This window comes from Streptomyces lycii, assembly GCF_009735685.1.
In the GTDB taxonomy this organism is placed as follows: domain Bacteria; phylum Actinomycetota; class Actinomycetes; order Streptomycetales; family Streptomycetaceae; genus Streptomyces; species Streptomyces lycii.
Genome location: NZ_WHPN01000312.1, coordinates 1 through 43393, shown reverse-complemented (window position 1 = coordinate 43393; position 43393 = coordinate 1). Strand labels below are relative to the sequence as shown.

39 protein-coding genes, 1 pseudogene and 1 riboswitch are annotated in these 43393 nt (G+C 73.7%); of the genes and pseudogenes, 25 read left to right on the top strand and 15 right to left on the bottom strand.

The window, feature by feature from the left end:
• Positions 1 to 325 precede the first annotated feature (325 nt).
• Positions 326 to 1036: pseudogene (locus tag GCU69_RS19090) on the bottom strand (SGNH/GDSL hydrolase family protein); the annotation flags it as partial.
• 334 nt (positions 1037 to 1370) lie between these two features.
• Here GCU69_RS19090 and GCU69_RS19085 point away from each other — a divergent pair.
• From GCU69_RS19085 to GCU69_RS19075, 3 genes are all read left to right on the top strand, one after another.
• Positions 1371 to 2408, top strand: a complete 1038-nt coding sequence (locus GCU69_RS19085; RefSeq protein ID WP_156206701.1) for a Ppx/GppA phosphatase family protein — start codon at positions 1371 to 1373, stop codon at positions 2406 to 2408.
• A gap of 114 nt (positions 2409 to 2522) precedes the next feature.
• Complete coding sequence (locus tag GCU69_RS19080) at positions 2523 to 3812, top strand: ATP-grasp domain-containing protein (RefSeq protein ID WP_098750097.1); 1290 nt, start codon at positions 2523 to 2525, stop codon at positions 3810 to 3812.
• A 15-nt stretch (positions 3813 to 3827) separates the two neighbouring features.
• Positions 3828 to 5855: a CocE/NonD family hydrolase gene (locus tag GCU69_RS19075; protein ID WP_098750098.1), complete on the top strand. Its 2028-nt coding sequence runs from the start codon at positions 3828 to 3830 to the stop codon at positions 5853 to 5855.
• 123 nt (positions 5856 to 5978) lie between these two features.
• Here GCU69_RS19075 and GCU69_RS19070 read toward each other — a convergent pair whose 3' ends face one another.
• A complete protein-coding gene (locus GCU69_RS19070) occupies positions 5979 to 6353 on the bottom strand; it encodes an RNA-binding S4 domain-containing protein (RefSeq protein WP_098750099.1) in 375 nt (124 codons plus the stop codon).
• A 428-nt stretch (positions 6354 to 6781) separates the two neighbouring features.
• Between GCU69_RS19070 and GCU69_RS19065 the strand changes: the two genes are divergently transcribed.
• The gene (locus GCU69_RS19065; RefSeq protein ID WP_235978565.1) at positions 6782 to 8275 is read left to right on the top strand and encodes a SulP family inorganic anion transporter; all 1494 of its coding nucleotides are present in this window, start codon (positions 6782 to 6784) and stop codon (positions 8273 to 8275) included.
• Between the two features lie 126 nt (positions 8276 to 8401).
• Entirely contained in the window at positions 8402 to 8827 is a 426-nt protein-coding gene (locus GCU69_RS19060) for an SSI family serine proteinase inhibitor (protein WP_156206700.1), read from the top strand.
• A gap of 193 nt (positions 8828 to 9020) precedes the next feature.
• Here the strand turns inward: GCU69_RS19060 and GCU69_RS19055 are convergent, their stop codons facing one another.
• Positions 9021 to 10469, bottom strand: coding sequence for a polysaccharide pyruvyl transferase family protein (locus GCU69_RS19055; RefSeq protein WP_098750102.1), 1449 nt, complete (start codon positions 10467 to 10469; stop codon positions 9021 to 9023).
• A 329-nt stretch (positions 10470 to 10798) separates the two neighbouring features.
• Here GCU69_RS19055 and GCU69_RS19050 point away from each other — a divergent pair, with 329 nt between their 5' ends.
• Positions 10799 to 11278, top strand: coding sequence for a hypothetical protein (locus GCU69_RS19050; RefSeq protein ID WP_156206699.1), 480 nt, complete (start codon positions 10799 to 10801; stop codon positions 11276 to 11278).
• Between the two features lie 278 nt (positions 11279 to 11556).
• Here the strand turns inward: GCU69_RS19050 and GCU69_RS19045 are convergent, their stop codons facing one another.
• Positions 11557 to 13062, bottom strand: coding sequence for an SDR family oxidoreductase (locus GCU69_RS19045; RefSeq protein WP_098750104.1), 1506 nt, complete (start codon positions 13060 to 13062; stop codon positions 11557 to 11559).
• Positions 13063 to 13418: 356 nt separating this feature from the next.
• On the opposite strand from GCU69_RS19045, the gene GCU69_RS19040 reads away from it, so the two are divergent.
• The 6 genes from GCU69_RS19040 to GCU69_RS19015 all read left to right on the top strand — a co-directional run bounded on the left by GCU69_RS19040 (position 13419) and on the right by GCU69_RS19015 (position 19192).
• Complete coding sequence (locus GCU69_RS19040) at positions 13419 to 13706, top strand: hypervirulence associated TUDOR domain-containing protein (protein WP_098750105.1); 288 nt, start codon at positions 13419 to 13421, stop codon at positions 13704 to 13706.
• 4 nt (positions 13707 to 13710) lie between these two features.
• Complete coding sequence (locus tag GCU69_RS19035) at positions 13711 to 14046, top strand: DUF3140 domain-containing protein (protein ID WP_098750106.1); 336 nt, start codon at positions 13711 to 13713, stop codon at positions 14044 to 14046.
• Positions 14047 to 14227: 181 nt separating this feature from the next.
• Positions 14228 to 15550: a polyprenyl synthetase family protein gene (locus tag GCU69_RS19030; RefSeq protein ID WP_098750107.1), complete on the top strand. Its 1323-nt coding sequence runs from the start codon at positions 14228 to 14230 to the stop codon at positions 15548 to 15550.
• A gap of 29 nt (positions 15551 to 15579) precedes the next feature.
• A complete protein-coding gene (gene crtI / locus GCU69_RS19025) occupies positions 15580 to 17229 on the top strand; it encodes a phytoene desaturase family protein (protein ID WP_156206704.1) in 1650 nt (549 codons plus the stop codon).
• The gene (locus tag GCU69_RS19020; RefSeq protein ID WP_098750108.1) at positions 17226 to 18197 is read left to right on the top strand and encodes a phytoene/squalene synthase family protein; all 972 of its coding nucleotides are present in this window, start codon (positions 17226 to 17228) and stop codon (positions 18195 to 18197) included. The genes crtI and GCU69_RS19020 overlap by 4 nt, the downstream gene beginning before the upstream one ends.
• Positions 18194 to 19192: a DUF5914 domain-containing protein gene (locus GCU69_RS19015; RefSeq protein WP_235978564.1), complete on the top strand. Its 999-nt coding sequence runs from the start codon at positions 18194 to 18196 to the stop codon at positions 19190 to 19192. The genes GCU69_RS19020 and GCU69_RS19015 overlap by 4 nt, the downstream gene beginning before the upstream one ends.
• A 437-nt stretch (positions 19193 to 19629) precedes the next feature.
• On the opposite strand, the gene GCU69_RS19010 is transcribed toward GCU69_RS19015, so the two are convergent.
• The 5 genes from GCU69_RS19010 to GCU69_RS18990 form a co-directional block, all read right to left on the bottom strand.
• Complete coding sequence (locus tag GCU69_RS19010) at positions 19630 to 21207, bottom strand: FAD-dependent oxidoreductase (RefSeq protein ID WP_156206698.1); 1578 nt, start codon at positions 21205 to 21207, stop codon at positions 19630 to 19632.
• Positions 21204 to 21929: a class I SAM-dependent methyltransferase gene (locus tag GCU69_RS19005; protein ID WP_098750137.1), complete on the bottom strand. Its 726-nt coding sequence runs from the start codon at positions 21927 to 21929 to the stop codon at positions 21204 to 21206. Before GCU69_RS19005 ends, GCU69_RS19010 begins: the two co-directional genes overlap by 4 nt.
• A 41-nt stretch (positions 21930 to 21970) precedes the next feature.
• Entirely contained in the window at positions 21971 to 23200 is a 1230-nt protein-coding gene (locus tag GCU69_RS19000; protein ID WP_235978563.1) for a lycopene cyclase family protein, read from the bottom strand.
• Positions 23201 to 23237: 37 nt separating this feature from the next.
• Complete coding sequence (locus tag GCU69_RS18995) at positions 23238 to 23774, bottom strand: Dps family protein (RefSeq protein WP_176604606.1); 537 nt, start codon at positions 23772 to 23774, stop codon at positions 23238 to 23240.
• 550 nt (positions 23775 to 24324) lie between these two features.
• Complete coding sequence (locus tag GCU69_RS18990; RefSeq protein ID WP_098750139.1) at positions 24325 to 25149, bottom strand: class I SAM-dependent methyltransferase; 825 nt, start codon at positions 25147 to 25149, stop codon at positions 24325 to 24327.
• A gap of 506 nt (positions 25150 to 25655) precedes the next feature.
• On the opposite strand from GCU69_RS18990, the gene GCU69_RS18985 reads away from it, so the two are divergent.
• The 6 genes from GCU69_RS18985 to GCU69_RS18960 all read left to right on the top strand — a co-directional run bounded on the left by GCU69_RS18985 (position 25656) and on the right by GCU69_RS18960 (position 30516).
• The gene (locus GCU69_RS18985; RefSeq protein ID WP_098750116.1) at positions 25656 to 26291 is read left to right on the top strand and encodes a DUF4360 domain-containing protein; all 636 of its coding nucleotides are present in this window, start codon (positions 25656 to 25658) and stop codon (positions 26289 to 26291) included.
• A 203-nt stretch (positions 26292 to 26494) separates the two neighbouring features.
• A complete protein-coding gene (locus GCU69_RS18980; RefSeq protein ID WP_156206697.1) occupies positions 26495 to 27337 on the top strand; it encodes an SAM-dependent methyltransferase in 843 nt (280 codons plus the stop codon).
• Between the two features lie 138 nt (positions 27338 to 27475).
• Positions 27476 to 27730, top strand: a complete 255-nt coding sequence (locus tag GCU69_RS18975) for a DUF397 domain-containing protein (protein WP_098750117.1) — start codon at positions 27476 to 27478, stop codon at positions 27728 to 27730.
• A gap of 31 nt (positions 27731 to 27761) precedes the next feature.
• Complete coding sequence (locus GCU69_RS18970) at positions 27762 to 28673, top strand: helix-turn-helix domain-containing protein (protein WP_098750118.1); 912 nt, start codon at positions 27762 to 27764, stop codon at positions 28671 to 28673.
• Between the two features lie 160 nt (positions 28674 to 28833).
• Positions 28834 to 30141 carry an MFS transporter gene (locus GCU69_RS18965; protein WP_176604605.1) on the top strand — a complete coding sequence of 436 codons (1308 nt, stop codon included), beginning with the start codon at positions 28834 to 28836 and terminating at the stop codon, positions 30139 to 30141.
• A 78-nt stretch (positions 30142 to 30219) separates the two neighbouring features.
• Positions 30220 to 30516 carry an MTH1187 family thiamine-binding protein gene (locus GCU69_RS18960; RefSeq protein ID WP_156206696.1) on the top strand — a complete coding sequence of 99 codons (297 nt, stop codon included), beginning with the start codon at positions 30220 to 30222 and terminating at the stop codon, positions 30514 to 30516.
• 52 nt (positions 30517 to 30568) lie between these two features.
• Here GCU69_RS18960 and GCU69_RS32705 read toward each other — a convergent pair whose 3' ends face one another.
• On the bottom strand, positions 30569 to 30736 hold the full coding sequence (locus tag GCU69_RS32705; RefSeq protein WP_170315883.1) for a hypothetical protein: 168 nt from the start codon (positions 30734 to 30736) through the stop codon (positions 30569 to 30571).
• Positions 30737 to 31163: 427 nt separating this feature from the next.
• Here GCU69_RS32705 and GCU69_RS18950 point away from each other — a divergent pair, with 427 nt between their 5' ends.
• The 5 genes from GCU69_RS18950 (at position 31164) to GCU69_RS18930 (ending at position 35636) form a co-directional block, all read left to right on the top strand.
• A complete protein-coding gene (locus GCU69_RS18950) occupies positions 31164 to 31676 on the top strand; it encodes a Repetin (RefSeq protein ID WP_408055821.1) in 513 nt (170 codons plus the stop codon).
• Between the two features lie 512 nt (positions 31677 to 32188).
• A riboswitch (cyclic di-AMP (ydaO/yuaA leader) is annotated at positions 32189 to 32362 on the top strand.
• Between the two features lie 5 nt (positions 32363 to 32367).
• The gene (locus tag GCU69_RS18945) at positions 32368 to 33444 is read left to right on the top strand and encodes a transglycosylase family protein (protein ID WP_098750122.1); all 1077 of its coding nucleotides are present in this window, start codon (positions 32368 to 32370) and stop codon (positions 33442 to 33444) included.
• Between the two features lie 192 nt (positions 33445 to 33636).
• Complete coding sequence (locus GCU69_RS18940) at positions 33637 to 34890, top strand: cytochrome P450 family protein (protein ID WP_098750123.1); 1254 nt, start codon at positions 33637 to 33639, stop codon at positions 34888 to 34890.
• Between the two features lie 35 nt (positions 34891 to 34925).
• Complete coding sequence (locus GCU69_RS18935; RefSeq protein ID WP_098750124.1) at positions 34926 to 35360, top strand: VOC family protein; 435 nt, start codon at positions 34926 to 34928, stop codon at positions 35358 to 35360.
• A 69-nt stretch (positions 35361 to 35429) separates the two neighbouring features.
• The gene (locus tag GCU69_RS18930) at positions 35430 to 35636 is read left to right on the top strand and encodes a hypothetical protein (protein ID WP_098750125.1); all 207 of its coding nucleotides are present in this window, start codon (positions 35430 to 35432) and stop codon (positions 35634 to 35636) included.
• On the opposite strand, the gene GCU69_RS18925 is transcribed toward GCU69_RS18930, so the two are convergent.
• On the bottom strand, positions 35608 to 35958 hold the full coding sequence (locus GCU69_RS18925) for a hypothetical protein (protein ID WP_107644830.1): 351 nt from the start codon (positions 35956 to 35958) through the stop codon (positions 35608 to 35610). The two genes, GCU69_RS18930 and GCU69_RS18925, sit on opposite strands and share 29 nt — an antisense overlap.
• 248 nt (positions 35959 to 36206) lie before the next feature.
• On the opposite strand from GCU69_RS18925, the gene GCU69_RS18920 reads away from it, so the two are divergent.
• Together GCU69_RS18920 and GCU69_RS18915 are read left to right on the top strand one after the other, a co-directional pair.
• Positions 36207 to 37175 carry a right-handed parallel beta-helix repeat-containing protein gene (locus GCU69_RS18920; protein WP_156206694.1) on the top strand — a complete coding sequence of 323 codons (969 nt, stop codon included), beginning with the start codon at positions 36207 to 36209 and terminating at the stop codon, positions 37173 to 37175.
• Positions 37176 to 37374: 199 nt separating this feature from the next.
• On the top strand, positions 37375 to 39198 hold the full coding sequence (locus tag GCU69_RS18915) for a cholesterol oxidase substrate-binding domain-containing protein (protein WP_156206693.1): 1824 nt from the start codon (positions 37375 to 37377) through the stop codon (positions 39196 to 39198).
• Positions 39199 to 39282: 84 nt separating this feature from the next.
• Here the strand turns inward: GCU69_RS18915 and GCU69_RS18910 are convergent, their stop codons facing one another.
• The 4 genes from GCU69_RS18910 to GCU69_RS18895 form a co-directional block, all read right to left on the bottom strand.
• Positions 39283 to 39885 (bottom strand): TetR/AcrR family transcriptional regulator, encoded by a 603-nt coding sequence (locus tag GCU69_RS18910; RefSeq protein ID WP_098750142.1) that lies wholly within the window; start codon positions 39883 to 39885, stop codon positions 39283 to 39285.
• Positions 39886 to 40128: 243 nt separating this feature from the next.
• Positions 40129 to 40923: an SDR family NAD(P)-dependent oxidoreductase gene (locus GCU69_RS18905; RefSeq protein ID WP_098750128.1), complete on the bottom strand. Its 795-nt coding sequence runs from the start codon at positions 40921 to 40923 to the stop codon at positions 40129 to 40131.
• A 287-nt stretch (positions 40924 to 41210) separates the two neighbouring features.
• Entirely contained in the window at positions 41211 to 42680 is a 1470-nt protein-coding gene (locus GCU69_RS18900; protein ID WP_218037952.1) for a sensor histidine kinase, read from the bottom strand.
• Complete coding sequence (locus GCU69_RS18895; protein WP_098750129.1) at positions 42677 to 43384, bottom strand: response regulator transcription factor; 708 nt, start codon at positions 43382 to 43384, stop codon at positions 42677 to 42679. Before GCU69_RS18895 ends, GCU69_RS18900 begins: the two co-directional genes overlap by 4 nt.
• Positions 43385 to 43393: the final 9 nt, after the last annotated feature.

The following is a 43393-nucleotide window of genomic DNA, read 5'->3' as shown; positions in this document are numbered from 1 at the left end:
CCGCGCTCCCGCCGGGGCCGCGGTACGTGCCGGGGCTGTGTTGTGTTCCGGGGCCGTACTGCGTGCCGGAGCTGTGCCGCCGTCCGGGCGCGGACCGGCCTGCGGGCGGCTCCGGAACGCCCTGCCCGGAGGCCTCCCGCGGGGACCGGAGCGGGAAGGGATCCGGCGCGGCAGGTGGCGGACCGGGCGGCGGGCGGCCGGATGCCGGGCGCCCGTCCGGGGAGCCGGGCCGTTCCGGGGAGCCGGGCCGTTCCGGGGAGCCGGGCCGTTCCGGGGGCCGGGCCGTTCCGGAGGCCCGGGCTGTCCGGAGTGCCGAGCGGTGCTAGAGGAGGGCGGACAGGGCGGGCAGCCATCGTGCGGCCATCTTGTCGTCACCGGAGTCGTTCGGGTGCACCCCGTCGTAGGTGTCGGTGGCGGTGTCGAAGCCGGTCCACTGGTCGACCACCGTCACCGGCGACTGCTCCGTCGAGATGCCCTCGGCCCACTGCGGGACGAGGGCGTTGAGGTCCTCGACGCGCCGGGCGCACTCCGCGCAGCTGCTCGGGTTCATCGGGATGATCTGGGCGACGAGCACCTTCATGCCGCTGTTGCTCGCCCGCATCTGCTCCACGAGCCGGGTGTACGCGGCCAGGATGCGCTCCGGGGCGATGTTGCTCCAGACGTCGTTGGTGCCGAAGTGCATGAGCACGACGTCCGGCCGGGTGGCGGAGAGCCAGCCGGGCAGCTGGTTCTCGTCGGCGACCCGGGTGACCAGGGCCCCGCCGTGGCCCTCGTTGTCGCCGTCGTGCGCCTGGCCGCAGCCCTGCGGCCCGAGGGTGCCGACGAAGTCGATGCCGGTGTGCCCCTCGCTCTGCAACTGGTTCCACAGAACGGAGCGCCAGCAGCCCGGGGAGCCGGTGATCGAGTCACCCAGCGGCATGATGCGGGTGGCGGCGGCGTCGGTGCCGGCCGCGCCGGACGTGCTCTCCCCGGCCGGGGCGGCGGGGGAGGCCGCCGTGGCGCCGGCCGGCGGGGTGAGGAAGAGGGCGCCGGTCATGGCGGTCACGGCCAGAGCGGCCCGCAGGCGGTTTCCGGAAGGCATGGCTGTCTCTCCTGCTTCTCCGTGCGCGCCGGTGGACGGCACGGCACGGCGTGGGGGTGGTGACGGAGGAACCGCCGGGGCGTCAGAGCCCGGTGGGAGCGCTCCCATGTTTCGGCTCGGGTCGTGCCCCTGTCAATGCTCCGGGCGTACGGCGAGCGCGCGGTGCCGACCGTGTCCGCGCGGATTCGGACAACGTTGTCGGTTAACCCGTGGTAAACCACGGGAGGCTGTGAGAAGAGGGCCGGAAGAACTGTCACATAGCCGGGTGCCGCACGGGTATCCGTGGTTCATGCGTACAGGTGTGCTCGATGTGGGGTCCAATACGGCGTGTCTGCTGGTCGTGGACACCCGGGGGACGGCGATGACGCCGGTCCGCACGGTCAAGTTCCGGCTGCGGCTGGCAGAGCGGCTGGGGCCCGGACGGGAGCTGGACCGGTCGTGCGTCGCCGCCCTGGTGCGGGCCGTCGACGCCGCACTGGCCGAGGCCCACCGGTGGGGCGTCGCCACGCTGCTGGTCTACGCGACCGCGGTGGTACGGGACGCCCCGAACCGGGCGGAGGTCATCGAGGCCGTCCGGGCCCGCACCGGAGTCAAGCTGGTCGTCCTCTCCGGCGAGGTCGAGGCCGAACTCACCTTTCTCGCCGCCCGGCGGTGGGCCGGCTGGCAGGCGGGGTCGCTGGGGCTGCTCGACATCGGCGGCGGCTCGTTCGAGATGGCGTACGGCCCGGGGGAGCGGCCGGACTTCGCGGTCTCGCTCCCGCTCGGCGCCGGCCGGCTGACCCGGGAGTTCTTCGGGGCCGAGGACCCGCCGGGTCCGGCGGCGGTGCGGGCGCTGCGCTCGTACGTACGCACCGAACTGCGGGATGTGGCGGCCCGGATGCGCCGGGAGGCGCCCGACACGGTCGTGGCCACCTCGCGCACCTTCCAGCAGCTGGCCCGGCTCTGCGGTGCCGCACCGAGAAGGGACGGCCCGCTGGTGCCCCGGCGCCTGGCGCGCCCCGACCTCAAGCGGGCCCGTGACCGGCTGCTCGCGGCGCCCGCCGCGGAGCGGGCCGGCTGGCCCGGCATCTCCGCCGCCCGGGCCCGCCAGTCCGCGGCCGGGGCCGTGGTGGCGCACACGGCGATGAAGCGGGCGGGCGTACGGGAGATCCTGATCTGCCCGTGGGCGCTGCGCGAGGGCGCGCTGTTGCAGCACCTGGAGTCGGCGGCGCCTGCGGGCCCGGCCGGTGAGGAGTGCGGCGGCGCCGTCCCCGCCCCCATGGTGCTGCTCGCCCCCGTCAGACGCCGGACGTCCGGCTCCCGTTCCCGGACCGGTGCGGCCGCCTAGCCATGTTCCGCGGCGCGGTGGGCAAACGCGGGGCGGGCCCCGTTCCGGCCGGAGAATGCTTTTCGGCCATTCCGGGTACCCGCTGTTCACCGTAACGGAGCAAAGGGAGGTCCGATGGGTCGCGCGAACATCTTCGTGATCGGCATGGACGAGGAAAACCTGGACACACTGCGGCGTGTTCCGCACGCCGAGCAGTACAACCTGCACCCCCTGCTGACCATCGAAGAGCTGCAGTACGGCGAAATTCGTGTGGCCGATCTGCTCGAAAAAGCCAAGGCGCAGCTGGACGCCTTCGACGGCACCATCGACGCCGTCGTGGGCTATTGGGACTTCCCGGTGAGCACGCTGGTTCCCATATTGAGTGAGCGGTACGGGCTGCGCAGCACGAGCCTGGAATCGATCCTCAAGTGCGAGCACAAATACTGGAGCCGGCTGGTGCAGAGGGAGGTCATCGACGAGCATCCGCGCTTCGCGCTCGTGGACCTCGACGGAGAGCCCGAGCCGCCGGCCGGGCTGAATTTCCCCATGTGGCTCAAGCCGGTCAAGTCCTTCTCCTCGGAGCTGGCCTTCGGGGTCGCCGACGAGGAGGAGTTCCGGGCGGCGGTGGGCGAGATCCGCGAGGGCATCTCACGCGTCGGCAAGCCCTTCGAGTACATCCTGGACCGGGTCGACCTGCCGCCCGAGATCACGGCCGCCGGCGGCGCCGCCTGCCTGGCGGAGGAGACGCTCACCGGCGAGCAGTACGCGGTGGAGGGCTATGTGTACGACGGCGAGGTCGTGGTCTACGGAACCCTCGACTCCATCGACTACGAGAACAGCGCCTCGTTCCTGCGCCACCAGTACCCCTCCCGGCTCCCGGAGCGGGTCGTGCGCCGGCTGGAGGACGTCTCGCAGCGCGTGATGCGGCACATCGGCACCAACTGGGCCACCTTCAGCATCGAATTCTTCTACGACAAGGAAACCGACGAGGTCAATCTGCTGGAAATCAATCCGCGTCATTCGCAGTCGCACGCGGAGCTGTTCGAGAGCGTCGACGGGGTGCCCAACCATCACTGCATGTTCAGCCTCGCGCTCGGCCGCGATCCCGCGCTGCCGCGCGGAAAGGGGCCGTACCGGACGGCCGCCAAGTGGTACTACCGGCGCTTCGAGGACGGCGTGGCCCGGCGCGTTCCGACGCCCGAGGAGGTGGCCCGGCTGGAAAGTGAAATCCCCGGCGTGAAGATTGAAATCGTCCCCGAGGAGGGCCAGCGGCTCTCCGGCATGCCGGGCCAGGACAGCTACAGTTTCGAACTCGCCCACATCTTCATCGGTGCGGACAGCGAAACCGAGCTGTGTGAGAAGTACGAACGCTGTACCGACGCGCTGCACTTCGAATTCGACGCATCCGAAGGCGCCGCGCGCTGAGAGGAACGGAAGTACATGCGCTACGTGACCAGCCTGCCGTACGACGTGAAGGAAGAGGACCACGTACGGATCCCGGTCTCCGACGGGACCTGCCTCTCCGCCCGGATCTGGCGGCCGGTCTCCTCGGACGGTGATCCGGTGCCCGCGGTGCTGGAGTACATCCCGTATCGCAAGCGGGACCTCTCCTCGGTGCGGGACTCGGTCCATCACCCGTACATGGCGGGACACGGTTACGCGTGTCTGCGCGTCGATCTGCGCGGCACCGGCGAGTCCGAGGGCGTCCTGACGGACGAGTACCTCGAACAGGAGCAGAGCGACGCCGAGGACGTGCTCGCGTGGATCGCGGAGCAGCCCTGGTGCGACGGCCGCACCGGGATGATGGGCATCTCCTGGGGGGCCTTCGCGGCCCTCCAGGTGGCCGCCCGCCGGCCGCCGAGCCTGCGGGCGATCGTCATCTCGTCGTTCACCGACGACCGTTACGCCGACGACATGCACTACATGGGCGGCTGTCTGCTGTCCGACAACCTCGGCGAGGCCGGCACCATGTTCGCCTACGCCACCTGCCCGCCGGACCCCGCCCTGGTGGGCGACCGCTGGCGCGAGATGTGGCACGAGCGGCTGGAGAACAGCGGCCCGTGGGTCGCCGAATGGCTCCGCCACCAGCGGCGCGACAGCTACTGGCGGCACGCCTCGGTCTGCGAGAACTACCGGGCCGTGCAGTGCCCGGTCCTCGCCTCCAGCGGCTGGGCCGACGGCTACTCGAACGCGGTGACCCGGCTCCTGAAGCAGCTGGACGTGCCCCGCAAGGGCCTGATCGGCCCGTGGTCCCACAAGTACCCGCACCTCGGCGAGCCGGGCCCGGCCATCGGCTACCTCCAGGAGGTCGTGCGCTGGTGGGACCACTGGCTGAAGGACGCCGACAACGGCGTCATGGACGGGCCGGTGCTCCAGGCCTGGATGCAGGAGAGCGTGCCGCCCTCCACGTCGTACGAGGAGCGTCCCGGCCGCTGGGTGGGCGAGCCCGCCTGGCCGTCGCCGCATGTGCGCGAGGTGACCCGGCCGCTGGCCCGGCACCGGATCGGGGAGCCCGGGGACAGCGTCGGGGAGATCGAGATGACGCTCCAGTCGCCGCTGTCCGTGGGGCAGTTCGCGGGCAAATGGGCCTCCTACAACGCGCCGCCCGACCTTCCGTACGACCAGCGGGAGGAGGACGGCGGTTCGATGGTCTTCGACAGCGACATCCTCACCGAGCGGCTGGAGATCCTCGGCGCGCCGACGGTCGAACTGGACCTAGCGGTCAGCGAGCCCGTCGCGATGGTCGCGGCCCGGCTCTCCGACGTGGCCCCGGACGGCCGTGCCACCCGCATCACCTACGGCCTGCTCAACCTCACCCGCCAGAACGGCCGGGACGAGGAACCGGAGGAACTGGTCCCGGGCCGGCGCTACCGGGTGTCCTTCCAGCTCAACGGTGTCGCGCAGGCGTTTCCGCCCGGGCACAGGATCAGGCTGTCGCTGTCCACCTCGTACTGGCCGCTCGCCTGGCCGCCGCCGAAGCCGGTGCTGCTGAGCGTGTACACCGGAGCCAGCGGTCTGACCCTGCCCGTGCGGCCGGCCTCCGAGAGCGACGAGGTGGGCAGCCGTCCCTTCGAGGAGCCGGAGGGCACGCCACCGCTGGCCGCCACCCAGGTGCGCCCGCCGGAACAGCGCTGGACGGTGGCCCGTGACCTCATCGGCTACAACGAGTCACTGGAGATCGTGAAGGACAGCGGGACCGTCCGCTACGACGAGATCGGCCTGGACGTGAGCCGCCGCGCCTACGAGCGCTACGACTCCGTGGCCGACGACTTCACGTCCGTGCGGGGCGAGTCCACCTGGACCATGGCGTTCCGCCGGGGCGACTGGGACGTACGGACCGTCACCCACACGGTGCTGCGCTGCACCGAGACCGATTTCCTGCTGGACGCGACCCTGGACGGCTACGAGTCCGACCGGCGGGTGTTCTCGCGCACCTGGAACGAGACGATCCCGCGCGACCACATCTAGCGCGCGGGCCCGTCCCCGGGCTCCGAGCTTCCGGCAGGGACCGGGCGGCGTGGCGGCAGGCTGGGCGCGCCGGGAGGCTCACCGGCTCAGGCTGCGCGGGACGTCGCGCGCGCCGTCGCGGGCTCACGCCCCGCGGAGCCGGTCCATCTCGCGCCGGTCCCGCTTCGTGGGCCGCCCCGTGCCCCGGTCCCGGCGGGGGACGGCCGCGGCCTCCGCCGGGGCGGGCGGCGGCGGGCTCATGTCGATCAGGCACTCGGCGGCGACCGGGGCGCCCACCCGCTTGCGCACCGTGCGCGTCACCTTGACGATCCGCTCGCGCCCGGCGTGCCGCAGCCGCACCTCGTCCCCGGGCTTCACGGGATGAGCGGGCTTCACCCGGTCGCCGTTCACTCGTACGTGTCCCCCGCGGCAGGCCGCGGCCGCCGCCGAACGGGTCTTGACGAGCCGTACGGACCAGATCCAGCTGTCGACCCGTACCGTTCCCTCGCTGGTTGCCATGGACCGACTCTAAGGCCCTGAGCTGGGGACGCGGGAACTCCCGCCGCAGCCGGCGCGATCCGCCCGGGCGGTGGTGCGCCCCACCGGCGCCCCGGAGGCCATCACTCGGAAGGGTGTACGGAGTTTCCAATTCCGCAACCATGGCGTGGTAAAAGAATGTCAAAGGAAACGACTACCACGCGCCCGTGGCTGCGGGCCTCCGGAGGTATGCCGTCATGCCGTACGCCCACAGTTCTGCCCGCACCCCTCTCCCCGTGCGTCCGCGTCCCTTCCGCGGCCACCGGCGTGCGGCCCGGCGGATTTCCGGCGCCTTCGTGCTCCTCTGAGCCCAGTTCTTCGCAGCGGCACCCATGCCTCGGGACCGGACCCTCCGTCCGGCCCTGAGATGACCCCTGCCGTGCCGCGCTCTCTCCTGCCCGACACCCCCCATGCGTGAGGACTCGATGACCCCTGCCCTCGAACCGTCCACCCTGCGCGCCGACTTCTCCGCGTCGCTGGTCGTCTTCCTCGTGGCGCTGCCCCTGTGCGTCGGCATCGCCGTCGCCTCGGGCGTCCCCGCGGAGGTCGGTCTGGTCACCGGGATCGTCGGCGGCATCGTCGTCGGCGCGCTGCCCGGCAGCACCTTCCAGGTCAGCGGCCCCGCCGCCGGCCTCACCGTGCTCGTCTTCGAGGCCGTCCAGGCCCACGGGACGGGCGCCCTCGGAGCGATCGTCCTCGCCTCCGGGCTGGCCCAACTGCTGCTCGGTGTGCTGCGGATGGGCCGCTGGTTCCGGGCCATCTCGGTCGCGGTCGTACAGGGCATGCTCGCGGGGATCGGGCTGGTCCTCGTCCTCGGCCAGCTCTACACCCTGACGGACGCGACGGCACCGGGCAGCGGACCGGCCAAGATCACCGGGCTGCCCGGACTGGTGGCGGACACCCTCGCGTCCCCGCAGGCCCTGTCGGCCACCGCGCTGGGCGCCGGGACGATCGCCGTGCTCGTCCTCTGGAAGCGGCTGCCGGGGCGGGTCCCCGCGGCCGTGCCCGCGCCGCTGGCCGCGGTGGCGCTGGCCACCGGTGCGACCGCCGCCTTCGGACTGCCGGTCGACACGGTCGGCGTGCAGGGGCTGCTGGACTCCGTGAACCTGCCCGGCGTCTCGGACCTGGCCGCGCTCGGCGACATCGCGATGCTGGGCACCGTCCTCGCGTTCACCCTCATCGCCTCGGCCGAGAGCCTCTTCAGCGCCGCCGCGGTGGACCGCATGCACGACGGCCCGCGGACCCGGTTCGACAAGGAGCTGATGGCCCAGGGCACCGGGAACACGGTCTGCGGGCTGCTCGGCGCGCTGCCGATGACCGCGGTCATCGTGCGCAGCGCCGCCAATGTCCGGGCGGGTGCCCGTACCCGTGCCGCCCGTGTGCTGCACGGCGTGTGGCTCCTGCTGTTCGCGGCCTTCCTGCCCGCGGCGCTCGGCCTCATCCCCGTGGCCGCGCTCGCCGGCGTCCTCGTGCACGCGGGCTGCAAACTGGTCCCGGGGCGCGAACTGGTCTCCCTCTGGCGGGAACACCGCGGCGAGGCGGTCGTCCTCGGGGTGACCGCGGTCGCCGTCGTCGCCACCAACCTCTTCGAAGGCGTGCTGCTCGGGCTGCTGATGGCGGTGATCAAGACGGCCTGGGAGACCTCGCACATCCACACGGACGTCGAGGAGTGCCACGGACGCGTCCGGGTGCGGCTGACCGGCAACGCGACCTTCCTGCGGCTCCCGCGGATCCTCGACACGCTGGAGGCGCTGCCCCAGGACCGGCCCGTCGACCTGGACCTGTCCGGGCTGCGCCACCTGGACCACGCCTGCCGTACGGCCCTGACGAACTGGGCCGCCCGGCACGCCGGGGCCGGGACGGAACCGGTCCGCACCCACGAGCCCGCCGACAGCGCCTCCTGAGGAAGGCGTTCCCGCGGGGCGCCTCGGACGGAGTGAGGGCCGCCGGTTTCCGTTCACCGGCGGCCCGGAGGCGGTGGTTGCTAGTCTCGCCGCGTCATCTTCCCGAGCCGACCCCGAGGGGAAATCATGCGGAGACCGCGTCGATTAGTCCTGCCCGTGCTCGCCACCACCGCGTTCGCCGCCACGGCGTTCGCCGTCCCGGCCACGGCGGCCGCAGCCGTACCCGCCGCAACCGCCGCGCCGGAAGCCTCGCTGATGCTGACGATCGTCCCGGACGAACTCAGTGAGACGCAGCCCGTCACCACCGTCACGCTCGAGTGCGGCCCCGCGGGCGGGTCCCATCCCGCCGCCGCGGACGCCTGCAAGCTGCTGGCCGCTGTCGACGGCGATTTCACCAAGATCGAGCCCGCTCACGCGGCCTGCCCCGAGTACTACGCGCCGGTGACCGTCGTCGCGACCGGGAACTGGGGTGACCGCGGTATCGCCGTGAGCGCCCGCTACACCAACCGGGACTGTGCGGCGGTCGGCACCGACGGGGTCTTCGCCTTCTGACCGCGCGGCGGCCCGCCCGGTGCGACGGGGGATGCACACCGGACGGGCCGTGCCGCCGATCTTGCCGCAACCGGCGCGCGAACGCCAGCAGCCACGACACAACGGCCGACCCCGCACTCTTGACGGCCCGCGCCGGAGCCCCCCCGCGGAGGTCCGCCCGCCCGCGGCCCGGCGGAGCGCCGGCCGGAGCCGCTCAGCCCTTGGAGCGGCGCACCCGGCGGCGGATGGCGGGACCGAGCCGCACCAGGGCCCGCTTCTCGATGCCGGACACCCGCTTCTGCAGCGCGTCGAGCTGCTTGCGGACGGCGGCGTTCTGCTCCTCGGCCGCCTTCAGCCGCTGCTGCAGTTCCTTGTTCTTCCCGGTCAGCGCGGCGACGCGCCGGTCCGAGGCGGTACGGGTCTCCCGGATCTGCTCACGCAGCCGGCTGAAGCGGTACCGCAGCGCGCCGTCGTCGGAACCGTCCCACCGGGCGAGCGACGGCGGCAGGTCCAGCCCGGCGACGCGGGCCTCGAACGCCGCTCCGCCGTCGCCGTGCTGGAAGGTGTTCTCCAGGGAGTTCCTGTCGAGGAAGGCCGTCAGCCGCCCGAAGCGCTCCTTGTGGCCGTCGAGCAGCCCGGAGAAGTCGGCCTGCTCGTACAGCTCCTCGGGCCGGATGTCCGTACCGAGTCCGCTGAGCATCCGGTGCGGGATGCCGAAGTAGCGGCACAGTTCCAGCGTCCGTGAGTCGTGGACGAGGACGACCGCCGGGGTGCCCGCGAGCAGGGCGGCGATGTTCCCGTGGATCCGGGTGCCGTAGGCGAAGTCGTAGGAGCGCAGCTCCTCGATCCAGGTGGCCGGGTCCAGCGGGACCCGCACCCGGTCCGCCCGCAGCAGCGGGTGCGTGAGCCGGTGCGGGAAGTCCTCGTGCGACCCGGCGGCTTCGGAGGTGTCACCCCAGAACAGCGTCTCGGCGTCCCGGAGGTTCTGCGCGTAGTACATCAGTTCCGGGAAACGTTCCTGCGCGAGCCGGGCCATGCCGGTGATGTCGCCGACCGGCATCGCGTCCGGCGAGAGGTTGATCGCGATCCGCGAGCGGTCCGTGAACGGCGCCGGGCGCCGCGGCTCGGGGAAGGTCTCGCCGTACAGGAACATCGAGGGGCAGCCGATGATGTCGACGTCGGCGAACCCGAGGCCCTTGAGATAGTCCGCGGTGAGTTCGCCGCGGACCCCGATGGACGCGGACCGGTCGAGAACGGCCGCGGCGAAACGCTTCACCGAGTCCTCCATCGGGCGCAGCCGCTCGGTGTCGTAGTCCTCGCCCACCTGTGCACCCACGCCCATCACCACCACCGGGATGGTCAGCTGCTCGATCAGCGTCGACAGCCGGTCCAGCGAGGCGCGGAACGAGGGCCGGAAGGCATTGGCGAGCGGCACCACGAAGGTGTCGTACTCCTCGTTGATCTGCCGGGCCCGCTCGGCGGAGCAGTCCGTCCTGATGCCGTTGGACGTGACCTCGGTCCCGTCGGTCAGAAGCAGCTTGTGGGCGGCGTCGCTGAAGAGCAGGTTCCCGGAGTTGGTGCCGATGAGGTCCTGGTGGATGAACTCCTCGGGCGTGGCGACGCGGAACGGGCTCTTGCCGGAGCGTATGAGTATGCGCTTCATGGCCTTCTTCTGTGAACTCTGGGCAAAGCGACAGGGGAGTACGGAAGGCGGACGCACCACGTGCTCGGTGACTTCAGGCGATTCCGTGCGAGCACGATACCCGACCCCAAAAAGGATAAATGCGCGGACCGGGGGAGAGGCGGACGGGCGCTCGGCGCCGCGGGGCAACGGCACTTCACCGCGGGCGGTCCGGGCCGCGGCGCGGTCCGTGCAGGCCGGCTCGGCCCATCCGCCGGGTGAAGAGCCGCCGCCGGGAGGTGCCGGACCGGGCGCCGCGGGTACCGCTGTCGGACCTGGCATCCGGTTCGAGATCCACGAGGTGGTACGGCATGACGAACGGCAACGACCACGACAACGACGGCGACCGGTGCCGGAACGGCCCGCTGGCGCGGCACCGCAGGCCGGAGGGGGCCGGTGACGCGGCGGTGGCCGCGGCCGGGAAGTTCTCCGAGGCGCTGGAGACCACCGAGCGGGCACGCGGGCACCTCTACACGTTCCACCAGTTGACGGGAACCGCGGACCTCGCGCTGGACGAGGTGCTCGGCCTGCTGCGGAGCGCGGGCCGGGACGACCTGGCCGAGGAGGTGCGCCGGGAGCTGCTGGGCCGGAACGTGCTGCCGGGCCGCTGGACGTTCCAGATCGTCGAGGAGTACGACGAGGGGTACCACCGGGTCTTCCGCGAGCTGGAGCAGCGTGTCCGGGACGAGCTGACGGCGGGCCGCACCCATGTCCTCGAGGCCGAGATGAAGGAACGCCGCCGCACCCGGGGCGAGCCCGGCCACGGCGCGGTGCCCGGCGACGGGGAATAGGCACCCGCAGGCACAACCGTTCGGACGGGGCCGCTCGGGCACGGCTGCTCGGGCGGGTCCGTTCGGATACGGCCGTTCGGGCAGGGCGCGGGCACAGCCGTACGGGCACGGGCTCCGCCGCGGGACGCGCACGCACGGGCCCCGAGGCATGCGCGCTCCCGTACGGACTCTCTTGCGCGGCCCGGATGCACAGCTCTCCCGTACGGACTCCCGGCGCGGCCTCGGCAGGCACGGCTCCTTCGGCGGGGGCCCGCGGACGCGCCCCGCCGGTACGGCCCTCAGCCGCGGGACCGCTCCTCGCGTGCCGCGGCCGCGATGTTGCGGGCCATGCCGCCGAACACGAGGGCGTGGAACGGTGCCACGGCCCACCAGTAGGCGTGCCCGGCGAGGCCGTGCGGATGGAACAGTGCCCGCTGCCGGTAGACGGTCCGCCCGGCCTCGTCCCGCCCCGCCGTCAGCTCCAGCCAGGCCAGACCGGGCAGCCGCATCTCCGCACGGAGCCGCAGCAGCCGCCCCCGTTCGATCTCCTCGACCCGCCAGAAGTCGAGGGAGTCACCGGCCCGCAGCCGCCGGGCGTCCCGTCTGCCGCGGTGCAGCCCCACCCCGCCGAGGAGCCGGTCAAGCCGGCCCCGTACCGACCAGGCGAGCGGCGAGGAGTACCAGCCGTGCTCGCCGCCGATCCCCTCGATCACCCGCCACAGGGCCTCCGGGGAGGCGTCCACGACCTGTTCGCGCCGGTCGGTGTAGAGGCTGCCGCCCGCCCAGTCCGGGTCCGTGGGCAGTGGGTCGCTGGGGGCTCCGGGCACGGACGCCCCCGACCAGCGGGTCGCGACGTCGGCCTGCCGGATCCGGCGGAGCGCGAGTTCCACTGCGCGGTCGAAACCGGTGAGCCCCTCCGGCGGATCGGGGATCCAGCGGGCGATGTCGTGTTCGCGGCAGACGACCTCGTGGCGCAGGGACTCGGCCAGCGGCCGGGCGATGGCGGCGGGCACCGGCGTGACGAGCCCGATCCAGTGGCTCGACAGGGCCGGGGTCAGCACCGGAACGGGCACCACGACCCGCCGCCGCAGCCCGGCGACCAGCGCGTAACGCCGCATCATCCCGCGGTACGTCAGCACGTCGGGCCCGCCGATGTCGAAGGTCCGGCTGACCGTGGCGGGCAGCCGAGCGCACTCCCGCAGATACCGCAGCACGTCGCGCACGGCGACGGGCTGCACGGGCGTGCGCAGCCAGCTCGGCGTGACCATCACGGGCAGCCGCTCGGTGAGGTGCCGCAGCATCTCGAACGACGCGGACCCCGAGCCGATGACCACCGCGGCCCGCAGCACGGCCGTCGGGACACCGCAGTCCAGCAGGATCCGGCCGACCTCGGCCCGGGACCGCAGATGCGGCGAGAGCTCCCGTTCCGGCACGCCGGCCGGTGTCAGCCCGCCCATGTAGACGATCCGGCCGACGCCGGCCTCGCGCGCGGCGGCGGCGAAGAGGCGGGCCGCCCGCCGGTCGGTCTCCTCGAAGTCCCGGCCCGTTCCCAGGGCATGGACCAGGTAGTAGGCCACGTCGACGCCGGCCAGCGCGGGCCGCAGCGACCCGGCGTCGAGGACATCACCCCGTACGGTCTCGGCGTCCGCGGCCCAGGGATGGTCGCGCAGCTTGCCGGGCGTCCGGGCGAGGCAGCGCACCCGGTGCCCCGCGGCGAGCAGTTCCGGTACGAGACGTCCGCCGATGTAACCGGTCGCCCCGGTCACCAGGCAGCGCAACGGGGGTGTGCCGGCGTCGGTGGCCATGGGTGTCGCTCTCCTCTCCGGGGAAGGCCCGGCACGCCTGCCGCCCGGGCGGTCCCGGCCGGTGGTCCTGGGCTGCCCCGGGCGGTCCCGGCCGGTGGTCCTGGGCTGCCCCGGGCGGTCCCGGGCGGTCCCGGGCGGTCCCGGGCGGGGTGGCGGTGTGGTGTGGCGGTGTGCCGTGTGTGGCGGTGTGGAACGGCTCCGGGTCCGGGCACAGCCTGCCGTGCCACGCCCGCCGTACGGCCCGCGCCACGCCACCGGCCGGCGTGGCGCGGGCCGGTGACCCCCGTCTGCCGCCTCTGACGTGCGGCTCCGCCGCAGGACACGCAGGATGGCGACCGTGAGGAGGCGGTGTCCCCATGGCCGAGCGCAGCAGACCCCGCAAGGGCGACCGGGTCGCCTGGAAGAGCCACGGCAGCGAGGCCGTCGGCGAGGTGGAGGAGGAGATCACCGAACGCACCGAGGCGGCCGGGCGGACCGTGGACGCCTCGCCCGGCGAACCGCAGTACCAGGTGCGCAGCGAGAAGTCCGGCCGGGCCGCCGTGCACAAGCCCGAGGCGCTCCGCCCCGAGGGCGGCGGGAAGCCCGAGCGCGACGAGCGGCCCGGGCGGGGCGGGACGTCCCGGCGGAACAAGAAGAAGGACTGACCGCGTGGACACCGAGGAACAGCACGCGACCCGGCAGGAGTTCCACCGCCTGGTGAACCTCACCCCGGCCGCCCTGGAGAAGTGGCTCGCCACGGACGCCTCGCGCGAGGCCGGCCTGCACCCGGACGGCGGTGAGTCGGTCGGTCACGCCTCCGGGCGCCGCATCGTCGAACTGCTGCGCACCAAGAAGGCCGACCTCTCCGACAGCGACTACGAGCACATGCGCAAGGTCGTCGGCTACATCCACCGGCACCTCGCGCAGCGCCCCTCGGGGAACACCGAGGATTCCCGGTGGCGGCACTCCCTCATGAACTGGGGGCACGACCCGCTCGAACGGTGAAGCGCGAACGCCCACCGCGCCCCGGCGGCACGGACGGGCCACGGGCCGGACAGTGCCCGCCGGGTTTGCGCGCACCGGGCCGGGGAACCCCGGCACGTCCCCGCGTCTCCACATCCCCCGTACCGCTGCCCCGGGTTCACGAGGGTGTGACCGCCGACTTCCGCCGGACAGAAGGAGCCGCATGCGCCACCTGCCGTCCACCGGCGCGCCGGGACCGGCCGGGAGCCGCGACCGCCGCACGCCCGTACGCACCGCCGGCCGCCCACCGCGCGCACCGGATCCCGCCGCCACAGAGCGCGCACCGGGGTTCGCCGCCCACGAGGCCGCGACGGAGCCCGCCGACCACGAGCGCGCGCCGGAGTCCGCCGCCGACGAGGACCTGACGGCCGCGGTGGAGCACACCCTCACGCGGTACCTCGGGGAGCGCCGCGCGGAGGCCGCGCGCAGCAGTGACCGGTTCGCCGCGGATGTCGTCGAACCGTTCTGCCGCTTCGTGCTCGGCGGCGGCAAGCGGCTGCGCCCCGCGTTCGTCTGGTGGGGCTGGCGCGCGGCGGGCGGGCGTCCCGGCGACGCAGGCCGGGTGCGGGCGGTGCTGCGCGCCGCCGCCGCCGTGGAACTCCTCCAGGCCTCCGCCCTCGTCCACGACGACCTCATGGACGGCTCCGCACTCCGGCGCAACGAGCCCGCCGCGCACGTCCGCCTCGCGGCCCGGCACCGGGCGGCGGGACTCCGCGGAAACGCCGAGACCTTCGGGCTGCACACGGCCGTCCTCACCGGAGACCTGGCGCTGGCCTGGGCCGACGACCTGTGGGAGTCGGCCCCCGCCCAGGGGGAGACCGGTTCGCGGGCCCGCGAGGTGTGGCACGCCATGCGCACCGAGATGGTCGCGGGCCAGTACCTCGACCTCTACCACCAGGCCGAGGAGAACGACTCGGCCGCCGCGGCCCTGCGCGTGGCCCGCCTCAAGAGCGCCCTCTACACGGTCGAGCGCCCCCTGCACCTGGGGGCCGCCCTCGCCGGGGGAAGCGGCCCGGCGACCGCCGCGCTGCGCCGGGCCGGGGGCCGCATCGGGCTGGCCTTCCAGCTCCGCGACGATCTGCTGAGCGTCTTCGGCTCCCAGGCCGACACCGGCAAACCGGCCGGCGACGACCTGCGCGAGGGGAAACGTACGTATCTCATGGCGGTCGCGCTGCGGCGGGCCCGGGCCCAGGGCCGTGCGGACGCCGAGCGGCAGCTGCGGGACGTGCTGCGCGCACCCGGGCTCACCCCGGCCGGCCTCGCCCGCATCCGGGTGGTGCTGGCGGACCTCGGCGCCGCGGCGCAGGTCGAGCGGCAGATCGAACGCCTCGTCCACTCGGCCGCCGAGACCCTGCGCCGGGCACCGCTCGCCCCGGTCGCGGTGCACCGCCTGACGGCCCTGGCGGACGGCATCACGGCCGGGGCGTGCCCGGAGCCGGAACCGCCGCCCGGGCGGCCGGCGCGGCTGGGCGGAGGAGTCCGGTGAGCGGAATGCGGAGCGGAACCCGCGGCGGCATGCGGACGCTCTCCGGGCCCACCGACCATGTCGTGGTCGTCGGCGCCGGTCTCTCCGGCCTGTCCGCCGCCCTCCACCTCCTCGGAGCGGGACGGCAGGTCACCGTCGTGGAGCGCGGCCCCGTGCCGGGCGGCCGGGCGGGCCGCGCCGAGCTGCGCGGGTACACCCTCGACACCGGCCCCACCGTGCTCACCATGCCCGGACTCGTCGACGAGGCCCTGGCCGCCGTCGGCGAGCGGCTCGCCGACCGGGTGGACCTGATGGACCTGCACCCCGCATACCACGCCCGGTTCGCCGACGGCAGCCGTCTCGACGTGCACACCCGCCCGGACGCCATGGAGGACGCGGTGCACCGGCTCGCCGGACCCGCCGAAGCAGCCGGCTACCGCAGGCTCCGGCGCTGGCTGGAGGACCTGTACCGGGTGCAGATGCGCACCTTCATCGACGCCAACTTCGACTCACCGCTCGGGCTGCTCACGGCCGACCTGGCCCGACTCGCCGCGCTCGGCGGCTTCCGCGGCTGGGACGGCCGCATCGCCCGCTTTCTGTCCGACGAACGGCTCCGTCGCGTCTTCTCCTTCCAGGCCCTCTACGCCGGAGTCGCTCCCGCCCGCGCACTCGCCGCGTACGCCGTCATCGCCTACATGGACACCGTCGCCGGCGTGCACTTCCCGCGCGGCGGCATGCACGCCGTCCCCCGCGCCATGGCCGAGGCCGCCCGCCGCGCGGGAGCCGTCTTCCACTACGACACCGAGGTGACCGCGCTCGAACGCTCCCCGGGCGGCAGCCGCGTCACCGCCGTACGGGCCGGCGACCGGCGCATCGGCTGCGACGCCCTCGTCCTCAGCTGTGAACTGCCCACCGCGCGCCGGCTGCTCGGCCGGGCACCCCGGCGGCCGCTGCCGCTCCGGTACGCGCCGTCGGCCGTGGTCCTGCACGCCGGCACCCGCCGCGGCTGGGACCTGGGCCACCACACCCTGTCCTTCGGAGCCGCCTGGGGCCGCACCTTCCGCGAACTCACCCGCACCGGACACCTGATGAGCGACCCGTCGCTCCTCATCACCAGTCCCACCGCGAGCGACCCGGCCCTCGCGCCCGACGGCCGCCATCTGCACTACGTCCTCGCCCCCTGTCCGAACCTCCACACCGGCCCCCGGGACTGGCGCGCGCTGGCGCCCCGCTACCGCGACCACCTCGTCGCGGAGCTGGAGCGCCGGGGCCTGGACGGCTTCGGGGCCGCCGTCGAGAGCGAACACCTCGTCACCCCGGCGGACTGGGCGGACCAGGGCCACGCCGCCGGCACACCCTTCTCCGTCGCCCACACCTTCGCCCAGACCGGCCCCTTCCGGCCCCGGAACCTCCCGCCCGGCTGTGACAACGTGGTCCTCGCCGGATGCGGTACCACCCCCGGCGTCGGCGTCCCCACAGTGATCATCTCCGGCAAGCTGGCCGCGGCCCGGGTCACCGGCATCCACCTCCGGCCGGCCCCCCGCCCGGCGCCACACGCGGCGGCCACCGGGACCGCCGGGGCTGCCGGGACTGCCAGGGCTGTCGGGGCCGTTGGGGCTGTTGGGACTACCGGGACCACCGGGACCACCGGGACTGTCCGGACCTCCGGGACCGCCGGGACTCAAGGTGCCCGGCCGTGACGGCCCGCGAACTCGACGCCGCCGGCGTCCACGAACCCGGACTCCGCGCCGCCTACCAGCGCTGCCGGGAACTCAACGCCCGCCACGGCAAGACGTACTTCCTCGCCACCCGGCTGCTGACCGCGCCGCAACGCCCGGCCGTGCACGCCCTCTACGGATTCGCCCGCTGGGCCGACGACATCGTCGACGACACCGACTCCCGGCTCACGCCCGGTCAGCGCGACCGCGCCCTCACCGAACTCGACGCCCAGCTGCGGTCGGCGCTCCGCCACGGCCACGGCGGCCACCCCGTGATCACGGCCCTCGCCGACACCGCGCGCCGCTACCGCATCGACCCCCGCCACTTCACCGACTTCATGCGGTCCATGCGGATGGACCTGCACATCACCGGCTACCGCAGCCTCGAGGACCTGCACACGTACATGCACGGCTCGGCCGCCGTCATCGGCCTCCAGGTACTGCCGGTGCTCGGCACCGTCGTACCGCGCGCCGAGGCCGCCCCGCACGCCGCGTCCCTGGGCATCGCCTTCCAGCTCACCAACTTCCTCCGCGACGTCGGCGAGGACCTCGACCGCGGCCGCGTCTATCTGCCCGGCGACCGGCTCGCCGCCCACGGCGTCGACCGGGGCCTGCTGCGCTGGTGCCGCCGCACCGGCCGCGACGACCCCCGCGTCCGGGCGGCGGTCGGCGAACTGTGCGCCGTCACCCGCGGCATCTACCGGCACGCCGCGGCCGGAATCCCCATGCTGCACCCCGTGTCCCGGCCCTGCGTCCGGACCGCTTACGTCCTCTACCAGGGCATTCTCGACGAGATCGAAGCCGCCGACGGCGCCGTCCTGCACCGGCGCGCCGTCGTGCCCCGCCGCCGCAGGACCGCGGTCCTGCTCCGCGGTCTGACCGCCATCGCCGTCTCACGCGGCCGGCACGCCGCCCCCGGCCGGACCGCGGGAAAGGAGCCCGTCCGGTGAGGAAACGCAGCGCACCGTGGCGCAGCCCGTTCCGGTTCCAGCCCGGCGTGCCCTGGGCCCGCCAGCACCCCACCTGGCGCGCCGCCCGCCCCGCCGTCATCGCCGCGGCCGTGCGGCGCGCCACGGCACGCCCCTCCGGCAACTGGTACGTGCTCGGCGCGAGCGCCGACATCCGCCCGGGCCGCCCCTTCGGACGCACGGTCGCCGGGACCGAGGTCGTCGCCTGGCGCGGCCGGGCCGGGCGGCTGCTGTGCGGGCCCGGCGCCTGTCCGCACCTCGGCGCGCCCCTCTGCCAAAGCCCGGTCGTCGGCGGAAAGCTGCTCTGCCACTGGCACGGGCTGGCCCTGGGCGGGGACGGCTTCCCCGGCTGGACCCCGTATCCGGCGTACGACGACGGCGTGCTGGCCTGGGTGCGCCTCGACGCGGCGGGCGGCGGTGAACCGCTGCCCCGGCCGGTGCTGCCCTCCCGGCCCTCCCCGGACTCCTCCGTCACCGCCGTCACCACGGCCGTCGGCACCTGCGAACCCGAGGACGTCCTCGCCAACCGGCTCGACCCCTGGCACGGAACGTGGTTCCACCCCTACGCCTTCACCCGGCTCAGCGTCCTGGAGGAACCGTCGTCCGAGGGGGAGGAGGACCGCTTCCTCGTCGACGTCGCCTACCGCCTGGGCCGCGCCTCCGTGCCCGTCCGGGCGGTGTTCACCGCACCCGAGCCCCGTACCGTCGTCATGCGGATCGTCGAGGGCGAGGGCACCTCCTCCGTGGTGGAGACCCATGCCACGCCGCTCGGTTCCGACCCGTACGGCCGCCCGCGGACCGCGGTCGTCGAAGCGGTGATCGCCACCTCGGACCGCTCCGGCTTCGCGGTCGCGCGCCGTGCGGCGCCGCTGCTGCGCCCGCTGATCCGGCATGTGGCGGCCAGACTGTGGCGGGACGACCTGGCCTATGCGGAACGCCGCCGCCAGCTGCTGCGGGAGGGACGCTTTCCCGGGTGACGGGGTGACGGGGTGACGGGGTGACGGGGTGACGGGGTGGCGGGGTGACGGGGTGGCGGGGTGCACGGTTGACCGTCCGACCGTCCGACCGCCCGACCGGCTGCACGGTTGAGCGACCGACCGGCTGCAGGGTTGGGCGAGGGGGCGCGGGGGAGCGGGCGCGGAGCCGTGACGGGGGCCGGGCGAGCGGGCGACCGAGTGGCGGGTGGTCGCACGGGGCGCCGCGGTGGCGGGGTGGCGGGTGACGAGTTGGCGGGGTGACGAGTTGGCGGGGGTGGCCGGGGCCGGGGTGCGCAGTCCGCCGCGCCGGTGTGGCTTCCGTCGGGCCGCCGTCGGACCGGCCTCCGACCGGCCTCCGACCGGCCTCCGACCGGCCTCCGACCGGCCTCCGACCGGCCTCGGACCGGGGCCCGCGGGCCGGCCGTGCGCACGGGGCGTCAGGACAGCCGCGCCAGCGCCCGGAACAGAGCCGGCCGGCCCGCCGGAGGGACCGTCCACACCGGTTCACCCCGCACACCCCACCGCTCCAGCAGCGCGTTGGCCGCGAGGAACCCCGTCGTCGCCGCCCGCTCCATCAGCGCCACCGGCAGCTCCACCCGCACCGCGTCGCCCGCCGCCACCACCCGGGGGTCCCCGGTGCGGATCTCCGGCCGGTCCGGATAGCCGCCGACCGGGAAGAGCGGGCAGTCCGCGCGCCACTCGTCCCGTACGTCCACGACTTCGGCGCGCCGGGTCTCCGGATAGACCTGGTGCAGCTGCCCGACCAGCCTCCGCCGCACGGCGGCCGGGTCGTCGAGCGGATCCAGGGCGTACGCGTGCAGTTCCACCACCGACCCGCCGGTGCGCGCCGCCCACCGGGCCGCCTCGCCCTCCCAGCGCTCCAGCACGCTGACGTTGTCCAGCTCCCCGTATCCGCCGGTGCCGAGGAATCCGGGCCGTTCCGCGGCCACCGGCCGGTCCAGCCACAGCCGGCTGACGAGGAACGGCGGTGCGGTCCGGGCCGCGGCCACTCGTTCGCGCCACGGGCCGCCGCCCAGCCCGGGCGAGCGTGCCACCAGAGCGCGCAGCCCCGCGACGTCGGCGGCCAGCACCACGGCGTCGTACAGCTCCTCACCGGACCCGGACCCGGACCCGGACCCGGAAACCGACCCCGCGCCCGAGCCGCAACCGACCAGCAAGCCTCTCTCCCCCCGGGGCAGTACGGACTCCACGGCCGAGCCGGTCCGGATCTCCACCCCGAGCCGCTCCCGCAGATACCGCTCCAGCGGGTCCCACAGCGCCGCGGGGAACGGCTCGTCCGGCACGTCGAAGAGCAGGCCCTCGGCCGAACCGAGGAAGTAGATGTGGAACATCAGCGCCAGTTCGGCGGCCGACAGCTCCCCGGGGGCGGAGAAGAAGCTCCGGGAGAACACGGAGAAGGCCAGATGCCGGGCGTCCGGCGGAAAGCGGATCTCACGCAGGAAGTCCTGGGCGCTGACGCCGTCCAGCCGCCGGTAGACGTCCGGCACCCGCACGTCCAGCAGCCGCAGCGCGGCACGCGGCCGCATCCCGGCCAGCCCCCGCCAGCCGAACGTGGGGCTGCGCGCGACGAAGCCCAGGGCATTCCACGGGGGAGTCCGGGGCAGCCCGGCGAAGCTGTCACCGTGCCCGCGGCTGTGCCGCAGCGGATAGTCCGGCAACGGCGCCAGCGTGCGCAGCCGGGGATCGGCACGGCGCAACAGCGCGCGCAGGTTGTAGTACTGGCGGAAGAAGGCGTGGAAACCGCGGCTCATGGTGACCGGTGAACCGTCCGCGAGCCGCGTCGGCCATCCGGCCAGCCGCCCCCCGAGTTCCTCCCGGCGTTCGTACAGCACGACGCGCACACCGCGCTCCGCCAGCACCGTCGCCGCCGACAGCCCCGCGATACCGCCGCCCGCGACCGCCACCCGCGGCGCCTGGCCGGTCACGGCGGCCGTCCCCGGCCGTGGGTCGATGCGGCGGGCCCTCCGGTCGCGCCCCGGCACACCGGCCCTCACCGGCCGGCCCCCGACGGGGCGTTCGCGACGAACGTGTGCACGATGCCGCGCTGCCAGCCGGGCACCGGCGCGGCGCGCACACCGTCGAAGCCCGCCGCGGCGAGCCGGGTCCGGAAGGCCGGCGCCGTGTCGAAGTCCAGCACACTGCGCCACAGATAGCGGTACAGGCCCGGGCCACCGCGGCTGAGCGCGCCCGCCGGAATCACCACGCCCCAGCACAGGGCGGACCAGACGGCCCGGTGCCGGGGCGAGCCCGACAGCGCGTACTCGTGCACCCCCAGCCGGCCGCCGGGCCGCAGCACCGACCGCGTACCGCGCAGGACGGCGTCCGGTGCCGGCACGTTCCGCAGCAGATAGGCGGCGAACACCGCGTCGAACGGCCCCCGCAACGCCCCGCTCCCCAGCTCCTCGGCCGCGGCGTGCACGAACTCCACGTCCCCGGCCCAGCGTTTGGCGGCGGCCCGCCCGAGCATGCCGGCCGACGCGTCGGCCGCGGTGATCCGGGCCCGCGGCGCCACCGCCAGCAGCGCCGCGGTGGACGCGCCCGTACCGCAGCCCAGGTCCAGCACGCGCAACCCCTCGCCGCGGCCGGGGAGCTGCAGCCGCCGGGCCGACAGCCGCAGCTGGGCGTGGTAGCCGGGACTGGCACCGACCAGCCGGTCGTACGAGCCGGAGGCGCGGTCGAAGGCGGCGGACAACGCGCCGTCCCGCAGTTGGGTCATGGTGGGGGAGGTCCCTTCGGGGCCGCCCGGCGGCAGCCGGGTCACGGGGTGCCGGGCGCGGGGCGCCTGGGCAGCAGGGGCAGTTCGGCGGCCGTGCGCAGCATCGGGAGCACGGCCGACCGCGCGCTGAGCACCACGGCGGCCTCCTCCCGGACGGCCGACGTGCCGTCGAGGAACCGCAGCAGCCGCGGCGGCGGATTGCCGGCGAACAGCTGCTCGAAGTAGACCGGGCCGTCCAGCCGCCCGGTGTCCAGCGCGCGGAGCAGCGCGGCGTCCATCATCCGGTGCCTCCGCCGGTGCGGCCGCGGCGGCAGCGGAGTCCGTCCCGCGCACAGGCGGCGCACGATGCCCGCCGTCTGGCGCTGGACGGCCGCGAACGTGTACCCCGTGGCCGGGCGCGTGGCCCCGCCGGCCGCACCGATGCGGAACACCCGCTTCCCCGTGCGCCGCGGGAAGACGGCGTCCGTCATCGGGATGACGCCCTGCTCGGTGTCCGTGACCCCGGCAGCCCGTACGCCGAGCACCGCCCGCGTGTAGTGGGCGAGCGCGGCGTCGTACGCCGCACGGCTGAGCGGCGCCGGGGAGAACTCCGTGTACTCCACGAGCGCGTCGCGGGCCGTCCACGGCAGCACGTAGCCGAAGGAGACGCCGTGTGCGGGCTGCGGGGTGCGGAAATCCATCAGCGTGACCGCCCCGGGGTCGAACACGTCGTGCTCCGCCCGCAGGAACCAGCCGCGGAAGTGCTGCAGCAGGGTGGTGCGGGCCGGGGGAGGGGCGGCCGGCCGCGAGTCGAAGACCCACCGCGCGCGCACCCGGACCTCCCCGCCGCCGGCGGTCCGGCCCCGGACCACCGCCCGGTCGTGGCCGTCCGCCACCTCGCCGGCGACGGCCGTCACCCGCAGCGGCGGCAGCGCGCACTGTGCGAACCATCCGTCCAGCAGTTCCTCGAAGCGGTCGGAGGGCAGCATCTTGTACCGCAGCGAGCCCAGGTCCGCGCCGACCTCCGCGCCGCCCGGGCCGACCACCCGCAGCCGCCGCCAGCTGTGCGCCACCGCCCGGTCGTACCGGCCGCCGGCCGGCTCCCAGAAACACCAGGTGCGCCGTCCGGGCCCGGCGCCGGGGCCGGGGTCCACGCAGGCGACGCTCCAGGGACGGCCGTCCGGCGCGGTGCGTTCCGACAGGGCGGCGAGGAGGGACAGCCCCGCGGCCCCGGCCCCGATGACGGCCACGTCCACGTCCAGGTCCGCCGCGACCGCGTCGGTCCGGCCCACGTCGTGCCCTCCCCTCCGCCGGCCGCCGGGCCCGCGGTCACGGCTGGTTGCGTGCCTGCTCGCCGGCCTTGCGCGCGGCACCCGTCTCGCTGGTCTGCGCCTGCGTGCTGAGCCGGCCGCCGGAGTTCTCCAGATGGGCGCGGATGAACCACTGGAACAGTTCGAGGCTGCGGAGCTGTTCGATCAGCAGGTCCTGGGTGATCGGGTCGGGCTCGTCGGTGGCGCGCACCGCGGCCCGGTGGTCCTCGATGACACCCGTGTAGACCATGTCGAGGGCGCCCAGATGCTCGATCGACTCCGCACGTCCGATCGCGTAGTCGCTCCAGGTCCGCTCGGCGACCAGGGCGCCGGGCGTGCCGACCGGTTCGCCGCCGAGCGTGGAGATGCGCTCGGCGGTGGCGTCCGCCATCTCACGCACCGCGGTGACCTGCGGGTCGAGCATCTCGTGCACCGCGATGAAGTGCGGGCCGACGACATTCCAGTGCACGTGCTTGAGCGTCAGGGCGAGGTCGTTGAGAGCGTGCAGCCGCATCCGCAGCAGCTCGATGACCTCCGCCCCTTGCGAGGTGGTCATGCCGGGAACGGTGTAGGTGGGCGGGGAGTCGGCTTGCGAGGCCACGGCATCTCTCCTTGAGCGGTCCACACGCGGGCCCGGAGCCGGACGCCGGGCCGAGCCACAGGGGTACCACCGGAAATACCCCCTCAAACTCTCCCGTCGGGGCCCCGGCCGCGCCGCGAACCGGGCCGCTCACGCGCGCCGCGGACGCCCGGCACCCGGACCGGCGAGGCGGCGTCACCGTGTCCGGTGCCCGGCGGACAGGCCGTGTCCGGTTGCAAGGGCGTGCCGGCGGCGGGCCGTGTCCGGTTGCGGGGCGTGCCCGGCGGGGAACCGGCCGCCGTGGCCGTACGGCACCCGGGCCGGTACCAGGCGCGGCACCCGGACCGGCCCTGGTCCGGCACCCGGTACGGCACCATGTTCGGCACCCGGACCGGGATCCCGACCGGCAGCAGGGCCGGGCCTCTCCGGTGACACTCCGGCCGCGCGGGACATGCCCCGTCCGTGTCCCCCGCCAGGACCGAGCCGCTGCCGCCGCTGCCGCCGCGCTACGGGCCGGCGCCCCGGGTCAGCCCTGCCGCTCGGCGAGCAGCGCGTACACCAGCGGGATCCGCGGCTCACCGTCCGGCAGCCGCCAGGTGCCGTGGGCGGTGCCTTCCATCCGCGCCCACCGGGGCCAGAACAGCTCGTCGCTCTCCCGGAGCCGGCGCGTCACCAGTCCCGCGCCGGCCAGCGCGTTCACGACCTCGCCCAGCCCGTGCATCCACTCGTAGCTGCTGGTGGCCCCCTGGACGGCGGGGCCGTCCGTGTACGTGTGGGTGGCGTCCCGCAGCCGCGGGCCGGCGCCGCCCAGATAGTCGTGGCGCAGCAGGAGTTCCGGGCCCTCGCCCTCCGCCGGCTTGGGGCCGAGGGCGTTGAGGAGCGGATGGAACTCCACCACGTACAGCCGCCCGCCGGGACGCAGCAGCCGGGAGACGACCGCGGCCCAGCGCTCGAGGTCCGGCAGATAGCACAGCGCGCCCTTGCCCGTGTAGACCAGGTCGAACCGGCGGTCGCCCAGGGCTCCGGGCGCGTCGTAGACATTGGCCCGGACGTATTCGACGGGCCGGCCGGCGCGGTCCGCGAGCCTGCGGGCGGCGGTGACCGAGGCCGCGGAGAAGTCCAGTCCGACCGTACGGGCTCCGCGTGCGGCGAAGGCCATGGTCTCCGTCCCCAGATGGCACTGGAGATGGAGGACGTCGCGCCCGGCGGGATCCCCGATGTCCTCCCACTCGAAGGGGGCGAACCAGCGCTCCGGGTCCGCCGGGCTCTCCGGGTCCCGCACGCCGTAGAAGCCGCTGGCGAGGTGTACGGGGGTCCGGGCGTCCCAGTTGGCCTCGTTGGCGCGCATCATCCGCCGGGTCCCGGGGGTGAGGTCCCGGGAGCCGGGCGGTGTCTCCCACGGCGGTGAACCGGTCATCCCCGCACCCTACCGAGGGGGGCAGGCGGCGGCCGGATTCCCTGACATCCCGGCGGAAACACCCGGTATGGGGAGACCGCAGCGATGCTTTCCGGCCTGTTCTCGTGCGGTCCGTATCGCATCTTCCCCGGCAGGCGCGCCCCCTCTACTATGGGAGCGCTCCCACGCAGGAGTGGACGACCGGCCCGTGCGTGCCGTACGGCGCCGCTCTTCCTCCGACCCCGCCGGCTGCCCCCCACGTTGAGCCGCGTGCGCCGAGGAGCATCTCCGTGCGAGGGGAGCCGCCGCGCAGTCCGAAGGACGGGCTGCGGGGAGCGTTGCAGAGTTGTGCGCGCGCAGAACAGTTCCGAAGAGCCGGTGAGGTGGAGCGCGGCGCGCTCTCCATACGGGCGGCGGTGCCGGCGTCTTCGTCATGATCCCGTACGACCGATAGGAGAGTCATGCCTGGAATCATTGCCGCCGGCGGAGCGGCGGCGGCGTTGTTCGCCTCCGCCCTTTCCGTGCAGAGCGCGCCCGTGGTGGAGGAGACCCCGAGCGTCACGGCCGAGGTGGAGGTGGTCACGGTCAACGGTTCCGGCTGTCCGTCAGGAACAGCCAGAGTCGACGTGGCGTCGGACAACGCCTCGTTCAGCGTGACCTACAGCGACTACATCGCGCAGGTGGGCCTGGGCGGTGAACCGATCGACTTCCGCAAGAACTGCCAGTTGTCGCTCCAGATCGATGTGCCCTCCGGCTACACCTATGCCGTTCTCGGTCTCGAACACCGCGGCTACACGTTCCTGAAGAAGGGTGCGACCGGTCTCCAGCGGACCGAGTACTACTTCCAGGGGGACTCGGACGGCGTCGTGCACTCCCGCAGCTTCACCGGCCCCTACCAGGGCTCCTGGCGTACGACGGACAGCGACAGCGACGACGTCCTGTGGGCGCCCTGCGGTGACGAGCGGAATCTCAACATCAACACCGAACTCCGGGTGAACGGCGGCTCCTCGGACAACACCACCTCGCCCAGCTTCCTGGCGATGCGCTCCTCCGGCCTGCCGGACGCCGCCTACCAGATCGCTTACAAGAAGTGCTGACCCGCTGACCCCGCCCGGTGAGGCGCCCAGCGCCGGCGGAACCGCGTCCACCGCCCGGCGCGGCGCCTCACCGGGAACCGGCCCGGGGTCCCGGCGGCGCGCTTTGCGCGCACGCCGTTCCGGTCCGGGGCTCAACCACTAGGGTGAACGGAGGAGTTGGCGGGCGGCCCGCGCGTGCGCGGGCGGAAAGGGGAGTGCTGGGCATGGCCGGTGGCGGGGAATGGATGTCGGAGAAGGCTGCACCACCGGTCGAACTGCGTACGGACCGACCCCATGCGGCCCGTGTGTACGACGTGCTGCTGGGTGGCAAGACCAACTACCCGGCTGACCGGATCGCGGCCGAGGAGACGCTCGCCGCCCTGCCCAACGCCGCTGTGATCGCCCGCCAGAACCGGTCTTTCATGCACCGTGCCGCCCGCTGTCTGGCGACGGAGGCGGGCGTCCGCCAATTCCTCGACATCGGAACCGGAATACCGACGTCCCCGAATCTCCACGAAATCGTCCAGTCGGTCCTTCCCACGGCGAGGATTGTCTACGCCGACAACGATCCGATCGTGCTGGCCCATTCACGGGCGCTGCACACCAGTCACCCCGAGGGGCGCACGGCCTATATCGAGGCCGACCTGTGCGACCCGGATTCCATTCTCGCCGATGAGACGCTGCGCCGGACCATCGATTTCGACGAGCCGGTCGCCCTGACGCTCGTCGCGGTGCTCCACTGGCTTCCGGAGGGCCACGATCCGTACGCCCTCGTCGGCAGGATTCTCGACGCCTTTCCGGCCGGGAGCTGCCTGGCGCTGACCCACGCGACCCATGATTTCGAACCCGAGGCGCTCGACGAGGTGTCGACGAACTTCCGGGCCAAGGGCTCGAACGTGCACCCGCGGACCAAGGAAGAAGTCACCCGGTTCTTCGACGGTCTGGAACTGCTGCCGCCGGGCGTGCAGGTGGTCCAGCGCTGGCGGCCCGAGCCGGTGGAGGTCGGCGGGGAGGTCCTGGGGGAGCGGGACATTCCGCTGTATGCCGGAGTCGCCGTCAAGCGGTGAGTCCCAGCCAATGGGCCCCGGTGCAACCACATCTGCAATTACGTTCTCCCGTGCGTGGGTAGACCGCCCCTGTCGGTGGGCTCTCCGTGAGCCGCCGGCCGGGAGCGGCCGTACCGGCGCCAGACGAGGGAGACCCGCATGGAGCGAACCGGCAGCGGAGTCCGGGCCGACCGGACCGGCGGCGTGGTGTGGAGGAGAAGCAGACACAGTGGTCCGGGCGGCAACTGCGTCGAGCTAGCCGACCTGCCCACCGGGGACGCCGTCGCGGTCCGTGACTCGCGCCGTCCCGAGGGTCCCGTGCTCATCTGGAGCCGCGGCGAACTCGACCGTTTCCTGCGGGTGATCAAAGCCGGCCGCAGGCTGCACCGAACGGGTGAATCAGTGCGAGACTGATGCGGTGTCACACCGACCCGGAGGAGCAGAGATGGCGGCCGTGAACCAGCCGGAGGGAGCGCCGTCGCCACGGCGTGACGCCGGGCGGAAGGAGGCCCGGCCGACGGCGGCGCGCATCGTGCTGGGCGCCCGGTTGCGCGCCCTGCGGCAGGCGAGCGGCGTCAGCCGGGAGGACGCGGCCGGACGGATCCGCGGCTCCCACGCGAAGATCACCCGGCTGGAGCGGGGCCAGGTCGGCTTCAAGGAGCGCGACCTGGAGGACCTGCTCACCCTGTACGGCGTGCTGGACCCGGCCGAGCGCGAGGAGTGTTACGCCCTCGCCCGGCAGGCCAACACCCCCGGCTGGTGGCAGCCGTACAACGACGTCCTGGAAAGCTGGTTCGAACCGCACCTCGGCCTGGAGGAGGCGGCCGCCCTCATCCGCACCTACGAGGTCCAGTTCCTGCCCGGCCTCCTCCAGACGGAGGCGTACGCCCGGGCCGTCACCCGGCTCGGGTACGGAGGCTGGCCGCGGGCCAGGATCGAACGCCTGGTCCGGCTGCGGATGGAACGGCAGCGGCTGCTGACCCGCGAGGACCCGCCCCGGCTGTGGGTGGTGCTCGACGAGGCGGTGCTGCGCCGGCCGTTCGGCGGCCCGGACGTGATGCGGGAACAGCTGGAACACCTGCTGCGCGTCATGGAGCTGCCGCAGGTGAGCCTGCAGATCGCGCCGTTCAGTGTCGGGGCGAACGCGGCGGCGGGCACGCCGGTGACCATCCTCCGGTTCGACGATCCGCAGCTGCCGGACAAGGTCTATCTGGAGCAGTTGACGGGCGCCGTCTACCTGGACAAGCGGCACGAGGTCGACCAGTACATGCTGATCATGGACCGGCTGTGCACCGCGGCGAACCCGCCGGAGGACACCGGACGCTTCCTGCGCCACCTGCTCGGCCAGTACCGCTGAGCGGGGCTGCCGCCGCGGAGCCCGCCCCGAGGGCGGAGCCGTTCCCGGGCGGGCGCGGCCGTCGGCCCGGGGCCGCCCCCCCCGGGCGGTGCCGGCCCGGCGCGGCACCGGTGTGACAATGATTCCGACCTGTTAGTTGTACGCAGAAACCAGGACGGCCGTGGACACCGGGAAGTGCAGCACCGACGACAGCCTGGACGGGGAGGCCGAGCCGCGGCCGGTGAAGCCCCGGCGCGCCCGATGGCGCCGCTGGATGATGGACACCACGCCGCTGCGGCGCCCCGCCTACCGCCGTCTCTGGGTGTCCACCACCGTCACCGCCGTCGGCAGCCAGCTCACCGCCGTCGCCGTGCCCAAGCAGATCTACGACATCACGGCGTCCTCGGCCTGGGTCGGCTACGCGAGCTTCGCGGGGCTGCTGCCGCTGGTGGTCTTCGCCCTCTGGGGCGGCGCGATCGCCGACAGCATGGACCGGCGCAAGCTGCTGCTGGTCACCAACACCGGCATCGCCGTCACCTCGGTGCTGTTCTGGGTGCAGGCCGCGGCCGGCAACACCTCCGTGGTGCCGCTGATGGTCCTGCTCGCCCTGCAGCAGGCGTTCTTCGGCCTGAACGCGCCGGCGCGCAGCGCCTCCATCGCCCGGCTCGTGCCGGCGGAGGAGCTTCCGGCGGCCAACGCCCTGGGCAGCACCGTCATGCAGACGGGCCTGGTGGCAGGTCCGCTGCTGGCCGGGGCGCTGATACCCGTCATCGGCCTGGCCGAGCTGTATCTGCTCGACGCGCTCGCGCTGTGCGCCGCCGTCTGGGCGGTGTGGCGGCTGCCCGCCCTGCCGCCGCTGACCGGGCCGGCGGCCCGGCGTGCCGGGCTGCGCGAGGTCGTGGCCGGATTCCGCTACATCGCGGCACACCAGGTGCTGCTGCTCTCCTTCCTCGCGGACGTCATCGCCATGGTGCTGGGCATGCCGCGGGCCCTCTTCCCGCAGCTGGCGGCCACCACGTACGCCGCCTGGGGCGAGGGTTTCGCGCTCGGGCTGCTGTTCGCGGCCATCCCGGTCGGCGCGGTCGCCGCGGGACTGCTGTCCGGCACCTTCTCCCGGGCCCGCCGGCACGGCTGGATGGTCATTGCCGCCGTGGTCGTCTGGGGGGTCGCGATCGCCGGCTTCGGGTTCAGCGCCGGGTTGTGGGCCGCGGTGTTCTTCCTGGCGGTGGCCGGCTTCGCCGACATGGTCTCGATGGTCTTCCGCGGCGCGATTCTCCTGTCCGCCGCCACGGACGAGATGCGCGGCCGCATGCAGGGCGTGTTCACGGTGGTGGTGGCCGGCGGCCCGCGCCTGGCCGACCTGCTGCACGGCACGGGCGGCGCCGCGCTGGGCCCGCGCGCGGCCGTCGCGGGAGGCGGTCTGCTGGTGGTCGTCGCCATGCTGGCGCTCGCCGGTGCCATGCCCGCCCTCCGCCGCTACCGGATCTGACCCGCTTTCCCGGAGACCATGGGAAGCGACCGCGACAAGCCGCCGCGGCGGAACGACCAGCCAAGGGAGTGATCACCGATGATCGTCGCGTTTTCCGTGACCCCGATCGGGACCGGAGAGGACGTCGGGGCGGAGGTGGCGGAGGCGGTACGGGTCGTACGGGACAGCGGTCTGCCCCATCGCACGGACGCGATGTTCACCAGCGTCGAGGGCGAGTGGGACGAGGTCATGGACGTGGTGAAGCGGGCCGTCGAGGCCGTGCACGCCCGCTCCTCGCGGGTCAGCGTCGTGCTGAAGGCGGACATCCGGGACGGGGTCACGGACGGCCTCACCGCCAAGGTCGAGACCGTCGAACGGCACCTCGGCGGGGCGTGACAGCGGGCAGCGGGCCGCCCGGGTGCTCACGGCACCCGGGCGGCTCCCGCGCTCACGTCCCCGGCGGCGGGGTGGCGGGGTCCCGCATGTCGCTCCAGTCGAGCGCCTCGGCCGCGGCGTTCCGCGTCTCCTCCATGACCCGTCGGAGTTCGGCGAGGACATCGCCGTGTTCGTCGACCAGGTCCTGGTAGATCGGCGGGTTGGGAGCTGTCGGAGGCACGTTCGTGATCCTTCGTTGTCGGACGAGGCGGTGTCGCGCTCGTACAGGCGTATCCGGCTCGGGTGACGCTACGCGTGACCGGCCCGCGGCTACCCGGCGGCCCCGCCTTTCATGCCTCCCACCGGCCGGTGTGCGACAGATCTCCCCGCCGGACCGGGCCGGGGCGCGGGCGGACGGGCCCGCACGGCACCGCTGTGCCCGCCGGGGGAGTGAGGCACGCGTACGCCGCTGGGCGGAACGGCGCGGCCGGGGCACGGCCATCCGGCGGAACCGGATTCCCTCCCCGGCGCGATGCGCCCGCGGGCCGGGCGGGAAAAGCTGAACGAGCCCGGGAGGACCCGGGCGGACGACGTTCTTCCAGAGAGGCCCGCCGATGAGTCGCAGCCCGTTTCTCCGTACCCGAGTGATCTCCGCCACCGCCGTGACGATGATCACCGTGGCCGCCGGTTCCGCGGTGGCGGCCCAGGACGACACCGGTGAGCCCCGGACGCGGGAGGCGGCGGCACTCACCGGCACCGCGAAGCTGTACCGGTCCGCCGGCGACGACATCACGTTCACCTTCGACGCCCACCTGGACGCCGAGGACCGGGACAACCCGCTCGGCGCCCACGGAACCTTCAGCTTCAGCCACTATCTGGGCGACTGGGGCGGGTCCGCCGAGGCCGAGGTCGACTGCCTGGTCACCGGCGGGAAGGTCGCGGTCGTCTCCGGAGTCGTCACCAAGGGCGACCGGGACCTCGCGGACGCGGTGGGCAAGCGGGTGGGCATCACCGTGCACGACCGCGGCGCGGACGACCGGCTCGGCTACAGCTGGGCGGCGCTGGGCCTCCCCCAGGAGACCCCCGACGACATGCCCAAGTGCGTCAGCTCCGCACCCTTCGAGAAGGTCAAGAAGGGCAGCGGCGACTTCCGCGTACTGCCCTGGCGGCCGGAGCGGTAGTCCCGGAGGGAGTCCGGGGCGGCCGCACGGGGGGCGGTGGTCCCGGACCGCCCGTTCCCTCCCGGATCCCTCCCGGCCGGACAGCCGGGAGGGAGAGGGCGGCGAAGACACCGCCACGAGCGCCACATGTCCGACTTATTCGCAATGTGGCCGCAAAGGGGCGCTAGCGACCTGAATGGCGAGAAGTAAAGAGAGCCCTCCCCGGAATTGTGCCGGGCATCACATGGCGGCCCGGCGCGAAGACGGCGGAGCGGAAGGCCGTTCGCTGGAATTCCGTCAACTTTCCCCCGGTCGCAGCACCTTGAGGGGGTGCCGAACATTTACGTTATGACGCGCAGCTAATGATCCAGCGCATACCGTGTCCGAAATACAGGAACGAAACTCGGCGCATGAATCCAATGGCATTCCCGCGCCTTGTCTCCCCAAATCGGTTGTGTTTATGTGTCCTCGCCCCCGCCGCCTGTGGCGGGGGCTCCGCCGCCGGGACGCCGAATCCTGCCGCCCGGCCGGAGGACACGCGGTAGTCGAATCGGCAGGAGCGGGGAAACCAGGTACGTGCCGTGCCGCGCCTCAGGCGTGCACGGCTTGGGGTGAAGCCGGACTCACGGTGTTCCAATGCCGCGGGACGGCCGGGCAACTCCAGCCCGAATCCGACAGCTCACCTCGCAGGCGCTCGGAGAGGAAACCCCCCATGGCTCGTGGCCGTCATCGCCGTCCGAACGGACCGCTGAACTCCCGTAATCTCTCGCGCCTCGTCCTCACGGCCGGTGGCGCGGGACTCGCGGCGCCGCTGTTCGCGGCCGGCACCGCGAACGCCGCCCCCGTCTCCGTGTGGGACAAGGTCGCCGAATGCGAAAGCAGCGGCAACTGGTCCAGCAACACCGGAAACGGCTTCTACGGCGGCCTGCAGTTCCAGCAGTCCAGCTGGGAAGCGGTCGGCGGCACCGAGTACGCGGAGCGCGCCGACCTCGCGACCAAGGACCAGCAGATCGCCGCCGCCGAGAAGCTGCTCGCGCAGCAGGGCCCGACCGCCTGGCCGTCCTGCGGCCCGGCCGCCGGCCTGCAGCAGGACAGCGGCGCCCCGGACATCGACACCGGCTCCGGGGACCAGGCGGAGCAGGGTGCGAAGAAGCCCGCCGAGCCGGCGCAGGACGAGAAGTCCGGCAAGAAGCCCGCGGCCACCGGCTCCTACACCGTCGCGGCCGGCGACACGCTGCACCGCATCGCCGTCGGCCACGACGTCGAGGGCGGCTGGGAGACGGTCTACGAGGCCAACCGGGAGACCGTCGGGGACAACCCGCACCTGATCTTCCCGGGCCAGAAGCTCACCCTCGCCGCGCAGCAGTCCGAGAGCGGCAAGACCGGTGAGGCGGACAAGTCCGCCGGCGGGGCGGAGAAGAGCGGGGAGCCGGAGAGCGGTGCGCAGCAGGCCGCCTCGCAGTCCTACCCGGACAACCTGGACGGCTGGATCCGTGAGGCGCTGGACATCATGTCCGCCAACGGCATCCCGGGCACCTACGAGGGCATCCACCGCAACATCATGCGGGAGTCCGGCGGTGACCCGAGCGCCACCAACAACTGGGACATCAACGCCCAGAACGGCACCCCGTCCATCGGCCTGCTCCAGGTCATCAAGCCGACCTTCGACGCCTACCACGTCGAGGGCACCGCGAACGACCAGTCGGACCCGGTCGCCAACATCGTCGCGGCCTGCAACTACGCCGCCGACGTCTACGGCTCCATCGACAACGTCAACGGGCCCTACTGATCCTCCCGCAGCAGCACCCGGCCGGCNGTGGACACCGTTCCACCCGGGCCCCGGGGCGCCGGCGTGCTTCCGGCCGGCCGGCGTCTGGCGGGTCTTGGCGGCCCGCACCTAGGATGCGCCCGGGTTCCCGTACGTCAGCCGCCCGATGCCGAAGCGTCCGAGAGGTGTGCCGCCCGTGCCCGGAGGAAGCCGATGACCGCCGGTCCCGCAGCCGGCACCCCGGGCCCCGGCTGCCCGTTGGCGATCGACCCCATGGTCCGGGACCTGGACGCCGAGACCGCGCGGCTGCGCGCCGCGGGCCCGCTCGCGCGGATCGAACTCCTCGGCGTGCCCGCGTGGTCCGTCACCGCGCACGCGCTCGCGCGCCGGCTGCTCACGGACAGCCGTCTGGTCAAGGACATCGACCAGTGGTCGCTCCGGCAGAGCGGGCGGGTCACCGACGAGTGGCCGCTCATCGGCATGATCGACACCGGGCGTTCCATGTTCACCGTGGACGGCGCCGAACACCGCCGTCTCCGTACGAAGACGGCCCAGGCCCTCACCCCGCGCAGGCTCGAAGAACTCCGGCCCGTGATCGGCGGCATCACCGGCCGGCTCCTGGACGATCTCGGCGACCGGGGCGGCGACGGCCGTCCCGTCGACCTCAAGGCCGACTTCGCCCACCCGCTGCCCATGTCCGTCATCAGCCACCTGATGGGAGTCGACCCCGCGCTGCACCCCAGGCTGCGGACCCTCTACACCGCCTTCTTCTCGGTCCTCACCCCGCAGGACGAGCGACTGGCCGTCATCGCGGAGCTGGACGCGATCTTCACCGACGTGGTCCGGCAGAAGACGGCCGCGCCGGGCACCGACCTGACGAGCGCCCTGATCCTCGCCGACGAGGGAGGGGAGCCTCTGACCGCGGAAGAGGTCGTCGGGAACCTCAAGGCCCTGGTGGCGGCCGGGCACGAGACGACGATCGGGCTGATCCTCAACGCCGTACGGGCGCTGCTCACCCACCCCGACCAGCTGAGGACGGTCCTGGAGGGCGAAGCGGGCTGGGAGGCGGTGATCGAGGAGACGCTGCGCTGGGACACCCCGACCACCCATCTGCTGATGCGCTTCGCCACCGAGGACATCGACGTCGGCGGCACCGTCATCCGGCGCGGCGACGGAGTGGTCATCTCCTACCGCGCCATCGGCCGCGACACCGGCGCGCACGGCCCGGACGCCGACGCCTTCGACATCCACCGCGACACCCCGGTCCGGCACATCTCCTTCGGCCACGGCCCGCACATCTGCCCCGGCGCGGCACTGTCGCGGCTGGAGGCGGCGATCGCGCTGCCGGCGCTGTTCGGCCGCTTCCCCGGGCTGCGCCCGGCGGTGCCGCCGCGGGACATCCGCAACCTCCCGGTGCTCACCCAGAACGATCTGGACTCCTTCCCCGTACTCCTGAACCGCGCCTGAGCCGTCCGCGCGGCCCGCGCCGCTAGGCTGAGCGGATGGAACAGCGCGTGAGTCTGATCACCCTGGGCGTCGAGGACCTCGCCCGTGCCCGGGCGTTCTACGAGCATCTGGGGTGGCGCGGACAGGAGGTCGAGGAGACGGTCTTCTTCCAGGCCGGCGCGATGGCGCTCGTCCTGTGGAGCCGGGAGAAGCTCGCGCGGGACTGCGGCGTGCGGGACACCCGCGCCGACGGCTTCGGCGGCATCGCCCTCGCCCACAACGTCCGGTCCCGGGCGGAGGTCGACGACCTCCTCGCGGCGGCGGAGCGGGGAGGGGCCACCGTGACCCGCCCCGCGGAGACGACGTCGTACGGCGGCTATGCGGGAATCTTCCTCGACCCGGACGGCCATGCCTGGGAAATCGCGCACAACCCCGGTTTCTCACTGGCAGCGGACGGGTCCCTCACGCTCCCGGACTTCACCAGCCCGTGACGGCCGCGCGCTGGGCCGGCGGAACGAGGCCGGGGGATGGGCGCGGCCGGGTCCGGGTAGGCGCAGGGTATGAGCGATGTCGTTGACGCCGATGAACTGCTGCGCCGCATCCGGGCCGCCCGTGACTGGGCGGCCGAGCGGGAAGCGGGGTCGAGAGAACAGGCCGGCGACGCGGACCGTGCCGAAGCCTTCGCGGCGAGCATGAACTTCGCCGCCTTCTCCGCGGTGCGCGAGGTGCTGGACAGGATCATCGACCCTGCGAACCACCCGGGCTGACCGGCTTGCCGGCGGGCTGTCCGGCGGAGGCCCGCCCGTCGCCGGCCGCCGCCATCCGGTCGACGGCCTCCTTGGCCTCCAGGAGGCCGGCACCCGTGATCCGGCGGTAGGCCTTGACGGCCGCGACCTGCTTGCCGTCCCGCAGCAGCGCCCCGACCCGGTCCAGACCGGGTCCGGCGGGCCGGATGTCCAGATGTTCCAACATCAGATCGACCTTCTGTTCCACCCGGGCGATCCTGCGGTCGGTCCGGCCGAGCTTCCACTCGATCGAGGCCCCGAGCAGAGCGACGACCGCGACCAGCAGGTATACGGCTGTGTCCATGGGGCGTGATGGTAGCGGCCGGGCGGGTGCCGGCTCCCTCCGGCACCGCCGGGTCGAGCGCGGGGGTCCGCGCCGAACGGGCCGGGGCCGTGCGGCGGTCCGGCGGCGGCGTCCGCGGCCCGCCCGGGCCTCGTCCCGGTCCCGGTCTGGAACTCCGGCCCGTGGGTGCGTCAGGCTTGGCGCGCGCGTCCATCGCCCGCCGGGTGCCCCAGCGCCCGTTCCGCCCCGTTGGGAAGGCCGGTCCCCCCATGCGTCTCCGCCCCGTGCTCCTGAGCGCCGCCCTCACCGCCGCCGTCGCGACGTCCGCCACGGTCGGCGCTTCGGCCTCCCAGACCTCGGTCATCCATGTCTCGACGGCCCCCGAGCTGCGGGCGGCCCTGGAGACGGCGGCCCCGGGTGACACCGTGGAACTCGCCGACGGCACTTACACCGGCAACTTCAAGGCGTTCACGGCCGCTCGCGCCGACGCGCGGATCACCCTGACCGGCTCCCCGCGGGCCGTACTGCGCAGCGGCTCCGGTGGCGGCAACGTCCTGCACCTGAACGGCGCCGCCCACTGGACGGTACGCGGCATCACCCTCACCCATGCCCAGAAGGGCATCATGATCGACGCGGCCCCGGGGGTCGTGGTGGACTCCGTCACCGTCCACGACCTGACCATGGAAGGAGTCCACTTCCGCAATTCCAGCAGCGACGGGGTGATCAGGAACTCGCGGATCCACGACACCGGGCAGGACGGCCGGGGGATGGGCGAGGGCGTGTACGTCGGCACGGCCAACACGCTCACCGACCGCAGCGACCGGGTGCAGATCCTGGACAACACCATCGGGCCCGGGGTGGGCGGCGAGGCGGTGGACCTCAAGGAGGGCACGACCGGCGGCCGGGTGGCGGGCAACACCTTCGACGGCACGGGCCTGACGGGGAAGAACTACGACGACTCGTGGGTGGATGTGAAGGGCAACGGCTATGTCATCGAGAACAACAGGGGCAGCAACACCACCAACAACGGTTTCGAAGTGCACACCCAGGACCCCGGCTGGGGCTGCGGCACGGTCTTCCGCGGCAACCACGCCGATCTGACCGGGGCCACCGGCACCGGCCGTTACGCCGTCCACGCCTTCGACCACAGTGACAGCTGTCCCACGACCGTCATGGCCGACAACACATTCGAGGGCGGCGCGGGCCTGGTCAATCCGGGTGTCCCCGTGGTGCCGTGACGCCGGGTGCCGGGTCCCGGGGGGTCCCGGGGCCGCCGGCCGCCCGCGCGGCGCGTGCCGGGCCGGGCACGCGCCTCACCCGTACCGCCGCGGGAAGCCGGTGGCGGGTAAGGCGGAGGGCAGGTGCCGCGCAGACCCGGCCGACGAATTCGCCTCCCGGACCTTCTCCGCGGGGCGGAGGGCCGCGTACCGTCACGTCATGGCGGATCCGTTAACTTCTTCCTCCCCGTCCCCCGACGCCTCCTCTTCCTCCTCCGGCCCTCCCGCGGCTCCCGGCCGCCCCACCCGGCGTGGCGTCCTGCGCGCCGCCGCGGTGGCCGGAGCGCTCGGCGGCCCCCTGGGCACGGTGATCAGCGGCGCCGCCCCGGCGTCCGCGGCCCCCGCCCCGGCTGCCGCGGCGCCGCCCGAACTGCCCGCCCAACTGACGGCCCACCGCGCCCCGTACATCAACTGGGCCGGTGAAATCACCCACGAGGGCCTGTGGGTCTGCGCTCCCCGGAGCGGGCAGGACCTCGCCGACCTCGCCAACTGGGCCCACGCCAACGGCTGGCGGCTGCGCGCCCGCGGCAAGTCCCACACCTGGTCCCCGCTGACCGTCACGCCGGCCACCGGACCCGACGCCCGGGTGCTGCTGCTGGACACCACCGAGCACCTCACCGCGATGGAGACGGTTCCCGCGCCCCCGGGGGCGGCCGGTGCCGTACGAGCGCAGACCGGGGTGCTGCTGGAGACCCTGATGGCCTTCCTCGCCGGGCACGGGCTCGGCGTCACCAACACCCCGGCGCCCGGTGAGCTGACCCTGGGCGGAACGCTGGCCATCGACGCCCACGGCACGAGCGTTCCCGCCGTGGGCGAGACCGCCCGGCCGGGGCACACCTACGGCAGCCTGAGCAATCTGATCCTGTCCCTGACCGCCGTGGTGTGGGACGCCGACCGGGGCGAGTACGTGCTGCGGACGTACCACCGCGGCGTGGACGAGGAATGCGAGGCGCTCGCCGCTCACGTGGGGCGTTCCCTGGTGGTGGAGGTGGTCCTCCAGGCGGGGGAGGAGACGCCGATGCGCTGTCTCAGCCGCGTCGACGTCACCGCCGGCGAACTCTTCGCCGCCCCCGGCAGCGAACTGGCCGCCCGGGGGAACACCTTCGCCGACTTCGTGGACGAGTCCGGGCGGGTGGAGGCGATCTGGTTCGCGTTCACCGACCGGCCCTGGCTGAAGGTGTGGAGCCTCAGCCCGGAGCGTCCGGTCACGGCCAGGAAGGTGCACGGCCCGTACAACTACCCCTTCAGCGACTCGGTGCCCACCACGGTCGCCCGGCTGGCCGGGCGGATGGTGGGCGACGCGGCCTGGTATCTCGCCCCGGCCCTCGGCGCCGCGCAGTACACCGTCGCGGCGACCGGGCTGACCGCCACCCTGGCGGCGGACCTGTGGGGCGCCTCCCACCACCTGCTGTTCTACCTGCGCCCCACCACGCTCCGGGAGACCGCCAACGGCTACGCGATCCTCACCCGGCGGTCCGATCTCCAGCGCGTCGTCTCGGAGTTCGCGGGCTTCTACCGGGAGCGTCTGGCGGCCTGGGCCGCGGCGGGACGGTACCCCGTGAACGGACAGGTGGAGATCCGGGCCGGCGGACTGGACCAGCCCGCGGAGTGCGCCGCGCCCGGTGCCGGGCCGCCGCTGCTGTCGGCGGTCCGCCCGCACCCCGGCCACCCGGAGTACGACTGCGCGGTGTGGATCGACGTGCTGACCCTGCCCACCACGCCGGGCGCCCCCGAGTTCTACCGGGAGCTGGAACGCTTCCTGCTGGACACCTTCGACGGCGGCCACGCCCTGGCCCGGGTCGAGTGGTCCAAGGGCTGGGGCTACACGGACACCGCGGCCTGGGACGACGAGGAGGTCATCGGGTCCGTGGTGCCCGCGTCGTACGGCAGCGAACGGTGGCAGCGGGCGATCGGCGTCCTGGACCGGCTCGACCCGCACCGGGTCTTCGGCAACTCCTTCACCGACCGGCTGCTGCGCGGCTGAGCGCACGGCCGGGCCGCGGCGGGTGGCGGCGGGCGCCGGGCGCCGGTACGGGCCCCGGCGCCCGCGGCCGCGTGGAACAACGGGTCAGCGGATCCCGGACGTTCCGGTCATGACGCGGGCGTGGAGCAGCAGAGCCTGCTCCACCTCGTCGGCCGGGGCCGCGCCGGTGAGCACGTCCATGCCGTAGCCGTCCTCGAGCGCCACGAAGCCGCGCGCCAGGGTCTCCGCGGGTCCGGCCAGGCGGAAGTCCCCCGACTCCTGCCCGTCGCGGAGCACCTTTTCGTACAGCGCGGCCTGGCGCGCGATGAAGGTGTTGTTGCGGGCGGCGGCGGCCTCGTTGCGCAGCACGATGGGGGCCAGCTCGTACAGCAGGCGGCTCGTCTCCTCGGTGACTCCCGGGCGGGGGACGCCGGAGCGGACGCAGGCGCCGAGTGCTTCCGCGGCGGTCGCCGCTTCGGCGACGTACCGCTCACGGCGCAGGCAGTATTCGGCGCTGCCCCGCTCGAAGACGGCGGTGAAGAGTTCCCGGATGTCCGGGTAGTAGTAGAGAACCGAGGCGGAGGTCAGGCCCGCGTTCTGTGCGATGTCGGCCAGTCGCGCCCCGGTGGAGCCGTGCTCCAGGACGGCCCGCGTGGCCGCGGCGATCAACTGGATCCGCCGCTCGGCCTGGTTCTTCGGTCGCGCCATGGCGTCATGCTCCCATGCGGGGTGCCGGCGCCGCGGGGGTCCTCCCCGGTGGCGGTCGGCCGCGGCCCGGTCGCCCTTCGGCCGCGGTTCTGCCGCGGCGCGGATGCTGTCCGGGCTGCTCCGCGCCCGGCACCGGCCGGCCCGGTTCCCGGTCCGCGGGCCGGCGGTGGTCCCGCCGTGCCCTCGTGCCGCGGCCTGCACCGGACCCGGCGGCGGCTCTTCGGCCGGCCGGGGCCGGGGGCCTCAGGGCAGGATGGAGTCGACGTAGCCGCCGTCCACCCGCAGGGCGCCGCCGGTCGTGGCCGAGGCCTGGTCGGAGCTGAGGTAGACCACCATGTTGGCGATCTCCTCCGGCTCGATCAGCCGTTGCAGCAGCGACTGCGGGCGGTGCTCGCGCATGAAGACCCGCTGGGCCTCGTCCCAGGGAAGGTCCGGGTCCACGAGCGAGTGGACGAAGTCCTCGACGCCGCCGGTGTGCGTGGGGCCGGCGATCACCGAGTTGACGGTGACTCCGGTGCCCGCGGCCTTCTTCGCGAATCCCCGGCTGACGGCGAGCAGCGCTGTCTTCGACATGCCGTAGTGGATCATCTCCTCCGGGACGACGACGGCTGAGTCGCTGGCGATGTACTGGACGCGTCCCCATCCCTGTGCGGTCATGCGCGGGAGGTAGAGGCGGGTGAGCCGGACGGCGGCCAGCACGTTCACCTCGAAGTAACGCCGCCACTCCTCGTCACTGATCTCCAGCGCGTCGGCCGAGCCGAAGATCCCGAGGTTGTTGATCAGGATGTCCGCGTCCGGCACGGCCTCGCCGACCTGGCGCGCCCCGTCCTCGGTGGACACGTCGGCCACGGCGGGCACGAAGTCCGCGCCCGGCACCTCCCGGGCCAGGCGCGCGACGGCGTCCCGCACCCGCTGTTCGCTGCGGCCGTTGACGGCGACCCGTGCCCCGGCGCGGGCCAGACCGGCCGCGATCGCCGCGCCGATGCCCTGGGTGGATCCGGTGACCAGTGCCGTGCGGCCGTTCAGGTCGAGCTGCATGTGCGGCGTCCCCTTTCTCGGGTTTCCCAGTGGTTCGCTTGCGTGCCCAGCCTCTCCCGGCGGGGGCGTCCCGGCACGCCGGCGCCCGGACTGCCCGGGAGGCGCAGGCGCGCCGTGCGCCACCCGCTTCAGCGACGTTACTTGCAAACGCGTGTTAATGCAAAAGCATCTATCTGGCCTACGCATGTATGCGGGACATGCCTGCGCAGGTATGCGGGAGGTCGTTCCCCGGCGGCGGACGGGCCGGGGACACGGCAGGCTCCGGAGATCCCCGGCCCTGCGGTGCTTCAGCGCTGGTCCGGGGCGGGCAGCGGCAGGGTCAGCCGGAAGCGGGCGCCTTCGCCGGGCGAGGTGTCCAGGCGGATGTCGCCGTGGTGGGCGCGGGCGAGGGACCGGGCGATGGCCAGCCCGAGCCCGGTGCCGGCGCCGCCGGAGCGGTTCCGGGAACGGTCGGTGCGGTAGAAGCGGTCGAAGACGCGGTCCGCTTCCCGGGCCGTCATGCCGGGACCCCCGTCGGCGACCTCCAGTACGGCGTGACCGCCCGTGCTGCCCACGCCGATGCGGACCGGGGTGCCGGGCGGGGTGTGGGCGACGGCGTTGCCGACGAGGTTGCTGACGACCTGCCGGAGCCGGGCCTCGTCGGCGTGGACGGGGGCCGGGGCGGGCGGGCCGTCGCCGTCCGGACCCGTGAGCCGGACGGTGCGGGACGGGTCCAGGGCGCGCAGGTCGTGCCGGGCGTCGCCCGCGAGGGTGCGCAGGTCCATCGGCGCCGGATCGAGTTGTGCTTCCGGCGCCTCGTCGAGCTGTGCGAGGAGCAGCAGGTCCTCGGTGAGAGCGGTGAGCCGGGACGCCTCGCGGTTGATGCGGCCCATCGCCTCCTCGACGTCGGCCCGCTCGGGCAGCGCGCCCATCCGGTACAGCTCGGCTGTGCCCTTGATGCCGAAGAGCGGGGTGCGCAGTTCGTGGCTGACGTCCCAGAGGAAGGTGCGCATCCGGGTTTCCGACGCGGCCCGGTCGGCGAACGCCTGCTCCAGCTGGCCGAGCATGGTGTTGAGGGATGCCGCGAGGTGCCCGATCTCGGTGTGCGGTGCGGCGAGTTCGGGCACGCGACGGGCGAGGTCACCGCCGGCGATCGCGGCCGCCGTGTGCTCGATGCGCCGCAGCGGCCGCAGGCCCCGGCCGAGCGCGAACCAGCCTGCCGCGGTCAGCAGGACGAGCAGCGCGGCGCCGCTGACCAGACTGCTGGTCCGGAGCCGGGAGATGGTGGCCTCCACCTCGGCGAGCGGCGCCGCCGCGATCACCGTTCCCTCCCGTCCGGTCGTCGGCCGGGCCACGGCACGCCAGCGGCCCGAGCCGTCGGCGGCGGGCAGGTCGACGGCCTCCCCCGTGGTGGGGACCGTACGCAGCGTGTCCCGCTGCGGCAGAACCGGTCTGGCCGGCCGGGGGGAGTGGACGTCACCCGTGACCGCGCCGCCGGTGTCCAGATACGCCAGATACGGCGCGCCGAACAGGTCGAGCCCGGGGCGGAGCAGTTCGGGGCGGCCCGTGGCGCTCCCCAGGTCGGGCGGGCCGGTGGCCGGCACGCGGGAGACGAGCGCGGTGAGGGAGCGGAGCTGGCTGTCGATCCGGTCGACCTGGTAGCGCTCCAGGTGGTCGGAGACGACGGCGCTGGTGAGGCCGAGCCCGGACAGCAGCAGACCGGCGGTGAGCAGCAGCAGTTTGGCGCGCAGCGAGAACCGGCCCAGCAGCTGCCTCACTGCCGGGGCTCGCGTATCACGTAGCCCACGCCGTGCACCGTGTGGATGAGCTTGGGCTCCTCGGTGTCGACCTTCCGCCGCAGGTAGGAGATGTAGGTGTCGACGATGCTGGCGTCGCCCCCGAAGTCGTACGCCCACACGCGGTCGAGGATCTGGGCCTTGGACACCACGCGCCCGGCGTTGTCCATCAGGTAGCGCAGCAGCCGGAACTCGGTGGGGGAGACCCGCACCGGCAGGCCGGACCGGGTCACCTGGTGCCCCTCGGTGTCGAGCGTGAGCGCGCCCACGGCCAGCAGGTCGGCCCGGTGGCCTGTGGTGCGGCGGAGGATCGCGCGGATCCGGGCGATCAGTTCCTCCAGGTCGAAGGGCTTGGTGACGTAGTCGTCGGCGCCGAGGGAGAGCCCGGTGACCTTGTCGGCCTGGCGGTCCCGGGCGGTGAGGAAGAGGACGGGCAGCGGCGCGTCACGGCCGCGCGGGCGCTCTTCCCGCAGCCGCCGCACGACCTCGAAGCCGTCCATGTCCGGCAGCATGACGTCGAGCAGGACCAGGTCGGGGGGTTCCCCGGTGGCGGCGGCGACCGCTTCGGCGCCGGTCGACGCGGAGCTGACGCGGAATCCGGCGAAACGCAGGGTCGCGGAGAGCAGTTCGCGGACGGTGGGTTCGTCGTCCACCACCAGCAGTCGTTCGGCACCTCGGGGCGTCATCGTCTGACC

Excerpts from the sequence above, each read along its gene's own strand:
- GCU69_RS19085 (WP_156206701.1), top strand. The coding sequence starts at position 1,371 with ATGCGTACAGGTGTGCTCGATGTGGGGTCCAATACGGCGTGTCTGCTG.
- GCU69_RS19080 (WP_098750097.1), top strand. The coding sequence starts at position 2,523 with ATGGGTCGCGCGAACATCTTCGTGATCGGCATGGACGAGGAAAACCTG.
- GCU69_RS19075 (WP_098750098.1), top strand. The coding sequence starts at position 3,828 with ATGCGCTACGTGACCAGCCTGCCGTACGACGTGAAGGAAGAGGACCAC.
- GCU69_RS19070 (WP_098750099.1), bottom strand. The coding sequence starts at position 6,353 with ATGGCAACCAGCGAGGGAACGGTACGGGTCGACAGCTGGATCTGGTCC.
- GCU69_RS19065 (WP_235978565.1), top strand. The coding sequence starts at position 6,782 with ATGCGTGAGGACTCGATGACCCCTGCCCTCGAACCGTCCACCCTGCGC.
- GCU69_RS19060 (WP_156206700.1), top strand. The coding sequence starts at position 8,402 with ATGCGGAGACCGCGTCGATTAGTCCTGCCCGTGCTCGCCACCACCGCG.
- GCU69_RS19055 (WP_098750102.1), bottom strand. The coding sequence starts at position 10,469 with ATGAAGCGCATACTCATACGCTCCGGCAAGAGCCCGTTCCGCGTCGCC.
- GCU69_RS19050 (WP_156206699.1), top strand. The coding sequence starts at position 10,799 with ATGACGAACGGCAACGACCACGACAACGACGGCGACCGGTGCCGGAAC.
- GCU69_RS19045 (WP_098750104.1), bottom strand. The coding sequence starts at position 13,062 with ATGGCCACCGACGCCGGCACACCCCCGTTGCGCTGCCTGGTGACCGGG.
- GCU69_RS19040 (WP_098750105.1), top strand. The coding sequence starts at position 13,419 with ATGGCCGAGCGCAGCAGACCCCGCAAGGGCGACCGGGTCGCCTGGAAG.
- GCU69_RS19030 (WP_098750107.1), top strand. The coding sequence starts at position 14,228 with ATGCGCCACCTGCCGTCCACCGGCGCGCCGGGACCGGCCGGGAGCCGC.
- crtI (WP_156206704.1), top strand. The coding sequence starts at position 15,580 with ATGCGGACGCTCTCCGGGCCCACCGACCATGTCGTGGTCGTCGGCGCC.
- GCU69_RS19005 (WP_098750137.1), bottom strand. The coding sequence starts at position 21,929 with ATGACCCAACTGCGGGACGGCGCGTTGTCCGCCGCCTTCGACCGCGCC.
- GCU69_RS18995 (WP_176604606.1), bottom strand. The coding sequence starts at position 23,774 with ATGACCACCTCGCAAGGGGCGGAGGTCATCGAGCTGCTGCGGATGCGG.
- GCU69_RS18990 (WP_098750139.1), bottom strand. The coding sequence starts at position 25,149 with ATGATGCGCGCCAACGAGGCCAACTGGGACGCCCGGACCCCCGTACAC.
- GCU69_RS18985 (WP_098750116.1), top strand. The coding sequence starts at position 25,656 with ATGCCTGGAATCATTGCCGCCGGCGGAGCGGCGGCGGCGTTGTTCGCC.
- GCU69_RS18980 (WP_156206697.1), top strand. The coding sequence starts at position 26,495 with ATGGCCGGTGGCGGGGAATGGATGTCGGAGAAGGCTGCACCACCGGTC.
- GCU69_RS18975 (WP_098750117.1), top strand. The coding sequence starts at position 27,476 with ATGGAGCGAACCGGCAGCGGAGTCCGGGCCGACCGGACCGGCGGCGTG.
- GCU69_RS18970 (WP_098750118.1), top strand. The coding sequence starts at position 27,762 with ATGGCGGCCGTGAACCAGCCGGAGGGAGCGCCGTCGCCACGGCGTGAC.
- GCU69_RS18960 (WP_156206696.1), top strand. The coding sequence starts at position 30,220 with ATGATCGTCGCGTTTTCCGTGACCCCGATCGGGACCGGAGAGGACGTC.
- GCU69_RS18950 (WP_408055821.1), top strand. The coding sequence starts at position 31,164 with ATGATCACCGTGGCCGCCGGTTCCGCGGTGGCGGCCCAGGACGACACC.
- GCU69_RS18945 (WP_098750122.1), top strand. The coding sequence starts at position 32,368 with ATGGCTCGTGGCCGTCATCGCCGTCCGAACGGACCGCTGAACTCCCGT.
- GCU69_RS18940 (WP_098750123.1), top strand. The coding sequence starts at position 33,637 with ATGACCGCCGGTCCCGCAGCCGGCACCCCGGGCCCCGGCTGCCCGTTG.
- GCU69_RS18935 (WP_098750124.1), top strand. The coding sequence starts at position 34,926 with ATGGAACAGCGCGTGAGTCTGATCACCCTGGGCGTCGAGGACCTCGCC.
- GCU69_RS18930 (WP_098750125.1), top strand. The coding sequence starts at position 35,430 with ATGAGCGATGTCGTTGACGCCGATGAACTGCTGCGCCGCATCCGGGCC.
- GCU69_RS18925 (WP_107644830.1), bottom strand. The coding sequence starts at position 35,958 with ATGGACACAGCCGTATACCTGCTGGTCGCGGTCGTCGCTCTGCTCGGG.
- GCU69_RS18920 (WP_156206694.1), top strand. The coding sequence starts at position 36,207 with ATGCGTCTCCGCCCCGTGCTCCTGAGCGCCGCCCTCACCGCCGCCGTC.
- GCU69_RS18915 (WP_156206693.1), top strand. The coding sequence starts at position 37,375 with ATGGCGGATCCGTTAACTTCTTCCTCCCCGTCCCCCGACGCCTCCTCT.
- GCU69_RS18910 (WP_098750142.1), bottom strand. The coding sequence starts at position 39,885 with ATGGCGCGACCGAAGAACCAGGCCGAGCGGCGGATCCAGTTGATCGCC.
- GCU69_RS18905 (WP_098750128.1), bottom strand. The coding sequence starts at position 40,923 with ATGCAGCTCGACCTGAACGGCCGCACGGCACTGGTCACCGGATCCACC.
- GCU69_RS18895 (WP_098750129.1), bottom strand. The coding sequence starts at position 43,384 with ATGACGCCCCGAGGTGCCGAACGACTGCTGGTGGTGGACGACGAACCC.